This is a genomic window from Chryseobacterium sp. WG14 (genome assembly GCF_024586945.1).
Classification (GTDB): Bacteria; Bacteroidota; Bacteroidia; order Flavobacteriales; family Weeksellaceae; genus Chryseobacterium.
In genome coordinates this window covers 115,344-173,014 of the sequence record NZ_JALCZD010000011.1, presented here as the reverse complement: position 1 = coordinate 173,014, position 57,671 = coordinate 115,344, and the positions used below count along the sequence as shown (strand labels likewise).

57 protein-coding genes (1 of these 57 only partly in view) are annotated in these 57,671 nt (G+C 36.1%); 42 read left to right on the top strand and 15 right to left on the bottom strand.

Translation table 11 applies throughout. The annotated features are described in order from the left end of the window. Positions 1–249 precede the first annotated feature (249 nt). The 3 genes from MP478_RS17595 to MP478_RS17585 all read left to right on the top strand — a co-directional run bounded on the left by MP478_RS17595 (position 250) and on the right by MP478_RS17585 (position 5,077). Complete coding sequence (locus tag MP478_RS17595) at positions 250–1,323, top strand: NAD(P)/FAD-dependent oxidoreductase (protein ID WP_257189593.1); 1,074 nt, start codon at positions 250–252, stop codon at positions 1,321–1,323. Positions 1,324–1,327: 4 nt separating this feature from the next. After that, positions 1,328–2,485, top strand: a complete 1,158-nt coding sequence (locus MP478_RS17590) for a pyridoxal phosphate-dependent aminotransferase (protein WP_257201189.1) — start codon at positions 1,328–1,330, stop codon at positions 2,483–2,485. Between the two features lie 162 nt (positions 2,486–2,647). Continuing rightward, on the top strand, positions 2,648–5,077 hold the full coding sequence (locus tag MP478_RS17585; RefSeq protein WP_257201188.1) for a TonB-dependent siderophore receptor: 2,430 nt from the start codon (positions 2,648–2,650) through the stop codon (positions 5,075–5,077). A gap of 89 nt (positions 5,078–5,166) precedes the next feature. Here MP478_RS17585 and MP478_RS17580 read toward each other — a convergent pair whose 3' ends face one another. Further along, complete coding sequence (locus MP478_RS17580; RefSeq protein ID WP_257201187.1) at positions 5,167–6,384, bottom strand: PQQ-dependent sugar dehydrogenase; 1,218 nt, start codon at positions 6,382–6,384, stop codon at positions 5,167–5,169. 104 nt (positions 6,385–6,488) lie between these two features. On the opposite strand from MP478_RS17580, the gene MP478_RS17575 reads away from it, so the two are divergent. The 3 genes from MP478_RS17575 to uvrB all read left to right on the top strand — a co-directional run bounded on the left by MP478_RS17575 (position 6,489) and on the right by uvrB (position 10,470). Beyond that, on the top strand, positions 6,489–6,860 hold the full coding sequence (locus MP478_RS17575; RefSeq protein ID WP_257201186.1) for a BlaI/MecI/CopY family transcriptional regulator: 372 nt from the start codon (positions 6,489–6,491) through the stop codon (positions 6,858–6,860). A 3-nt stretch (positions 6,861–6,863) separates the two neighbouring features. After that, a complete protein-coding gene (locus MP478_RS17570; RefSeq protein WP_257201185.1) occupies positions 6,864–8,264 on the top strand; it encodes a M56 family metallopeptidase in 1,401 nt (466 codons plus the stop codon). A gap of 214 nt (positions 8,265–8,478) precedes the next feature. Beyond that, positions 8,479–10,470 carry an excinuclease ABC subunit UvrB gene (gene uvrB / locus MP478_RS17565; protein WP_230032836.1) on the top strand — a complete coding sequence of 664 codons (1,992 nt, stop codon included), beginning with the start codon at positions 8,479–8,481 and terminating at the stop codon, positions 10,468–10,470. A gap of 85 nt (positions 10,471–10,555) precedes the next feature. Here uvrB and MP478_RS17560 read toward each other — a convergent pair whose 3' ends face one another. From MP478_RS17560 to MP478_RS17545, 4 genes are all read right to left on the bottom strand, one after another. After that, positions 10,556–10,792, bottom strand: coding sequence for a DUF3820 family protein (locus MP478_RS17560; RefSeq protein WP_257189586.1), 237 nt, complete (start codon positions 10,790–10,792; stop codon positions 10,556–10,558). A 10-nt stretch (positions 10,793–10,802) separates the two neighbouring features. Further along, positions 10,803–11,882, bottom strand: a complete 1,080-nt coding sequence (locus MP478_RS17555; protein WP_230032837.1) for an AI-2E family transporter — start codon at positions 11,880–11,882, stop codon at positions 10,803–10,805. A gap of 15 nt (positions 11,883–11,897) precedes the next feature. Beyond that, entirely contained in the window at positions 11,898–12,626 is a 729-nt protein-coding gene (locus MP478_RS17550; RefSeq protein WP_230032838.1) for a beta-carotene 15,15'-monooxygenase, read from the bottom strand. Positions 12,627–12,697: 71 nt separating this feature from the next. After that, complete coding sequence (locus tag MP478_RS17545) at positions 12,698–13,423, bottom strand: hypothetical protein (RefSeq protein WP_257201184.1); 726 nt, start codon at positions 13,421–13,423, stop codon at positions 12,698–12,700. 44 nt (positions 13,424–13,467) lie between these two features. Here MP478_RS17545 and MP478_RS17540 point away from each other — a divergent pair, with 44 nt between their 5' ends. Both MP478_RS17540 and MP478_RS17535 read left to right on the top strand, forming a co-directional pair. Then, positions 13,468–14,445 (top strand): aminodeoxychorismate synthase component I, encoded by a 978-nt coding sequence (locus MP478_RS17540; RefSeq protein WP_257201183.1) that lies wholly within the window; start codon positions 13,468–13,470, stop codon positions 14,443–14,445. Next, on the top strand, positions 14,429–15,055 hold the full coding sequence (locus MP478_RS17535) for an aminotransferase class IV (protein ID WP_230032846.1): 627 nt from the start codon (positions 14,429–14,431) through the stop codon (positions 15,053–15,055). The genes MP478_RS17540 and MP478_RS17535 overlap by 17 nt, the downstream gene beginning before the upstream one ends. A 2-nt stretch (positions 15,056–15,057) precedes the next feature. Here the strand turns inward: MP478_RS17535 and menD are convergent, their stop codons facing one another. Further along, positions 15,058–16,728, bottom strand: a complete 1,671-nt coding sequence (menD, locus tag MP478_RS17530; RefSeq protein WP_257189583.1) for a 2-succinyl-5-enolpyruvyl-6-hydroxy-3-cyclohexene-1-carboxylic-acid synthase — start codon at positions 16,726–16,728, stop codon at positions 15,058–15,060. A gap of 84 nt (positions 16,729–16,812) precedes the next feature. Here menD and MP478_RS17525 point away from each other — a divergent pair, with 84 nt between their 5' ends. From MP478_RS17525 to MP478_RS17515, 3 genes are all read left to right on the top strand, one after another. Continuing rightward, positions 16,813–17,763, top strand: a complete 951-nt coding sequence (locus tag MP478_RS17525; protein WP_257201182.1) for an isopenicillin N synthase family oxygenase — start codon at positions 16,813–16,815, stop codon at positions 17,761–17,763. A gap of 254 nt (positions 17,764–18,017) precedes the next feature. Continuing rightward, positions 18,018–18,176: a hypothetical protein gene (locus tag MP478_RS17520; protein ID WP_230032857.1), complete on the top strand. Its 159-nt coding sequence runs from the start codon at positions 18,018–18,020 to the stop codon at positions 18,174–18,176. 187 nt (positions 18,177–18,363) lie between these two features. Then, complete coding sequence (locus MP478_RS17515; protein WP_230032859.1) at positions 18,364–18,534, top strand: bacteriocin; 171 nt, start codon at positions 18,364–18,366, stop codon at positions 18,532–18,534. Between the two features lie 72 nt (positions 18,535–18,606). On the opposite strand, the gene MP478_RS17510 is transcribed toward MP478_RS17515, so the two are convergent. Both MP478_RS17510 and MP478_RS17505 read right to left on the bottom strand, forming a co-directional pair. Further along, on the bottom strand, positions 18,607–19,653 hold the full coding sequence (locus tag MP478_RS17510; RefSeq protein WP_257201179.1) for a PA0069 family radical SAM protein: 1,047 nt from the start codon (positions 19,651–19,653) through the stop codon (positions 18,607–18,609). 123 nt (positions 19,654–19,776) lie between these two features. Then, positions 19,777–19,971, bottom strand: coding sequence for a hypothetical protein (locus tag MP478_RS17505; RefSeq protein ID WP_230032863.1), 195 nt, complete (start codon positions 19,969–19,971; stop codon positions 19,777–19,779). Between the two features lie 174 nt (positions 19,972–20,145). Between MP478_RS17505 and MP478_RS17500 the strand changes: the two genes are divergently transcribed. Then, entirely contained in the window at positions 20,146–20,496 is a 351-nt protein-coding gene (locus MP478_RS17500) for a hypothetical protein (protein WP_257189581.1), read from the top strand. Positions 20,497–20,615: 119 nt separating this feature from the next. Here MP478_RS17500 and MP478_RS17495 read toward each other — a convergent pair whose 3' ends face one another. From MP478_RS17495 to MP478_RS17485, 3 genes are all read right to left on the bottom strand, one after another. After that, on the bottom strand, positions 20,616–23,273 hold the full coding sequence (locus tag MP478_RS17495; protein WP_257201178.1) for a hypothetical protein: 2,658 nt from the start codon (positions 23,271–23,273) through the stop codon (positions 20,616–20,618). A 193-nt stretch (positions 23,274–23,466) separates the two neighbouring features. Continuing rightward, positions 23,467–24,258, bottom strand: coding sequence for a DUF2797 domain-containing protein (locus tag MP478_RS17490; protein ID WP_257201177.1), 792 nt, complete (start codon positions 24,256–24,258; stop codon positions 23,467–23,469). Between the two features lie 37 nt (positions 24,259–24,295). Beyond that, entirely contained in the window at positions 24,296–25,354 is a 1,059-nt protein-coding gene (locus MP478_RS17485) for a DUF389 domain-containing protein (RefSeq protein ID WP_257201176.1), read from the bottom strand. A gap of 76 nt (positions 25,355–25,430) precedes the next feature. Here MP478_RS17485 and MP478_RS17480 point away from each other — a divergent pair, with 76 nt between their 5' ends. The 9 genes from MP478_RS17480 to msrA all read left to right on the top strand — a co-directional run bounded on the left by MP478_RS17480 (position 25,431) and on the right by msrA (position 38,814). Further along, entirely contained in the window at positions 25,431–26,459 is a 1,029-nt protein-coding gene (locus tag MP478_RS17480; protein WP_257201175.1) for a GDP-mannose 4,6-dehydratase, read from the top strand. A gap of 135 nt (positions 26,460–26,594) precedes the next feature. Further along, complete coding sequence (locus tag MP478_RS17475) at positions 26,595–26,816, top strand: DUF2795 domain-containing protein (RefSeq protein WP_002662059.1); 222 nt, start codon at positions 26,595–26,597, stop codon at positions 26,814–26,816. 121 nt (positions 26,817–26,937) lie between these two features. Further along, positions 26,938–30,012 carry a preprotein translocase subunit SecA gene (gene secA / locus MP478_RS17470; protein ID WP_257189571.1) on the top strand — a complete coding sequence of 1,025 codons (3,075 nt, stop codon included), beginning with the start codon at positions 26,938–26,940 and terminating at the stop codon, positions 30,010–30,012. 149 nt (positions 30,013–30,161) lie between these two features. Continuing rightward, entirely contained in the window at positions 30,162–32,318 is a 2,157-nt protein-coding gene (locus tag MP478_RS17465) for a TonB-dependent siderophore receptor (protein WP_257201174.1), read from the top strand. A 38-nt stretch (positions 32,319–32,356) separates the two neighbouring features. After that, on the top strand, positions 32,357–33,556 hold the full coding sequence (locus MP478_RS17460; RefSeq protein ID WP_257201173.1) for a PepSY domain-containing protein: 1,200 nt from the start codon (positions 32,357–32,359) through the stop codon (positions 33,554–33,556). Continuing rightward, positions 33,556–35,670, top strand: a complete 2,115-nt coding sequence (locus MP478_RS17455) for a TonB-dependent receptor (RefSeq protein ID WP_257201172.1) — start codon at positions 33,556–33,558, stop codon at positions 35,668–35,670. The genes MP478_RS17460 and MP478_RS17455 overlap by 1 nt, the downstream gene beginning before the upstream one ends. A gap of 51 nt (positions 35,671–35,721) precedes the next feature. Further along, complete coding sequence (locus tag MP478_RS17450) at positions 35,722–36,933, top strand: PepSY domain-containing protein (RefSeq protein WP_257189567.1); 1,212 nt, start codon at positions 35,722–35,724, stop codon at positions 36,931–36,933. A 79-nt stretch (positions 36,934–37,012) separates the two neighbouring features. Next, the gene (locus MP478_RS17445) at positions 37,013–37,981 is read left to right on the top strand and encodes an ROK family protein (protein WP_230032879.1); all 969 of its coding nucleotides are present in this window, start codon (positions 37,013–37,015) and stop codon (positions 37,979–37,981) included. A gap of 278 nt (positions 37,982–38,259) precedes the next feature. After that, positions 38,260–38,814, top strand: coding sequence for a peptide-methionine (S)-S-oxide reductase MsrA (gene msrA, locus MP478_RS17440; RefSeq protein WP_257201171.1), 555 nt, complete (start codon positions 38,260–38,262; stop codon positions 38,812–38,814). 56 nt (positions 38,815–38,870) lie between these two features. Here msrA and MP478_RS17435 read toward each other — a convergent pair whose 3' ends face one another. Further along, positions 38,871–39,710 carry a hypothetical protein gene (locus MP478_RS17435; protein ID WP_230032887.1) on the bottom strand — a complete coding sequence of 280 codons (840 nt, stop codon included), beginning with the start codon at positions 39,708–39,710 and terminating at the stop codon, positions 38,871–38,873. Between the two features lie 380 nt (positions 39,711–40,090). Between MP478_RS17435 and MP478_RS17430 the strand changes: the two genes are divergently transcribed. From MP478_RS17430 to MP478_RS17365, 14 genes are all read left to right on the top strand, one after another. Beyond that, complete coding sequence (locus tag MP478_RS17430) at positions 40,091–40,297, top strand: hypothetical protein (protein WP_257201170.1); 207 nt, start codon at positions 40,091–40,093, stop codon at positions 40,295–40,297. Positions 40,298–40,365: 68 nt separating this feature from the next. After that, on the top strand, positions 40,366–42,027 hold the full coding sequence (locus MP478_RS17425; protein WP_257201169.1) for a tetratricopeptide repeat-containing sensor histidine kinase: 1,662 nt from the start codon (positions 40,366–40,368) through the stop codon (positions 42,025–42,027). Continuing rightward, positions 42,020–42,682, top strand: coding sequence for a response regulator (locus MP478_RS17420; RefSeq protein WP_257189564.1), 663 nt, complete (start codon positions 42,020–42,022; stop codon positions 42,680–42,682). Before MP478_RS17425 ends, MP478_RS17420 begins: the two co-directional genes overlap by 8 nt. Positions 42,683–42,823: 141 nt before the next feature. Next, positions 42,824–43,087, top strand: a complete 264-nt coding sequence (locus MP478_RS17415) for a hypothetical protein (protein ID WP_230032894.1) — start codon at positions 42,824–42,826, stop codon at positions 43,085–43,087. After that, positions 43,059–43,346, top strand: coding sequence for a membrane protein insertion efficiency factor YidD (gene yidD, locus MP478_RS17410; protein WP_257201168.1), 288 nt, complete (start codon positions 43,059–43,061; stop codon positions 43,344–43,346). The genes MP478_RS17415 and yidD overlap by 29 nt, the downstream gene beginning before the upstream one ends. 5 nt (positions 43,347–43,351) lie before the next feature. Further along, positions 43,352–43,690, top strand: a complete 339-nt coding sequence (locus MP478_RS17405; protein WP_257201167.1) for a YegP family protein — start codon at positions 43,352–43,354, stop codon at positions 43,688–43,690. A gap of 4 nt (positions 43,691–43,694) precedes the next feature. Further along, entirely contained in the window at positions 43,695–44,765 is a 1,071-nt protein-coding gene (locus MP478_RS17400; RefSeq protein WP_257201166.1) for a type I restriction endonuclease, read from the top strand. 12 nt (positions 44,766–44,777) lie between these two features. Beyond that, positions 44,778–45,296 (top strand): SH3 domain-containing protein, encoded by a 519-nt coding sequence (locus MP478_RS17395; protein WP_257201165.1) that lies wholly within the window; start codon positions 44,778–44,780, stop codon positions 45,294–45,296. A gap of 17 nt (positions 45,297–45,313) precedes the next feature. Next, positions 45,314–45,940, top strand: a complete 627-nt coding sequence (locus tag MP478_RS17390) for a PH domain-containing protein (protein WP_257201164.1) — start codon at positions 45,314–45,316, stop codon at positions 45,938–45,940. A 3-nt stretch (positions 45,941–45,943) separates the two neighbouring features. Further along, entirely contained in the window at positions 45,944–46,159 is a 216-nt protein-coding gene (locus MP478_RS17385; protein ID WP_257201163.1) for a TM2 domain-containing protein, read from the top strand. Positions 46,160–46,161: 2 nt separating this feature from the next. Continuing rightward, positions 46,162–46,563 (top strand): DUF6804 family protein, encoded by a 402-nt coding sequence (locus MP478_RS17380; protein WP_257201162.1) that lies wholly within the window; start codon positions 46,162–46,164, stop codon positions 46,561–46,563. Between the two features lie 5 nt (positions 46,564–46,568). Beyond that, entirely contained in the window at positions 46,569–46,976 is a 408-nt protein-coding gene (locus tag MP478_RS17375) for a hypothetical protein (protein ID WP_230032909.1), read from the top strand. 6 nt (positions 46,977–46,982) lie between these two features. Beyond that, on the top strand, positions 46,983–48,323 hold the full coding sequence (locus MP478_RS17370) for a beta-carotene 15,15'-monooxygenase (protein ID WP_257201161.1): 1,341 nt from the start codon (positions 46,983–46,985) through the stop codon (positions 48,321–48,323). 9 nt (positions 48,324–48,332) lie between these two features. Further along, on the top strand, positions 48,333–49,220 hold the full coding sequence (locus MP478_RS17365; protein WP_257201160.1) for a hypothetical protein: 888 nt from the start codon (positions 48,333–48,335) through the stop codon (positions 49,218–49,220). Between the two features lie 59 nt (positions 49,221–49,279). Here the strand turns inward: MP478_RS17365 and MP478_RS17360 are convergent, their stop codons facing one another. From MP478_RS17360 to MP478_RS17350, 3 genes are read right to left on the bottom strand one after another with little or no spacing between them, the layout of a single operon-like run. Beyond that, a complete protein-coding gene (locus MP478_RS17360; RefSeq protein ID WP_257201159.1) occupies positions 49,280–49,729 on the bottom strand; it encodes a GNAT family N-acetyltransferase in 450 nt (149 codons plus the stop codon). After that, on the bottom strand, positions 49,722–50,345 hold the full coding sequence (yihA, locus tag MP478_RS17355; RefSeq protein WP_230032918.1) for a ribosome biogenesis GTP-binding protein YihA/YsxC: 624 nt from the start codon (positions 50,343–50,345) through the stop codon (positions 49,722–49,724). Before yihA ends, MP478_RS17360 begins: the two co-directional genes overlap by 8 nt. 58 nt (positions 50,346–50,403) lie before the next feature. Then, the gene (locus tag MP478_RS17350) at positions 50,404–51,165 is read right to left on the bottom strand and encodes an alpha/beta fold hydrolase (RefSeq protein WP_230032924.1); all 762 of its coding nucleotides are present in this window, start codon (positions 51,163–51,165) and stop codon (positions 50,404–50,406) included. Between the two features lie 272 nt (positions 51,166–51,437). On the opposite strand from MP478_RS17350, the gene mraZ reads away from it, so the two are divergent. The 7 genes from mraZ to mraY form a co-directional block, all read left to right on the top strand. Next, positions 51,438–51,896, top strand: a complete 459-nt coding sequence (gene mraZ, locus MP478_RS17345) for a division/cell wall cluster transcriptional repressor MraZ (RefSeq protein WP_047489740.1) — start codon at positions 51,438–51,440, stop codon at positions 51,894–51,896. A gap of 42 nt (positions 51,897–51,938) precedes the next feature. Then, positions 51,939–52,832, top strand: a complete 894-nt coding sequence (rsmH, locus tag MP478_RS17340; protein ID WP_230032930.1) for a 16S rRNA (cytosine(1402)-N(4))-methyltransferase RsmH — start codon at positions 51,939–51,941, stop codon at positions 52,830–52,832. A 98-nt stretch (positions 52,833–52,930) separates the two neighbouring features. Next, on the top strand, positions 52,931–53,296 hold the full coding sequence (locus tag MP478_RS17335) for an FtsL-like putative cell division protein (RefSeq protein ID WP_230032932.1): 366 nt from the start codon (positions 52,931–52,933) through the stop codon (positions 53,294–53,296). Then, the gene (locus MP478_RS17330) at positions 53,280–55,271 is read left to right on the top strand and encodes a penicillin-binding transpeptidase domain-containing protein (RefSeq protein ID WP_230032943.1); all 1,992 of its coding nucleotides are present in this window, start codon (positions 53,280–53,282) and stop codon (positions 55,269–55,271) included. The genes MP478_RS17335 and MP478_RS17330 overlap by 17 nt, the downstream gene beginning before the upstream one ends. Positions 55,272–55,334: 63 nt before the next feature. Beyond that, a complete protein-coding gene (locus tag MP478_RS17325) occupies positions 55,335–56,795 on the top strand; it encodes a UDP-N-acetylmuramoyl-L-alanyl-D-glutamate--2,6-diaminopimelate ligase (RefSeq protein WP_257201158.1) in 1,461 nt (486 codons plus the stop codon). A 41-nt stretch (positions 56,796–56,836) separates the two neighbouring features. Continuing rightward, positions 56,837–57,214, top strand: a complete 378-nt coding sequence (locus MP478_RS17320) for a four helix bundle protein (protein WP_257189552.1) — start codon at positions 56,837–56,839, stop codon at positions 57,212–57,214. A 43-nt stretch (positions 57,215–57,257) separates the two neighbouring features. After that, on the top strand, positions 57,258–57,671 hold the start of the coding sequence (gene mraY, locus MP478_RS17315; RefSeq protein WP_047489752.1) for a phospho-N-acetylmuramoyl-pentapeptide-transferase. It continues 828 nt past the right edge of the window; only the first 414 of its 1,242 coding nucleotides appear in the window; the start codon lies at positions 57,258–57,260; the stop codon falls past the right edge of the window.

Here is a 57,671-nt window from a genome sequence, read left to right as displayed (position 1 = left end):
AATAAAACCGGAATTTATTCCGGTTTTTTCTGTTGTATGGATAAATTTTCATTTTTCATATAAACGGATGAAAATGTTCAACTTAAAACATAAAAAATACTATGCTTTTCATTTGAATTTTCTGAAATTCAAAATTAAATTACTTTATTTTTTTCAAATCATGAATGTTTTTGATTTACATTTGCACCAATCTAAAAAATAGATTGCAAAAAGTAATTAAACACCAACTGAAAAATCCGTTATTCCGAAATGAAGAAAATTGCTGTCGTGGGCGCTGGTATTTCCGGCTTAAGCATGGCGAATTACTTAGAAAAGCACAATATTGATTACCATATTTACGAAAGAAGGAAAAAAGAAGATTTAGCAGGTCACGGATTCCTTATCCCACAAGAGGGAATTGAACATCTTTCCCAGATTATTGACCCCCAGCTCCTTTTCAACCATGGAAATTTTCTAAAAAAATACATACAATATTCTCACAAAGGAAAGATCCTTGCCGAAAAAGATCTTAATGATGTTTTTGTTATTTCAAGACAGGCATTACTCAATATTTTAACTCAAAATATTTCTCCTGACAAAATAACATATGAAAAAACGTTAACTTATAACGAAAAAGGAAAACTAAAACTTCCTGACGAAACCTTTATTGATTCGGATATTGCTGTTATTAGTGATGGTTCCAGAAGCAGAATCAGAAAAAATATTTTTAAGGATGAGAAATTGAGACCTGTAAGGGAAAATGAGATTGTCAATATCATTCAAAACGAAAAAATAGCAGCCTGTATTGAAAATAACTTTATGAAATTCCATCTTGAAGAAGGTGGACTGACATTCGGAATTCTAAAGCTTTCCGCAGACTCCGTTCTTTGGTATTCACAATTTGACAGTGAAAAGTACAAGATCAGTGAAGAGTGTTCCACAGGCAGTCTTAAAAAATATATGACTGAACTTTTTGAAGACTGGAGTCCTTTAGTTTTGTCTATTATCAAAGAATCCAGCTATAAAAATGTTCATTTGTGGCAGGTATACGAACTGGAGGAACTTACCCCTTTTTATAAGGACAATATAGTCTTTATCGGAGATGCAGCTCACCCGCTGATCCCTTTTACAAGTCAGGGAGTTACCTCAGCACTAAAGGATGCATTCACCCTGACTAAGCACTTAGCCGAAGAAAAGGATATGAGTGAAGCTTTCCGAAAATATGAAGCAGAACGAAAGCCGGAAATTGAAGTTCATATTACCAACGGCAGGGCTTTACTTAATCAGTTTTTGCTTCCGCTGGACCAACATTCAAAAAATATTTTACCAATCTCCTATAAATAAAAATATGTTCACCAATAAAGATATCAATTTTGAAGCTCTGAAAAGAAAAGCCTACAACGGAAGATGGGCTACCCTGGAAGATGGAATTATCCCTTTGACAGCAGCGGATCCTGACTTTAGAACAGCTCCTGAAATTGAACAGGGCATCATTGAATATATCAAAGATGGCTATCTGAGCTATGGTCCTTTTTCCGGCCTTCCCGAGTTTAAAAAGAATGTAGCTGAACATTTCAATACAGAGAAATTTGGAAATTTCATCCCTGAAAATGTCCTTGCTGTGAACAGTGCAGCACAGGGAATGTTTTTGATAGCCTCCTATGTTCTGAAGCCGGGAGAAGAAGCTATCATTTTGGATCCGGTAGATTTTCTATTTAAAAAATCCGTGGAAACAGCTGGAGGAAAGGTTGTATTATGCCCTGTAGATACCGTAACCGGAGCTATTGATTTTGAAAAAATGGTTTCACTGATTAATCCAAAGACGAAACTTATCAGCATATGTAATCCGCACAATCCATTAGGAAAGGTATATTCTAAAGAAACGCTTAAAAAGATTTCTGAGATTGCTTCTTCTCATAACTTATGGGTAATGAGTGATGAAATATGGAGCGATATCGTCTATGATAATAAGGATTTTCACACCTATTCATCTGTTTCAGAGGAAGCGAAGAAAAAAAGTTTTACGGTATATGGATTTTCGAAGTCGTTTGGTATTGCAGGGCTTAGAATTGGTGCTGTTTTATGCAATGAACAGGAAATTTTTGAAGATTTTGTAGAAAAATCGAATTTCAACTCAACGATAGAGGGGGTTTCCACATTATCACAGATTGCAGCAAGTGTAGCCCTGGAAAGAGCAAAACCATGGTACAGAGAATTTTTAACGCATCTACAGCATAACAGAGATCTTGCTTTTAACCTGTTAAGCCAGTCTGAAGTCCTGCATCCTAATCTTCCGGAAGCTACCTTTGTATTATTTCCCAGGATTAAAAACGGAATGTCCAGCGATGATTTTACCCAATATGTTCTCAATCATGGTAAAGTGGCCATCGTACCGGGATCAGAAAGATGGTTCGGAAAAGGAGCAGAAGGACACATTAGAATTTGTTTCTCTACTTCACAGGAAATCCTGGAAGAAGGCTTGAATAGAATAATAAAAAGCTTTTAATATTAAAAATATTCATTAAAAATACATAAAAAGTTATTTTTTTACTAAAAGCAATACAGAATGCAATAAATTTAAAATATCCATAACAAATAATCAATTTTAACACTGATTTAAAAATAAAAATTAATAATTTTGAGACAATCACCAACCAAAGTCTCAAATATGAAAATAAAATACATCAGCGTCATTTTTCTTAGTGCTTCTTCATTATCCTATGCTCAGCAAATACAAGATACTATTGCCAAAGAGTCAAAAATAGAGGAAGTTGCCATTACGGGAAGCCGGAATAAAAAAAGAACGGTCATCAATACACCTGTTCCTATAGACGTCATTGATATTAAGCAGGTAAGCCAGGCAACAGGACAGGTAGAAGTCAACCAGCTGCTGCAGTTTGCGGCACCGTCTTTTAATTCCAATAAACAATCCGGATCAGATGGCGCTGATGCGGTAGATCCGGCCACATTGAGAGGCTTAGGCCCTGATCAAACATTGTTATTACTCAATGGAAAAAGATACCATCAATCTTCGTTAATCAACCTTTTCGGAACCAAAGGAAGGGGAAATACAGGATCTGATATGAATACCATTCCCATTGGTGCTATCAAAAGAATTGAAGTCCTTCGTGACGGCGCTTCGGCACAATATGGTTCAGATGCTATTGCCGGGGTGATCAATGTCATCCTTAATGACCGTGATAAGGGTTTTGAGGGGAACGCTTTTTATGGGATGAATCTTTTTAAAAGTCCCGGAGACAAAGATATTGTATCAGATCGCAAAATTGACGGAAATACCTTTGACTTCAGTGGAAACCTGGGAACAAAAATAGGTTCAAAGGGCGGATTTGGAAACTTTACTGTTGAATTCGTCAATAAAGACTATGCTATAAGAAATGCCAATCCTGACAGATACACCGCTCCCAGACAGCGCTTTGGAGATGCAAAAGCTCAGAATGTGTATTTTTTCGGAAATATAGAACTCCCATTATCTGACGGACTTACATTCTACTCACGTCAGGGATTCTCACACAGGAATACTAAAGCTTACGCATGGACAAGAACCCCTGAAGCTGATGGAAACATTCCTGAAATTTATCCGAATGGCTTTGATCCGATTGAAGATACCAGCATCACTGATTTCACCTTTGATAACGGCCTGAAGTTCAAAGTAGCAGACTGGGATGTTGATTTTTATAATGCTTTTGGAAGCAATCGATTTACCTATGATATCAAAAACACTGTAAATGCTACGTTAGGAGCTCAATCTCCCACTAGCTTTGATGCCGGGGGACATTCCTTACTTCAAAATACTACAGGTTTTAATGCGGCCAAACAATTTAAGGTATTGGAAGGTCTCAATATTGCTTTCGGATCTGAATTCAGGTATGAAAAATTTGAAATTATTAAAGGCGAAGAAGCATCTTATGCCATGTATGATATCAATGGAAACATTGTAACCCGAACAACTTCGGATGCTCTGTTGGTCACCAATCCTTTATCCGGGGCAGTAAGACCTGGAGGATCTCAGGGCTTTCCCGGTTATTCTACGGACATTGGTAAAAGCAGAAATAATTTTGCTGCCTATGTTGACACCGAACTTGATCTTACTAAGAAATGGATGATCAGTTTAGCCGGAAGATTTGAAAATTATAATGATTTTGGAAGTACTTTAAACGGTAAATTCGCTACCCGTTATGCTATTACACCGCAGCTGGCATTCCGGGGATCGGTATCAACAGGTTTTAGAGCTCCTTCTCTGGCACAGAAATATTACAGCCAGCAATTTACCAATTTTCAGGGAGGAAAGCTTGTTACCATTCAATTGGCATCTAACGACAGTGACCTTGCCAACAAAGTAGGAATTGACCAGCTGAAACAGGAAACATCTGTCAATGGAAGTGCCGGATTTACTTTTAATACCGGAAAATTTACAGCTACAGTGGATGGTTATTATATCAAAGTAAAAAATAGAATTGTTCTGACCGGAAATTTTTCCAGAGATGACCTGCCAGCTGATGTTCAGGCAGAATACCCATACATTAATCAGGCTCAGTTTTTTGCAAATGCTATAGATACCAGAACAATGGGTATAGATGTTATTTTAAATTATAATGAAGCCATCGGTTCCGGCAAGCTAACCGCAACTCTGGCAGGTAATTACAACAACATGGAAATTACCAAAGTGAATACTTCAGAGCAGTTAAAAGGCAAAGAAGATATCTACTTAAGCCCCCGAGAAAAAGGGTTTATTCTGGCCTCTGCACCTAAAACAAAGATTAATCTAAACCTCAACTATAAAATCAGCAAGTTTAACGCCAATTTGCAGCTTGTAAGATTTGATAAAATCACTTTAATAGGTTATGATAATGCTGAACAGGTCTACAATTCAAAAGTAACTACAGACCTTTCCTTTGGCTATGAATTTACCAGCAACCTGAACCTTACATTGGGAAGTAAAAATATATTCAACAGATATCCTACTCTTCAATCCTCTCAGGTAACATCAGGAAATACAGAATCCGGAGGTATTTTTGATCCCGTACAAATGGGGTTTGGAGGAAGACAGGTTTTTGCCCGACTAAACTTTAAGTTTTAATGAAACTTAAATGGAATAAGCCCTCATAATTTTCCTCTTTTTGATTCTTACAACCAACAACTCCTGAAATGAGTTCAGGAGTTGTTGGTTTATTTTTTTGAAATTTTATAGAGCTTTCCACTGTCTGTCACTGCGTACAGATTACCATCCATTCCGTTTAAAACATCCCTGAACCGTTCTTTTTGATCTGCCAGAAGGCGTTCTTCACCTACCACTTTATTATCTTTCATTACAATTCTGTTGATGTGTTCTCCACTCAGACATCCTATAAATAAGTTTCCTTTCCATTCGTCAACATTTCCTGTATAAAAGGTGATTCCACTGGGAGAGATCACAGGATCCCAATAATAAACCGGCTGCTCTGTACCTTCTCTCTGTGTAATTCCCTCACCTACTTTTTGCCCGGAATATTCAATTCCATAGGTTACATCTCCCCATCCGTAGTTCTTGCCGGGCTGTATAAGATTAATTTCATCTCCACCGCGCGGACCCATTTCCACATCCCAAAGTGTTCCGTTCGGATCAATAGCCATTCCCTGCGGATTTCGGATACCATAGGCATAAATTTCAGGTTTATATCCCTGTTTGCCGATAAAAGGGTTGCCGGGGGCAGGCTTTCCGTCTTTTGTGATTTTTAGTATTTTGCCTAAATAATTATCTGTTTTTTGAGCGAAGACCCTTGTTACCTTATCTGATCTTTCTCCTGTACTTACAAATAAAAATCCATCTTTATCAAATGCCAGCCTGCTTCCATAATGCTTGTCACCATCATAGGATGGCTCTGCTCTGAAAATCACCTTAACATCTGAAATAGTTTTAAAATCCCCGGACAGCCTTCCTTTTGCTACAGAGGTAAGATTCCCCTTTCCGAAAGGTTCCGAAAAACTGAAGTAAATGGTAGTATTGGTTTTAAAATCCGGGTCAAGTGCAACATCCAGCATTCCTCCCTGTCCTTTTGAATCTACTTTCGGAAATCCTTCTATTTTAAAAACCTGCTTTCCATCCTGGGATACAAGGTTCATATGTCCTCTTTTATCCGTAATAAGAAATCTTCCGTCCGGCAGATTGATAATGCCCCATGGTTTTCCGAGATCTTTGTTTATAATCTCTGCTTGATAAGGAGTTACTGTCTTTACAGCTTTAATCCTTGTCTGCCCTTTAAATGCAGGCTTATAGTCAGAATTGGGGGATTCTGTTTCTACACTGCCATCTGCTCCCACCTGCTGAGCATTCACATTAGCTTTCTTACACGAAGACAAAATGAAGAAAACACTCAATAAGGGGATGTAAAATTGATTGATATTCATAACATTATGGATTAGGTATTAAAATGAATGGAAAAATAATGCCATAAAATTTGCATAGTAAAACTTTTATTCTACATTTGTAGAGCTAATTGCAATATTGTAGAATGAAAGAAATAAAACTAACTGATTCAGAAAAAGCTCTTATGGAAATTCTTTGGGAAAAAAAGAAAATTTTCATGAAAGAAATTTTAGATTCTTATCCAGAACCAAAACCGGCCGCAACTACGGTTGCCACACTGCTGAAAAGAATGCAGAATAAAGATTTGGTAGGGTATACATTGTATGGAAATTCCCGCGAATACTATCCAAAGATAGAGAAAGGGGAATATTTCAAGGAAGAAATGACTTCCATGATTGACCGTTTTTTCAACAGCTCGGTGACACAGTTTGCCTCTTTTTTTACCTCTAATGCCAAACTGAGTCAAAAACAGCTGAAAGAACTTCGTGAAATAATAGATCAACAGATAAAAGATTAAAAAATGGTTGCTATTGTTCTAAAAATAATGATCTGCTCTTCACTATTGATCGCGATATACCATTTGTTTTTGGAAAAAGAGAAAATGTATGGATTTAACAGGTTCTATTTACTGTTCTCCCTTGTGTTTTCTTATACAGTACCTTTTGTTTCAATTACAAGCTCCTTTCAAAAACCAGAAAAAACTGCTCAGCTGACTATTGAAGAAACAGCACAGCAGATGATCATGACACCATCCGGACAAAGCTCTTTTGACTGGATGAATATGATGTGGATTCTTTATGCAGCTATCAGTATTTTTCTACTGGTCAAAAGCATTCTGGCTATCCGGACGATAAAGAAAATAGAAGGTGAAAGAATCACCTATCTGAATTACCATATTGTATCAACAGAAAAAAGAATTTCTCCATTTAGCTTCTGGAATACGATTTATTTGGGAAAAAATTATATTACCAACAATGTCATTGATTCAAGGATCTTTTTGCACGAAAAGAGTCATATTGACCAGAAACACAGTATTGATATTGCATTCATAGAAGTATTAAAAATCTTCACATGGTTTAATCCTGTTCTTTTTCTATACAAAAAAGCCATGGTTACCAATCATGAATTTCTCGCGGACGAGGCCGTTTTAAAGAATAATTTTAATGTTAAAAGTTATCAGTCTTTAATTTTAGACGAAATTATCAACAGCCAAAATCCAACACTGACCCACTCATTTAATTTTAACAACACCAAAAAACGTTTTATTATGATGACCACCAAAAAATCAAAATTTATTGTCTTAAAAAAGGCTGCAAGTGTACCTGTTTTTATCGCTGCCTTTATGGTATTTGCTTCGAAAACCTATGCCAATAATCCCATCCAGGCAAATACAGAAACACAACCGCTACAGCCATCAAAAAAAGTGCTGCCACAACAGATAACTAAAGTAATATATTCTTCTGAGAAAAGTATTAAAAATGAGGAACAGAATCCGGTAACAGTACGCCTGAAGGAAAATTTCAAAACCACAACAGACACACTATCTCCTAAAAAGAAAACAATAACAGAAGCCACTGAGGGTAAAAACACAATAACCGAGAAAACTTTAAATTCCAATGATCATACTATTGAGCCACAATATCCTGGTGGAAGTCAGGCCCTTCGCTCAAAAATTGCCAACACCATGGATGTAAGCAAAATGAAAGCTTTCAAAGGAGTCATTAAGTCAGTTGCTTATATTTACATTGATGAGAATGGAAAAACAACCAAAGTAACCACGTCAGGTGACAATGAAATATTTAACAGTGAGCTTCTTAAAACCCTCACGGCCTTAGGTAATGAAGTAACATGGACGCCCGGCACTCAAAATGGAAAGGCTATAGCAGCAGTAGTGAAACTCCCCGCCGCACTCTCTTTTTAAAAACCATAACATACAAGCGCTAAATATATAGCGCTTTTTTTTCGGAAATCATAAGGCAGATAAATGATCAGAAAACTCAAAAGCAGCAGCTCCACAAATAAGAAAAGAAACGAAAGATCATCAAAGTTAAAATTTCACAATCAGGATATTCGTCTTCAAAACTTTATCCTGTCTAATAATTTCTTTCGTATTTTTGTTCTATACATTCTTTTCTATGGATTTTAAGCTTCAATCAGAATATAAACCTACCGGAGACCAGCCACAGGCTATTGAAAAACTTACTGAGGGAATCAATATCGGCGAGAAATACCAAACTCTTCTCGGGGTAACAGGTTCAGGAAAGACCTTTACAGTAGCCAATCTGGTACAAAACGTACAAAGACCCACTTTAGTACTAGCTCATAACAAAACGTTGGCAGCTCAGCTTTTCATGGAATTTAAAGAATTCTTTCCCGAAAATGCTGTTGAATATTTTGTCAGCTACTACGACTACTATCAGCCGGAAGCTTATATTGCGACCACCGGAACATATATTGAAAAAGACCTGAGTATTAATGAGGAAGTTGAAAAATTACGTCTTTCTGCCACAGCCAGTCTGCTTTCGGGAAGAAGGGATGTTTTGATTGTAGCATCGGTTTCCTGTATTTACGGTATTGGGAACCCCACGGAATTCCACAAGTCATTAATTTCCATTGCAATTGGTGAAAAAGTAACCCGAACGGCCCTTTTACATTCTTTGGTGAGCGCGCTATATGCCAGAACCTTAAATGAATTTCAAAGGGGAACATTCCGGGTAAAGGGTGATGTTATAGATGTTTTTCCTGCTTATGCCGACAATGCACTCAGGATACAGTTTTTTGGAGATGAAATTGAAAAAATCCAAAGTTTTGATCCTGTAACCGGAAATGTAGATTCCAACTTTGAGCAGATTCAGATCTATCCAGCCAATCTTTTTGTTACTTCTAAAGAAACACTGAATGGGGCCATCAAGGATATTCAGGATGATATGGTAAAGCAGGTAGATTTTTTCAGTTCCATTGGAAAACCTTTAGAAGCTAAGAGACTTCAGGAAAGAACAGAGCTGGATCTTGAAATGATTAAAGAACTCGGCTATTGCTCGGGAATCGAAAATTACTCAAGATATCTGGATGGCAGGCTTCCGGGCACGAGACCTTTCTGCCTGATTGATTATTTTCCGAAAGACTTTTTAATGGTTATTGATGAAAGCCACGTTACCGTACCACAAGTTCATGCTATGTACGGGGGTGACCGTAGCAGAAAAGAAGCATTAGTAGAATATGGCTTCAGGTTACCTGCAGCAATGGATAACAGGCCGTTGAAATTTGAGGAATTTGAAGCGATACAGAATCAGGTAATTTATGTTTCTGCAACTCCTGCAGACTATGAATTAGAAAAAACAGGAGGAGCCTATATTGAACAGATCATCCGTCCTACCGGACTTCTTGATCCTATTATAGAAGTAAGGCCCAGTCTCAACCAAATTGACGACTTAATGGAGGAAATCCGGAAAAGAGCTGACGCTGATGAAAGGGTACTGGTGACTACTCTCACCAAGAAAATGGCTGAGGAACTTACCAAATACTTTGTAAAATTCGGAATCAGAACACGATATATCCACTCTGATGTTGAAACCCTGGAGCGTATTCAGATCATGCAGGATCTGCGTTTAGGTCTTTTTGATGTTTTGATTGGTGTTAATTTATTAAGAGAAGGTTTAGATTTACCCGAAGTTTCATTGGTAGCTATTCTTGATGCCGATAAAGAAGGAATGCTGAGAAGCCGAAGATCAATGATACAAACCGTTGGGCGTGCTGCAAGAAATATTAATGGAAAGGCCATTATGTACGCTGATAAAATCACCAAATCTATGCAGGCCACTTTAGATGAAACCGAATACCGCCGTGCAAAACAAATGCAGTATAATGATGAACATGGTCTTAAACCAACAGCCTTAAACAAAAAAATATCTGAAAACCTTGTAGGAAGGAGCAAAGACTTCCCGGACGAAAAATATACCCAGAAAGAAATCCTGCAGAAAGTAGCTGAAGTAAAAGCCAGCTATGCCGGGGAAGATATAGAGAAAATGATCACGCAAAAACAAAAAGAAATGGAAGCAGCAGCTAAGAACCTTGACTTTATAAAAGCAGCCAAATTAAGGGATGAAATTGCAGCTTTGAAAAGTTAATAATCTGAGTTAATAGAGAATAAATATAAAAACTTACGGCGGCATCTTCGATGCCGCCTTAAGTTTATCTTACAATTTACGAGTATTATTTTCCATTTCTCACCGCGGCTCTGATCGGAATCAAAAGATCCGTCAATCCATTCAGCTTGATCTCATAAACGGTTGAAAGCTGCATCCCTAGTTTTCCTTTAGGCATCCCTGTCCGGTTAAACCATTCAAGATAGCTTATAGGAAGATCGGCTAAAGTGGTCCCCTCGTATTTACCGAAAGGCATTTTAACCACACAGATTTCTTTTAGTATTTCTGAATTTACTCCTTCCAATTTTAACTTATTAAATTAATTTATTCTCTCCTATTTCCTGATCAGGTATTTCCAGATCCGGAGGGGCATCTTCATCCGAAAATTCATTTCTGTACACCTGAACCAAAAGTAAGGTAAGCGAAATCAGAATCGGCCCAAAAATAAGCCCCATAAAGCCGAAGAGATTCATTCCCATAATAATTCCAAATACTGTATTTAAAGGATGAATATTTTCCAGTTTTTTCAGCAATGTAAACCGCAGTAAATTATCCGTTAAACCAACGACAACGATACAGTAAACTGCCAATCCAACCCCTTGTCCGGTATCTCCTACGGCAATCATATAAATACAAACAGGAATATACACTATGGCTGCTCCTACTACAGGAATCATCGACCCGGCGGCAGTGAGCGCAAAAAGCAAAACAGGGCTTGGCGCACCAAAAATAAAATAACCAATTAAGGCTACAACTCCTTGTCCGATGGCTACAACAGGAATTCCTATTGCATTGGCAATAATAAGCTTTCTCATCTTGTCGCCAATCAAAGAAACGTTCGCTCTCTTTAAAGGTGCTGATGAGGTAAGTATTTTCTCAAATAACCTCGGCTTCTCAAGCATAAAATAAAGAATAAAGTACATGGACATAATCACCGTAAGGGTATTAAAAGTTCCACTTACAGCAACCGTAGAGATTTTCCCTACTGATCCTTTTACTTTGTCCATATTTTCTTTGCTAAGGATATCAAACCCAAATTTAGTATCGATATAAGTATGTATTTTTTCCAGAAATACATTGAACTTAGCCATATATGCCTGTGCATTTCCTATTTTATCTATCAGAAGGTCGGCTATAAAATAAATTGGCAAAATTAAAATCACCAAACTGGCCAACATTAAAACAAATGATGCCAACCAGGGCTTCCATTTTTTAACTTCCTGTAAATAAAAATTATACTTGCGGCATACTACATAAATTGTGATAGCACCCAATACCGAAGGTATAAAAAGTGCCAGGTTAAAACAAATCAGCCCTGCCAATACCAATATAATAACAAGCAGAAAAACCTGCTTTATAGCAACACCGCTTATTTGTTTGTCTTTATTCATCATTTATTACTGCTGTTTTTATTGCTTATACATGATTTGTCTCGGCTTTCCCAGGAATGCACAGTAGGTAGAGTACATGACAATCATCATAAATGGAGCAGTCAAAATAATTCCAATTCCACAAAGAATAATTCCTGCAATAGAAATAATACCTCCTAAAAGTGTTACCAATAAGAAAACAGCATAGTTTTCTTTTGCAATATTAAAAGACTTTCCTAAAGCCTCAGTGGCTGAAGCATTTTCAAATAATAGAATTGGATATCCTAATAAAAGAAACGGATACACAAAAATAAGTGGGAAAAAGCATAATGCTGCTGCAATAGAAGAAATAATCCCTGAAAGGATACTGTAGATCAATATATTTACAAAATTCTGACGATATCCTATAAACAGATCCGAAAACTCAATCTGACTTTTCGTATTGAATTTATTAACAATGTAGATTAATCCTACATATAAAGGAGCTAATAAAATACCAAAAAGACCGGAGAATGTCATATACATCGGAAATCCGGGAGCATTCCAGTAATTAAAGTCACCTCCTGAATCTCTTATTTCCTCCATCATGGAAGCAGAATTAAATCCTGTAAGTGTTTGTATAATGTATCCTCCGATAAGATAAATTATCATGGCAACAATTCCATAACCGAAAACACCCTTATACATGTCAAATGCATGTGAAATTATTGATCCTGTATCTTTGTTAGGTACAGAACCCTGTTGATCAAATTCGTTAAATTCAGACATAGTTTAATATTTTAATGGTTTTACCAAATTTAACTTATTTTGGTAAAAAACACACTAAACCCTATTGAAATTTATTTTTGTTCGGAAAAAGCTGTTTTATAAAGAGAATAAATCATTGCATTCCAAAAAGGAAAAGTAAAAAGACCTCCTACAAAAAAAAACGCAAAACCGACGTATTTGAAAAAGACAGCCACTATAGCACAAACAAATATTTCAAGAAAATATATTCTCAGTGCTTTAAAGTTTAAAGAAATCGCTTCAAAAATTCTTTTATCAGTAAAGAACATTATCGGGGCCACAAACAGAGTAACCAGCACCCAGACGATACCCAAAATAATGGTCTGAAATGTATAGGCAAATACAAAGAACCAGAAGATATAATATCCTATATATTTGAAAAAATTGATCCCGTTATATCCAACAAGCAAATCCTTTAACTCCGGTTTTTCATTAAGATCCAGCTTTCTGTATATCTGATAAAATCCAAGGTTCAGAGGGTAGAGAAAAATGGTAGTTCCTATAATAGCCCAGGAAAATTTTTGAAATCCATCATTGGACATCATTTTCGCTAACTGTGCGGAATACACCTCCATTCCGTCTTTTGCATATTGTGCAGCCTCTGCATATTGGCTTAGAATAGCATACCTTGAATCAAAGAAAAAAAGTACCGAAAGGAAAATTCCAAAATAAAAGATCGAAAACATCAGCTGGAATAAAAGCGTTTTATTCCAATAAAAAAAAGCCTGCTTCAATATAAAATCTAGTCCCGGTTTCTGAGGATATTTATTCTGCATCATAAAAATTTTATGCAAAAGTAAACATCAATAAGTATTTTTGCTGAATGTTTTCAGTGAATCATCAAAAATTTCTAGAAATGGATGAGCTTTCTCTTCAGAAGGTTCCTTACTTTTTCGTTATCGACTTCCTATCCGAGAATGTCGAAATATACAAAGAAGACGAAATAGAAAAATCAGGCTTACTTATTGATTTTCAGAGTTTTTCAACCATAAAAAACAAACAGGAATTACTTGAAAAAATTGAATGGAAATCATTTCCGGAAACGCTGGAAAGCTTTAAATTAGGTTTTGAAAAAGTTCAGAAAAATATTCATCTGGGAAATTCTTATTTGGTAAATTATACCAGAAAAACTAAAATTCAGACCAATTTAAGCCTAAAAGAAATTTTTTATCATTCAAATGCAAAGTATAAAGTTTTTTATAAAGATTTTTTTGTATTTTTTTCTCCAGAAACTTTTGTCAGGATCATCGATGGTAAAATTTTGACTTATCCCATGAAAGGCACTATTGATGCCTCAGTGGAAAATGCAGCAGAAATTCTGAAGAATGACAAAAAGGAAAAAGCAGAGCACTATACCGTTGTAGATCTTCTCCGGAATGATCTGAGCATGGTAGCAGATGATGTGAAAGTAGATCAGTTTCAGCAAATTGATTTTATTAAAACTCAGCAAAAAGATCTGTACGCCATGAGTTCTGAAATTTCAGGTATATTAAAACCTGAATTTAACGGAAAGCTGGGAAGTGTAATGCAAAAATTACTTCCTGCAGGATCAATTCTGGGAGCTCCAAAGCCCAAAACCCTGGAAATCATACTGGAAGCAGAAGGATATGACAGAGGGTATTATACAGGAGTCTGCGGTTGGTTTGACGGCAAAAATGTCGACAGCTGTGTGATGATACGCTTTATTGAAAAAGAAGGCGAGCAACTTTATTTCAAGAGCGGAGGAGGCATCACACACATGAGTAAATTAGAAGACGAATATCAGGAAATGAAAAATAAAATTTATGTCCCAATTCATTGAAAGCATTAAAATAGAAGATCAGGAAATTTTCCTGCCCGATTTACATCAGAAACGTGTCAATCAGACTTTTTCTCACTTTGGGAAAGAAGATCCTATTGATTTGGTTAAAATTTACAAAAATCTGCATCATGATGAAGACGGCCTGTTTAAACTAAGAGTTTCCTATGATCTGGATAAAAAGGTCCGGACTCAAATGATTCCCTATGCAATTCCTGAAATACATGATTTTCAGCTGGTAGAAAATAACAGCTTTGATTATTCTTTTAAGTTTGAGGACCGGAAAGAGCTGGATAAAATGAAGATGAAGTCTAAAGCTGAGGAAATCATTATCGTTAAAAACAACCATATCACCGATACTTCTTTTTCCAATCTTTTATTTTTAAAAGGTAAGGAATGGTTTACCCCAAATACCTATCTTTTAAATGGTGTACAGAGACAACATCTTTTAAAACACAAAAAAATCAAAGAAGCGGAAATTACCCTACAAAACATAAAGCAATTCACACATTTTCAAATCATTAATGCTTTAAATGATTTCGATGATATGTTTATTTATCCTATCGACAGAATTATGAATCTGCCAGGAAATGAAGAATACCTGGATCTTTAATTTTATTTAAGAAAACTAAAATAGTCCTTTAATACATCTGCACTGTTTTTCCCGTGGGTATTTACTTCCAGGATTTTTGGCTGTGCATCCGGTTTGAAGAAATTCTCCAATACACGGTCTAATGTCAGCTCATCTTCTACTCTGATATACGAAAAGCCAAAGTGTTTTGCTAAATGCTCTGCATTTTTACGGTGCTTTGTCGCAATAAACTCATCCAAAGTATTGGGGTTGGCATTTCCCGGACCTGGAATGATTTTAAAGATATTCCCTTCCCCGTTATTAAAGATCATAATTCTTACAAACGGTGGAATATATTGATTCCACAGGCCATTGATATCATAGAAGAATCCTAAATCTCCGGTAATCAACAATGTAGGATTCTCATTTTTGATTGCAAAACCCATTGCTGTAGAGGTAGATCCGTCAATTCCGCTGGTTCCCCTGTTGCAAAACATTTTCCTTTTGCCAAAATCAAACAGCTGAGCATATCTTATAGCTGAAGAGTTACTGAAATGAATATTATAGTTCTCAGGAATCGACTGTGAAGCTTTATTGAAAAAGTAAAAGTCAGAAAATCCGACAGTATTTAAAAACTGCTGATGTTTTGCATCTTTTTTATCTCTCAGCACATCCCATAGGTTGAAGTAAGGTCTGGGCTCCAGATTAATGAAATTTAAAAGTTTAGAGAAGAAAACCTCAGGCTTAACCTCAATTTTTTCTGTCAGAGAGAAATAGGTATCCGGCTGCCACACTTCATCCAGGTGCCAATGCTGTTTTGGACGTGCGCTTCTCAAAAATTGTTTTACTTTTTTAGAAACTACATTTTGCCCCACAGTAATCAACAGGTCCGGAGCATACGTCTTATAATCTTCTTCTGTAAAATTAAAGATCAGCCGGTCAATATGTCTGAAGAATTTTTCATGATGCAAATTCGAATTGGCTTCACTTAAAACAACTACCGAATGGTTCTTTACCAGCTGAGTCAGTTGGTTTTCCAATTCAGGACTGTAATCTCGTGTCCCAACCAACAACATAATTCTTTGCGAGGTATGCCATCCGGCAATCAGATGGGAGGGAATTTCATACTCTTTATGTCTGATTGTTTTTTCAACAGAAGGAAAAGCCGGAAGTTCTGAAACCAGTTCATACAAAGGCTCTTCTAAAGGTATATTGATATGCACCGGGCCCTGCTTTTCAAAGCAAAGCTCGATAGCTTTTTTAATAATATCGAAATTAATATCTTCTGCATTTTCCTTACTGTCTTCCAAAAGCTGGAAATCACCGTAGGAATGCTGATGAAAAACATCTTTCTGCCTGATCGTCTGCCCATCGAAAATATCAATAAAATCCGTTGGCCGGTCAGCAGTTAATACCAAAAGTGGAATATTCTGATAAAAAGCTTCTGTAACTGCCGGGTAATAATTGACTACTGCAGAGCCGCTGGTACAGGTAATCGCTACCGGTTTCTTCTCACTTTTAGCCATCCCCATTGCTACAAATGCTGCACTCCTTTCATCTACAATACTGAAACAGTTGAAGCCATCCACTTCTGAAAAGTGAATCGCTAAGGGAGCATTTCGTGATCCCGGCGAGATGACAATATCTGAAATTCCATACTGCTGAAGAAGATGCGCAAGTATCTGAATACTTCTCTTAGAAGAATATTTTTTCATACCGCAAATTTAACTTATAAAAAATGATTTTAAAATCATTTAATTTAAAAAAAATGTAATTTTGCTGTTCGTAAATTTCTAAAAATGGATAAAATACCTAGTGTAGACCTGCGTGATTTCCTTTCGGACAACCCGGAACGCAAACAGAAATTTGTAAATGAAATCGGAAAAGCTTATGAAGAAATTGGTTTTGTTGCCTTAAAAGGCCACTTTCTTGATGACAACCTGGTAGATGAATTGTATGGAGAGGTAAAAAACTTTTTTGAACAGCCAGTGGAAACGAAATACAAGTATGAGATTCCTGGAATTGGTGGCCAAAGAGGCTATGTTGGATTCGGTAAAGAAACGGCTAAAGGTTTCAAAAGAGGAGACTTAAAAGAGTTTTGGCATTTCGGACAATACCTGTCTGATGATTCAAAATACAAAAAAGAGTATCCTGACAATGTGATCGTTGAAGAACTTCCAAAATTCAATGAAGTAGGTAAAGAAGCATTCCAGATGCTTGAAAAAACAGGCCAGTATGTGCTAAGAGCTTTAGCTATTCACCTGGGTCTGGATGAATTTTATTTTGATGATAAAATTGCAGAAGGAAATTCTATCTTAAGACCTATCCATTATCCGCCGATCACTGAAGAGCCGGATGATGCAGTAAGAGCAGCAGCACACGGAGACATCAACCTTATTACTCTTTTAATGGGAGCACAGGGTAAAGGTCTTCAGGTTCAGAACCACAACGGGGAATGGATTGATGCTATTGCAGAGCCGGATGAATTGATGATCAATGTTGGAGATATGCTTTCAAGACATACCAACAACAAATTGAAGTCTACTATTCACAGAGTGGTAAACCCTCCAAGAGAATTATGGAGTACTTCAAGGTATTCAATTCCTTTCTTTATGCACCCTATAAGTGCCATGTCTTTAAATGCACTTGAAAACTGTGTAGATGAAAACAATCCAAAATTGTATGAAGATACAACAGCAGGGGAATTTTTACATGAAAGACTGATCGAGCTGGGCTTGATTAAAAAATAATACTATAATAGTCAATAATTGATCTGTTTTGAATGTTATCTTTTTGTATAACAGCAGGTTAATTATTGACTGTTTTTTTTCTATACTATAGATTTCCAATTATTTTCCCTTCCTGGTTGCCTGCTTTTCACGAAAACAGAATGCCATGCTTAAGCCCTTCAACTATTTTTTATTTTTTTTACGTACCACATCGATATTAGTTAAAAATATTTTGTATAAATTTACATTACTATCAAATTTTTAATTAAAACAGTATGAAAAATTTAAAAAAACTAAGAAAAGACCAACTGAAAAGTATTTCCGGAGCAGGAATCAAACTTCCGGAGCCTGAATTTTGTATGTATTACTGTAATGGTACTGTCATCTGTGCAGGCTGCAGTGATGATTTCAAATGTCCGGACGACTCAATGTAAAATTGAAGTTCAAACATAATTAGAAACTGAAACCACTCTTTCCCGAGTGGTTTTTAATTTCCACACCTTTCTTATAATACTATGAATTAAATCCTTAACAAAATTTTTGCAATAAAAAAAATAATTCCATCATGGCTGATTTATAAGTATTTTGATTATCTTTAGGCTAACATCAAACTAAAATATTATGAAAAATCTAAAAAAACTGAGTAAAGAGAAACTGAAAAGTATTTCCGGAGGAATAAGCTATCCTTTTCCCGGAGACTGCTTTTATGTATGTAGCGACGGAATAACGTATAAGGAATTGTGCAGGGCAGAGTTTATCTGTCCGGATGGTGAACAACCTGTTATCTATTAGCAACAACCTGTACCTTACAAAAGCCGTTCTTAATTTGGGCGGTTTTTTATTTCCATTAAAATCAATTTAAAATTAATCAAACAGCCGTAATTGCTGATCTCTGCTTCCGGTAAAGTTTGCCGTAGAGAGTTTTGGAAACTCCTTTCCGTCAAAAAACTTTTTCCTACCAATTTTAAAGGTATTATGAATCATTTCAGCAATATTTCCTTCTCCCCGCTGCCTTTCAAAATATCTTTTATCTCCCAGCTTCCCCCCACGCATAGAACGGATCAAATTTAAAACCTTTTGAGCTCTATCCGGAAAATGTGCTTCAATCCAGTTGACAAAAACCGGTTCTACCGTATCATTTAAACGTACCAACGTATATCCGAATCCCAATGCCCCGGCATCAGAAATAGATTTCAATATAGATAAAGGTTCGTCACTGTTTAATCCGGGAATAATTGGTGCTACCATTATATGTACCGGGATTTTATGTTCAGAAAGAACTTCTATTGCTTTCAATTTATTAGGGGCAGAGCTTGTTCGGGGCTCCATTTTTCGCCTAAGCTCTTCATTGATAGTCGGAATACTTAATGACACAGATACCAGATTCTGTTCTGCCATGGGCTCTAAAATATCCAGATCCCTCAATACCAATGCATTTTTTGTAAGGATATTAACAGGATGTCTGTAGTCAAGACAAATTTGCAGCAGTTTCCGGGTAATTTCAAATTGCCTTTCAGCAGGCTGGTAACAATCTGTATTTCCGGAAAGCAGAATCGGAGCAGCTTTGTATCCTCTTTTTTGGAAAAATTTCTCCAGCAGGTCCGGAGCATTCTTTTTTACCATGATTTTTCTTTCAAAGTCAATCCCGGCACTGTATCCCCAATACTCGTGGGTAGGTCTTGCAAAACAGTAAGAACAGCCATGCTCACAACCCTGATAAGGATTCATGGAATATTCCATAGGTAGATCCTCGCTTTTAACCTGATTCACAATAGTTTTGGGAAAAACTTCAGTAAAAGAAGTCTTCACTGTCTCGAAATCTTCATCTTCAGGCTCATAGGTATACCTGTCGAAACGGTTGATAACGTTTCGCTGCGCGCCCTGACCTTTTTTGAAATTTTCGTTTTGCATTCTGATGTAAAATTAAAATGGAATTGACATAAAATAATGAGTTTTAACACTAAAGTTTTCCACAAAGAAAATCCAACACTTTCAAAAGCGTTGGATTTAAACATAATTAAATATATTATTTTACTACTTCAGCGCGAATAATTCTACTCCATGATTTTCATCATCCTGGTTTTTTTCATCAAAGTGTCTGTGATAATCTGAATAACTATCACTATATTTTTTATCTTTCTTCGTTAATATTTTTTTAATGCTTATAAAGCTTAATACTGCCAAAAGACCAACTCCCCCTGCCAGTAAAACTCCAACTTCTTTTTTCATATTTTCTTTGATTTATTGCTTTTACCATTGCAAAAAGTATACCTATTTGAATTTTCTGAATTATAAATTTTGTTAACATTAAACTTTATTTTTAAGGAAATTATAATTCGTTATTTTTCTTATATTTAGAAATGTAATGGTTTAATTATTGTATTAATTAAGGAAAATATTATTATGGAAAATCCGGAAAACATCGACAGAATGACCACTTTAAGCCAAGTCATGAAAACACTCTCTGAAAGAGGAATACATAGGGAATTCAGAATGAATGAAAATTGCGAAATGAAGTTTGAAAATTCTGATAAAATCTATCAGCCATCTGAATTAACCATCTTAAAAACATACCGTTTCGAAGGAGACAGCAATCCTGATGACAACGCTGTTCTTTACGTCCTGAAAGACAGTAACGGAAACCGTGGAATGATCATCGATTCCTATGGTGCAGACAGCAATTATCCCGGGGAAGAATTTGATAAATTTTTGAGAGATATTCCTGTTCTGGAAAGTGACGAATTTAATTTTTAAAACATATTGAGCTAAATATTATTTTTTAAACCATTACAGCCATTCTGATGAAAATAATTTTCTTCCATTAATGGGAAAATTCTGTTTTTGTCATGATGATATCGTAATGGTTTAAAAAATTATTCCGTTCCAGAACTATCCTTCTTTTTAAAGACATTATGTAAAAAGCCTTTCTTTTTCTCACGTTGCGGTTTAGGATCCGGCTGTTTGTCTTTTGAATCTTTGATTTTATTTTTTATTTCTTTAACAGACTGCTTCACGTCTTTCACAGAAGAAACGGCATCCTTCACTGTTTTTTCCGTTTTTTCAACATTCTTACCAATCAATGTTTTTTTCAAACCCAGCTCAATTCCTTTCCAAAAAAGATTAAAAAACGACTTCGTAGGATCCCTTTCTACATTTTCTACCGTCACCGCTTCTGGGAAGCTTCCGGAATTGGATTTTAAGAAAACATTTGCCACAGCCGTGAGGAAGCCTTTCTTTTCATGATTATCTTTGGTAAGAACAGCAATCTTCAGGTCTTTATGTTTTAAATTAAATGTTCCGTGTAATCCAGCCGGATTTCCCTTAAAACTGAAGAGCATTTCCTGAATTGTTCCAGCAGTAGCCGTTACATGAAGATAAGGCCTGATAAACGGATTGATTCCACTTGCAGGAAGATTCGCCGTCCTGCCCGAAATCACAAATCCATCATTCTGATCAGCAACATCAAAGTTCCAGTTCACAGCAAGCGGTGCCAGATTCATAAATGAACAATTGATTTTAATATCAACTTTGGTAGGTTTTCCTTTTGCTTTGGCAGAGTTCAGGTTTTTGACGTTCATATTGAAATTACTGAATATCAGTTTCCCTGGTCCCATACTTTCGGGAGTATCTTCTTCATACACCAAAACAGAGTTCTTCAGGTCCAGATTGGCAATATTCATCGGAATTTTAATGGACCGCAACATCCTGGAATATAAAGCTTTCACTTTAGGGTCATCTTTCGGAATCTTGCTTCTGAAAATATTGGCGTCAGCAGAATGAATGGTTACATGGGATGCATTGATAAATTTCTGGTGAGAGAAAAGATCCCAGCTGCCTTCTGCAATAATCTGCCCTGCTTTCAAATCATAAAGGTCTCTTTCTACAGGAATCATTTTGATAAACTGGGCTCTCGAAATGAGAGGCTTCATTGCAAAATTATTAACCTGGATTTTATTTTTATTTAATTTCAAAAGTCCGAGACTGATATGGTAGAACTGAGTTTTATAAGCCAAATTACGGGTCGTCAGAAAATAATCTTTTACATTCAAAGAAAGTCCCTGATTATTGGGCTTAGGAGTAATTTCTATACCATTTACCGTAGCGTTCAGGTCATGAAATGCCAGCGGCTGTTTTCCTTTATCATAAATAATCTCGGAGTTTTTTAAAGAAACTTTTCTTACAATTACAGAATGGATAATCCCTGGCCCGGGATTTCCAGGTTTTGTGTGACTTCCTGCCTTAATTGTTCCGTTTACATTTTCTATAAGGACATCTTTAAGATCCAGCATCAGTTTTCTATCAATAAAATCAAATTTATTAATATTAAATGCAATATGCTTGGTTGTTATATCCATTGTTGTCCGCTCATTTACAGGAGCTGCCGGTGTTAAAACAACATTTCTGATTTCTCCGCTTGTTGGCTTTAAGGCTACGCTTCCTATCTTAATATTCTGATGATTAGAATAGACAATATTTTTTCCGGAAAATGTGAAATCTTTATATCCGAGAGGAATAACCTTTTCAGAAGTTTCTTTAGTGAATACCAGCTGATTAATGCTTAAATTAAGATTTCCGGCAGACAGAAGATTTTTTCCGTCCGGTTTATTAATCTTAACCACAGCATTATTAAGTTTTATATTTTCTAAGTCAACTTCAAAGTTTGATTTCTTCTCGGTCTTATGAGTCTTTATTCCTGTATTATAAACTGTTAAAACAGGATTTTGGAAATCAGCATTGGCAAGAGAAACCTTATTTTTATTTAAAACGACATCTTTAAAATCCATCCTGGGAATGGTAAATTCAAACAACCGCGTTTTCCTGGGATAGAACTTTTTAAACTGATCAAAAGACAGAAGCGGGATCAGCTTAAAGTCTTCTACCGACATCTGGCCGTCTGCTGTGTTAATAGAGTGAATGGTAATTGCATATACTTCATCTGGCCGGAAAAAAAATTTTTGCCCTTTAATACTGTAGCGGTCAAAAACCACGGGCAGCTTGCTCTCTACGGATTCTTCTGTCAACTGTAAGTTTTCTACAAAAAGATCCAGATGCTGTACCGATAAAAATTTTTGCCTGGTAGGTCTGAAAATAGCTATTGTTCCATCATTAATTCTGATGTTTTCAAATAAAAACGGATTTCTCTTTTTCCCTGTTTTTTGTTCAACAGGTTTTGCAAGAACCACATTCAAATTAGGTTTTGCCAACAGCAGATCTGAGGAACTTATCTTTTTATTGAAAATAGCATCATAAATACCAAAACGGCTTATTTTTAAAGTATCAATAGTTCCCTGTAGTCCTATAACATCAGTGTTTTGTGGATTCTTACTGTTTACGGAAAGAGCTGTCGCTAAAATATTTCCTGTACTGAGATCTACATCCAGCGTCTTGTAGGATATCTTATAATCCGTATTCTTTTTAATATAATCGGGAAGCTGGGTCTTAAGCCATATGTTCAGTCCAAAATTCGCGACAAGAAGAACTCCCGCCAAAATCCCCAGACTTATTAATAACTTTTTAATCCATCTTTTCATATTGTGATTTTAGTTTTAGCCCAGCTTAAAGATAAGACTTATTGATGTATCTGCTCTCTTTTTTGAATTCCTGTGCTTATAATAATTAATCCTTGATTCAAAAACACAAACCATTTACCTATAGATTCTTAAGACCAGACAAAATTTATATTGAAACCCTTAGCGGTTTTGCTGGAAAGAGTTTCAATACTATTTATATTCCGAGTTCAATTACATATCCCTCGTGTCCTCTTATATTTATAAAATTACCTCCTTCAAATCCCAGATACTGCCCTTTTATTCCTGTAAGCTTCCCTGCAAACTCCGGCTTTTTATCCAATGTAAACGAAGTTACTTTTTCAGGTTTTTCAAAAGGGTAATCGAATCTCCAGAGATTTTCGCCTTCGCTATAGAATTTTTGAAAGTCTTCGGGGAAATATTCTTTAATTTTCTCTCTGAAATCAGCAAGATCTATCTCATCTTCAAAATCATCCTGAAGCATTTTTCGCCAATTGGTCTTGTCTGCCAGATGATCTTTTAAGGCAACTTCTATCATTCCGGCTTCATAACGGTTCTCTGTTCTTGCAATGGGTAAAGCAAAAGTAGCTCCCTGATCAATCCATCTTGTCGGGATCTGAGTATTTCTTGTCACCCCTACTTTTACATCTCCAGTGTAAGCAAGATACACCGTATGGGGCTGCAGCTGAATTTCTTTTTCTACCTCCAGATCACGTTCTGCTACTCCCAAATGCGCTGTAGAAAGCTCCGGCCGGATAATGGTATAACTGGCATAAGGACTTTCAAAAAAACAATTCTTGCAGAATCCCATTCTATAAATCGCCTTATCCTTGCCACAATTTACACACTGGAATCCGATATGTTTGATGCTTACCTCTTTTCCAAACAACTCATTCATATGGATGAGATCCCCCGAAAGATTGAGGTAGTATTGGATTGGTTTTGCATCATAGCTTGTCATTTTTAAAATTTGCCCTTGAAACTGCATACTTGTTAAGTTTATAAGTAAATATAAAGATTTTAATTTATTTAATTTTATTTTGAGTTTTTAACTGGATCATCTCTTCCTTCAAGGCCGTTATCTGGCTTTGAAGTTTTTGAATTTCGGTATTCTCCGCGCTTTGTATATGGGGTGAATATTGCCATATTAAATGAATGTCTTTAATCAGATCGTTGTGCTCTTCAAGTCTTTTTTCACTGATTGTAACACTGTCATTCAGAAGCGTGATTTTTAAAAAATCCTGTTCATCTTTTTTAAAAGATTCATAATTAATAATAGCCAGCTCAGGATGATTTTCTTTGATACTTTTAATATAATGCTCTGAACGTTCTTTCAATTTTTCTTTTTCCCATTTCTTTTTTGTAAGCACAATACTCGGTAACAAAATAATGATTGAAATTAAGCTGATCAATCCGGAAATTTTACGATTCTGAACCTTATCTTTTTTCCTATAATATTGGGGATAACCTAGCATCAGACTTAGCACCCATGTTCCAACTGCTATAAAAAAGCAGTTGATCAGATAAAAGTAAAAGCCACCCCAAAAATATTCCCAGTTTGCATTGGCTATTCCAAATCCCGCTGTACAAAGAGGCGGAATACATGCTGTAGAGACTGCAACACCAGCAATAACCTTTATTGCTTCTTTTCTTATAATCCCCAGAAACCAGGCCAATCCTCCCAGAAATGCCAAAAAACAATCAAAAATAGTAGCTGTTTTAAAGCTTTCCAGTTGTGATGTTTCTGCATGAAAAGGTGAAATAAAAAAATATAAAGCAGAAGAGCACAGTGCAACAACAATCATTAAAGCCCAATTAATAACCCCTAATTTTATAAGTTTCTTATTTCCTATCGAAAAACCAAAAGACATTCCCACAATTGGTCCCATTAAGGGTGAAATAAGCATAGCACCAATCACTGCGGCCGGGCTGTTGATATTCAGTCCAATACATGCAATTCCCATAGAAATGACAAGAAGCCACAGATTATGTCCACGAAAATAAATTCCCTCCTCTATTTCCTGGAAGGTAAATTCTTCCTCTTCTTCTTTGGGAAGAACAAATAGTTTTTGGAAATTAATCATTATTTTTATTTTCAGACAAAAGTATAAAAACAGCATTCAAGTATTATTAATAAATTTGACAAATAAAAAACAAAGGATGATTTATCTTGTAACAGGAGGAAGCGGCTTTATTGGTTCTCATTTAATTGAACGATTATTAAGAAATGGACATTCTGTCATAAACATTGACAATTTTGATGATTTCTACAGTTATCATGTTAAAATCAAAAATACTTTAGAGTCTATTGGTGTAATTTCTGATTTTGAGTTTTCTGACAAAGAGACCGATATTCAACGTTTGATCAACCTCTCTTATTCTGATGCCTATTCACTTTACCATCAGGACATTAGAGATAAAAAAGGACTTGAAAACATCTTTAAACATCATAAAATTGACATGGTAATCCACCTGGCGGCACTTGCAGGTGTTCGTCCTTCCATTGAAAAACCTCTGGAATATGAGGAAGTCAACGTCCGGGGAAGTATGAATCTTTGGGAGCTGTGTAAAGACTTCAATATTAAAAAAATCATTTGTGCATCCTCTTCAAGTGTGTATGGAAATAATGTTAAAATTCCTTTTGCAGAAACAGACAATGTAGACTGCCCTATTTCGCCTTACGCTGCTACGAAGAAATGCGGCGAGGTTTTAGGCCATGTTTACCATGACCTTTATCAGATTGATATGATTCAGCTTAGGTTTTTTACCGTTTACGGACCAAGACAAAGACCGGACCTTGCTATACACAAGTTTACAAAACTTATTGTGGAAAATCAGGAAATTCCTTTTTATGGTGACGGAAATACGGCAAGAGATTATACGTATATTGACGATATTATTGATGGGATTACAAAGTCTGTCTTTTATCTGGAAAACCACTCTGATATCTATGAGATCATTAACCTGGGAGAAAACCAGGTGATCACTTTATCTGAAATGGTTGCTACCATAGAAGGAGCACTGGGAATGACTGCCATAAAAAAAAATCTGCCAATGCAGCCGGGGGATGTCACAAAAACAAATGCAGATATTACCAAAGCCAGGGCTTTAATAGGCTATCAGCCAAGCACAGACTTCCAAAATGGCATAAAAAAATTTGTGGAATGGTTTTTGAGAAAACGACATTAGTAAATTGCTGACATCACTGTAACACAGTTTATGACAGGCAATCATCAAAAAAAATTATAAAAAGAATTGAAAATCAAGTATAAAAAAGCTTATTATATAACCTATTTTTATACTTTTGCAAAAAATTAGAAAATTATGTACTGGACATTAGAATTAGCCTCCTATCTAAGTGACGCACCTTGGCCAATGACAAAAGCAGAGCTTATTGACTACGCAATCAGAACTGGTGCACCTATGGAAGTAGTAGAAAACCTTCAGGCCATTGAGGACGAAGGAGAAATTTATGAATCTATCGAGGAAGTCTGGAGTGACTATCCTACTGATGAAGATTTCCTTTGGAACGAGGACGAATATTAATAAAGCGATAAGCTTTAGGCCGCGTGCTTAGAGCTTTTTTGCCCTTTTTATATAGTAACACGATAAGCGTGTCATTTAAAACGCTTAAGACATCTTGTATTAAGCATAAAGCAAAAAATTTATGAGTTTTTTAAACAAAGTTCTTAAAGGGTTTTTGGGAGACAAAAAAGCGCAGGACCTAAAAGAAGTAAAAAAAGTTGTAACAAAAATCAAAGCTGTAGAACCTAACATCCAACAATTAACGGATGATGGGTTGAGACAAAAAACTGCTGAGTTTAAAGAGAATATAAAATCTGCAACCAGTAAGATTACAGCTCAAATAGAACAGATAAAAGAGCAGATAAAGAATTCAACAAATGTTGACGAGAAAGAAGCTCTTTTCTCAAAAATTGAGTCTTTAAAGAAAGAATCATACGAAATTGAAGAGAAAGTTCTTGCTCAGATCCTTCCGGAGGCTTTTGCATTGGTAAAAGAAACGGCAAGAAGATGGGCTGAGAATGGAGAAATTCGTGTAACAGCCAATGACTGGGATAGAGAACTGGCTGCTGCAGGAAAAGATTTTGTAGAAATTCAGGGAGACACAGCTGTTTGGAAAAACTCATGGGATGCTGCCGGAACTCCTGTAGTTTGGGATATGGTCCACTATGATGTTCAGTTTATCGGAGGTATTATTCTTCACGGAGGTAAGATTGCCGAAATGGCAACCGGTGAAGGTAAAACCCTGGTAGGAACATTACCTATTTATTTAAATTCGCTTCCTGAAAGAGGGGTTCACGTAGTAACCGTGAATGACTATCTTGCTAAAAGAGACTCCGCATGGATGGGGCCTCTTTACCAGTTCCACGGAATGTCTATCGACTGTATAGACAACCACCAGCCGAACTCAGACGGAAGAAGAAAAGCATACAACTCAGATATTACCTATGGAACCAATAATGAATTCGGTTTCGATTACCTGAGAGATAATATGGTGGCTTCACCTTCAGAATTGGTACAAAGAGAACTTAACTTTGCTATCGTGGATGAGGTAGACTCTGTATTGGTAGATGATGCCAGAACACCATTGATTATTTCCGGACCTGTTCCACAAGGAGACAGACAGGAATTTGATGTTTTAAAGCCTTCTATTGACAGAATTGTTGAAGTGCAAAAGAAAACGGTTTCTGCTATTTTTAATGAAGCAAAAAAATTAATTGCTGCAGGAAATACCAAAGAAGGAGGATTCAAATTGCTTCAGGCTTACAGAGGTCTTCCTAAAAACAGACAGTTAATCAAATTCTTATCGGAAAGCGGAAACAGAGCATTGCTTCAGAAAGTGGAAGCTCAGTATATGCAGGATAATAACCGTGACATGCCGATCGTAGATAAAGATCTTTACTTCGTTATTGAAGAGAAGAACAATCAGGTAGACCTTACAGACAAAGGTGTTGAATACATGTCTCAGGGGAACTCTGATGCCAACTTCTTCGTACTTCCTGATATCGGGACTGAAATTGCTGAAGTAGAAGCTAAAAACTTGTCTAAAGAAGAAGAGTTTGAAGCTAAAGAAAAACTTTTCTCTGATTTTGCCGAAAAATCAGAACGTGTACACACGATGAGCCAGCTACTGAAAGCCTATACATTATTTGAAAAAGATGATGAATATGTGGTGATTGACGGTGAGGTAAAAATCGTTGACGAGCAGACAGGCCGTATCATGGAGGGACGCCGTTATTCAGACGGTCTTCACCAGGCCATTGAAGCAAAAGAAAATGTAAAAATTGAGGCAGCAACTCAAACTTTTGCAACCATTACGCTTCAAAACTATTTCCGTATGTACAACAAGCTTACGGGAATGACAGGTACTGCTGAAACAGAGGCGGGTGAGCTTTGGGAAATCTACAAATTAGATGTTGTGGTCATTCCTACCAACCGTCCTATTTTAAGAAATGACAAACAGGATTTAGTTTTCAAAACTAACAGAGAAAAATACAATGCTGTTATTGAAGAAATTGAAAAATTAACCGCAGCAAGAAGACCTGTACTGGTAGGTACAACTTCTGTTGAAATTTCTCAGTTGCTTTCAAAAGCACTTCAGCTAAGAAAAATTCCGCACCAGGTACTGAACGCGAAACTTCATAAGAAAGAAGCTGAGATTGTTGCAGGAGCAGGACAGCCGGGAGTTGTAACCATTGCAACCAACATGGCAGGTCGTGGTACGGATATCAAGCTTACTAAAGAAGTAAAAGAAGCTGGAGGTTTAGCAATTATCGGTACTGAAAGACACGACTCAAGACGTGTTGACAGACAGCTAAGAGGTAGAGCGGGACGTCAGGGAGATCCGGGAAGTTCTCAGTTCTATGTATCTCTTGAAGATAATCTGATGCGTTTATTCGGATCAGAAAGAATTGCTAAAATGATGGACAGAATGGGTCATAAAGATGGTGAGGTGATTCAGCACTCTATGATCAGTAAATCTATCGAAAGAGCTCAGAAAAAAGTAGAAGAAAATAACTTCGGAACCAGAAAGAGGCTTCTTGAATATGATGACGTGATGAACAAACAGCGTGACGTAATCTATAAGAGAAGAAAGAATGCTTTATTCGGAGATCACCTGAAATATGACATCACCAATATGATTTTCGATGTTGCCAATTCTATCGTTACGAAAGGAAAAGCAAATGGAAGTTATAAGGATTTTGAATATGAGATCATCAAAACTTTCACGATGGAATCTCCTGTTTCTGAAAGCGAATTTGGTAACAAAAACATTCAGGATTTAACGAATATCTTGTTCAAAGCTGCTCAGGAAGATTACCAGATGAAGCTGAACCTATTGAAAGAAAAATCATTCCCTATTATTGAGAATGTATATCAAAATCAGGGTTCAATGTTTAAAATGATTCAGGTTCCTTTCACAGACGGCCACAAAACAATGACTATTGTAGCTGATCTTAAAGAAGCTTATGATACTCAGTGTGAGAGTCTGGTTACTGATTTTGAGAAGAACATTACCCTGTCTCTTATTGATGAAAACTGGAAACTTCACCTTCGTGAGATGGATGATTTGAGAAGATCTTCCCAAGGAGCTGTTTACGAGCAGAAAGATCCGCTTGTAATTTATAAGCAAGAGTCCTTCCACTTATTCAGTGAGATGATTGACAAATTAAACAAAGAAATTATTTCTTTCTTATACAAAGGAGAAATTCCAGCGTAAGAAATAATTCATACTATTATAAAAAATCCGCTTCAGCTTTGTCTGGAGCGGTTTTTTTTATGTGAATATCATCATTATATGACAAATATCAATCATTTAATTTATTTAGAACAGTTAAAAATAATATATTTGCAGAAAATTTGACTTTCATGAAAAATGTACTGATCTGTGCTTCTATGCTAGGCTCTATGCTGGTCTTTTCCCAAAAAAAAGACACCATCAAATCCAACGATATCGAAGAAGTAGTTGTTAGCGGAAGATATTATCAGAAATACAAACTCAACGAAGTTTCCGGTTCATTGAGAATCCAGACTCCCATCCTTGAGCTTCCACAGAATGTACAATCTATAAGCTCACAGGTTCTTGCCGATCAGCTTACATTGAATATGTCTGAGGGCATTGTTCGTAATGTGAGTGGTGCAAGAAAAGTAGAACACTGGGATAATGTGTATTCCAATGTTTTTATGAGAGGTGCAAGTATTTCCACTTTCATGAACGGAATGAACGTTTCTTCTACATGGGGACCTATTAACCCTGATGCATCTATTATTGACAGAATAGAGTTTGTAAAAGGACCTGCCGGATTTATGGGTTCTATGGGAGATCCTGCCGGATTTTATAATGTGGTAACCAAAAAACCAACCGGGAAATTTGCCAACAGTGTACGTTTCACTACCGGAAGCTATAACCTTTTCAGAGGTGAAGCGGATCTGGATGGAGTTCTTGTGAAAGACGGTGTTTTAGATTACCGTATTAATTTAATGGGAAGTTCTAACAATTCCTGGGTTGAAAATGATAAAACAAGCAAAATTATTGTTGCTCCGTCCATTACTTTCAGACCAACAAAGACCACTACATTTACTGCACAGTACAATTATCAGTATTTAAAATTCAACCAGCCGGGAGCCTACCTGATGTCTAATGACGGATATGCTTCGCTGAATGTACATACTAACTTTAATGATCCAAACTTCAAGAAAACTGAAGTAAAAGATCAGAGTTTATTTTTAAGCTTAGACCAGAAGCTTTCTAAAGACTGGGTTTGGAGCACACAATACGCTTATATGGACCTGAACTATGACGGAGGATCATGGTGGGGAACCTTTGATCCGAAAAATAAGGATGTTTTAAACAGAACGTTAAGCAACTGGCAGGCGAAAGGAAAAAATCACATTTTCCAGACCTATGTAAGAGGAAAGCTTACTACAGGAAATATTGTTCACAAAATTATTGCAGGATTCGATTACGGAGACAGAAAATACAATGCTGACTTTTCATCTTTTGCAGGAGGGCCTTTCCCAATCAATATTTATAATGTGAATTACGGAGTGGATCCTTCAAAACTTCCTTCCTCAGATTTTTATACCTTAAACACTTCTGCTCCATTTTATAATGACCAGGGAGTAAAATATACTTCATATTACGCTCAGGATCAGATTGAAATGTTTAACAATAAGCTAAGAATAACATTAGCGGGAAGATACACAAGCGGTAAAACCTATTCGGCATATCCTAACCTGAGTCCTGGAACTCCTATTGTACCTGATACAGCAGGAGAGTTTACACCAAGAGTGGGAGTAAGCTACTCTATTGATGAAGATTTCTCGGCCTATGGTATCTATGACAAAACTTTTACACCACAGTCCGGAACTGGGATTAACCAAACTAAGATTACAGATCCTTTCAGAGGACAAAATATTGAATTCGGATTGAAGAAAGACTGGTTCGGTGGAAAATGGAACTCTACTTTTGCCGTTTACGAAATCCGAAGACAAAATATTCTTGTTGCAGGACCTAAAGAACAAAATGGAGGAAATCCTTTCCAGGTTGCTACAGGTGAACAAAGAGCAAGAGGTTTTGAAACTGATATCAAAGGAGAAATCATCAAAGGGATGAACATTGTTATCAACTATGCTTATACAGATGCAAAAACCATCAAAGACACAGATCCTACAAGAATTGGAATTCAGTCTCCGGGAAATGCGAAAAATGTGCAAAATACTTGGGTAAGCTACAGGTTTGAAAATGGCCTTATGAAAGGATTCGGAATTTCAGCTGGTTATCAGTATCAGGGAGGAAGACAATCCTGGTTTGGGGTAGGTGCAACAAAAGATCAAAGCCTTCCGGATTATTTTGATACCAACTTCGGAGTTTCCTATGTTGCCAAAAAATTCGATGTCAATCTAATATTGAATAATGTCCTTAACAAAAAGCTTTACAGTGGATACAGAGGAGATGCCGGCGAATATGCCTGGATCTACAATGCTCCGCGTAACTGGAGACTATCAATAGGATATAAATTTTAAAAATTAAGGTTAACCCTCTGGAGGGTTAACTTTTTGCTATGAAGAAAAAGCATCATAAAAAGAAGGTTTCTTCAACAAAGAAATGGTCTGCCAAACTGCATTTGTGGTTTGGCTTATCCGTTGGTATTATTGTTTTCATTGTTTCTCTCTCGGGAACATTATATGTTTTTAAGGATGAAATTCAGAATAGTCTCCGTAAGGAAGCCATTTATATAAAGAATGTTGATGCCGGAAAAAAACCTTTATCAATCAATCTTCTTCGTGAGAAACTGAGCTTAGAACTCCATGAAAAACATCCAATAAGTGCTGTTGAAATTCCCCTGGACAAAAATAAATCCTACCGTTTTTTCTATTATGAGAAAAGTAAAAAAGGCTGGAATTATTTCCAGCAGGTTCTCATCAGCAAGCAAGTCTATGTCAATCAGTACACCGGGCAAATTCTTGCGGTATATAATGAAAAATATGATGTTTTCACCATTCTGAAATACATTCACTGGAGTCTTTTGCTCAATTCTGAATGGGGCCCGTATATGGTAGGGATTCCCACAGTACTTTTCATTATCATGCTGATTACAGGAATCATTTTATGGTGGCCTAAAAACAAAAACGCAAGAAAAGGACGCTTTTGGTTCAACTGGAAAAATATAAAAACATGGAAACGAAAGAACTATGACCTTCACAATGTATTGGGGTTCTATGCTTCATTCATTGCATTATTACTAAGCATTACCGGAATTTACTTTGCCTATCCTTATGTAAAAAACGTTTTTAACTTTGCGTTATCCGGATCGGTGAACCTGCCTAAAGAAAAAGAAATCAAGTCTCCGGATTCGTTAATGGCGAAAAATGAGAATATTTTTGATCTTGCAGCAGCACAAACAGAAAAATTATATTCAGGATCAGCCAGCTTCAGAATTTCTTTAAACGGAAAAAACAAAAAAGGAAAGGAACTTAAAAACTTACCCGTTACCATTTACGGACAAGAGGGACGGTTTAGTGAAAGAAGCCTGCTCACCTTTGATAAATACTCAGGAAAACTACTAGCCGATAGACCTCATCAAAAACTGACCATTGCCGAAAAATATTCCAATGCCAATTATGATATTCATACCGGATCTTATTTCGGAATCGTTGGAAAAATCATCTGGTTTATTGCCGGGCTCATGTGTACATCACTCCCTGTTACCGGATTTCTGGTATGGTGGGGAAAAAGAAAGAAACAAGGAAAGAAAATATAATGAAAAAAGCGCTTTTATCCGCTGCCTGCTTAGGAACAACAACCGTTTTTGCCCAGGTTAAAGATAGTTTACAAACCAAAAACGTTGATGAGGTCGTGATGACTGCTTCAAGGAAGAAGGAGAACATTAAAGAGGTCCCCAGCTCCATTACTGTTGTTGCAGAAAAGCAGATCCAGTCTCAGCTGACCGTCAATTCAGATATTACAAGTATCCTTCAGTATACCGTTCCAAGTTTAGGAACCAATTCGGGGCAAACTTCCAACACAGGACAGACATTAAGAGGGCGCCAGGTATTGGTATTAATCGATGGAATCCCACAGTCTACCCCACTCCGGAACGGGGCAAGAGATTTAAGAGTGATTGATCCGTCAGCTATTGAAAGAATTGAAGTGATAAAAGGGGCATCCTCCATCTATGGAAATGGTGCAGACGGCGGTATCATCAATTATATTACGAAAAGAAGTAAAACGGATAAAAAGATTTCCGGAATCTCGCAGATCGGTATTACGGGACAGCCTTATGGAGGGACTTTAGGCGTAAGAGCCAGCCAGCTTTTAACAGGAAAAGTCAGCAAATTTGATTACACTCTATCACTGGCCTATGAAAAAACGGGCTATATGAAAGATGGGGACGGTGTTATGCTAAGCCCAACTTACAGTACTGCCAAAATGGATAACTACAACGGGATGCTGAAGCTAGGCTATGACATCAATGACAACCAGAGAATTGAAGCATCATATATCGGCTATTCATCAAGATCAAATCTTAATTTAGGATTAAAGACAGGTGTTTACGGAATTGAGCCTACCATTGGACAAGGAGAAGGAAAAAGCCTGGAAACAACGCCTCAGGGAACGCCAAAAAACCACAATATCAGGGTAAGTTATGACAATAAGAACTTATTTGCCGGAACAGCCTTAAATATTAATCTTTATTACCAGGATTTTAAAACGGTTTACGGATACAGCGATACGTTTTTTAATGGAGGGCAATCCAATGTTATTTCTAAAAAAGCAGGCGCCCGGTTTAATTTTGATACACAGCTTTGGAATTCTCAAAATTCTCAGGGAGAGATTATGTATGGGGCTGATATTTTAAATGATCAGACCGTACAAAAGCTGGAAGACGGACGTTTCTGGACTCCCAACATGAATATGACCAATATTGCGCCTTTCCTTTTGGTAAAAATTGATCTGCTTAAAAAGCTAACCATTAAAGGAGGTCTTCGCTATGAAAACATCAAAGTTAATGTAGATGACTTCAATACCCTCTCTGTTATTAAAAACGATGGAACATTTACCAAGAGTATTCCTGTAAACGGGGGGAAGCTAAGCTATAATGCCTTAGTGGGAAATATAGGTCTCCGCTATAATATTGAACCTTATATTAATCTTTTCGGAAGCTTTTCACAGGCCTACTCTATCAATGAGCTGGGAAGAATTCTAAGAACCTCAACTTCTGAGACGATTCAAAATCTTGAAACAAAACCCATCATTGTTAATAATTACGAGCTTGGGGCAACAGGACAGCTTTCCAGCTGGCTTAATTATGAGCTTACATCCTACGTAAGTACCTCGAAATTGGGAGCAACCTTTGTACAGAGTGCGGACAGAGCTCTAACTATTAAAAGGGCTCCGGAAGTAATTTATGGGGTGGAAGGTTTTTTACATTTTACGCCTGTCAAATGGCTTCAGTTCGGAGGAAGCTATAGCTGGATAGAAGGTATTACTTCTCCGGACGACAATGGAGATTATTCTGCAAAAATCAACAACAGCAGAATTTCAGCACCCAAAGTACTGGCGTATGCTCAGGTAAGGCCTATTCCGACATTATCTATCGGGGTAGATATGCTACATTCATTTAGGCAGAACAGATTTGAGCTCAATGCAAAAACAGGGCTATATGCTTATGGGGAAGGATATGTTCCGGACTACACTGTTTTTAACTTAAAATCAAGCTACGAGGTAAACAACAACTGGAAGGTATCTTTAGGAGTTGAAAATATTCTCAACAGAGTTTACCAGCCATCAATTGCCTGGTGGACAGCCAGAGACAGTGATTTCACCAATTCTTTGGGAGCAAGAGGAACTCTCATGATTGAATATAAATTTTAATTAAACTAAATAAAACTAAAACATATCTTTGCTTTAGTTTTCCATTGCGATATGAATAAAAAGCATCATCATAAAAAAAAACCGGGATTCTTTAAAAAATGGTCTGCAAAACTGCATCTGTGGTTTGGGCTCGGAATAGGGTTTTTGATTTTTATTATCTCCATTACCGGCGCATTGTATGTCTTTAAAGATGAAGTGGAAAATTTTACCCGTAAAGATGTCATTTACCATCAGGAACAAAATATTGAGCAAAAGCAGGTTCTTCCCATCAGAGTGATGGAAAAATCTGTTGCAGAACAGGTAAAAGAAAAATATCCTGTCCATTGGGTCAATATTCCTATCGATAAAAAGCTGTCTTATGTGTTCTACTGGTATGAACACAACACGGATGCCTGGAATTATTTTGATGAATTTCCCGTCTATAAAGCAGCCTATGTCAATCCTTATACAGGAAAGGTACTGAGGGTATATGACGAAAAAAACGGCTTTTTCAATATTGTAAAAATGATCCACTGGAGCTATCTTTTAAAACAGGACTGGGGAACTTATGTGGTAGGAATACCGGTTATTATCTTTATCATAATGCTGATCAGTGGGATTATCCTGTGGTGGCCAAAGAATAAAGCAGCAAGAAAACAACGTTTTGCATTGAAGTGGAAGAACATCAAGAGCTGGAAAAGAAAGAACTACGATCTTCATAATGTCTTAGGATTTTATGCTTCCATCTTTGCTTTAATTTTTTCTATAACCGGCTTATTTTATGCTTTCTTTGTGGTTCAGGCTATGATCTACGTACTATTCTCCGGAGGGGAGACAAAATATCCTGATTTTTCACACATCAAAACAAAAGCGCCTATTGAGCTGAGAACAGAGGGAACTTTGGATAAAGTCATCAGCACTGTACAACAGAAATATCCGGATTCTTATGGATTTGCTATAGATCTTGGCCACGAACATATGGATGACCATGAGCATCCCAACTTTGAGGTATACGTAAAACACCTTAGTTATTCTTACCACAAAAGCAGCAGTCTGATCTTTGATGAAAACTCCGGAGAATTGCTCCATACCCATGATCAACAAGATAAAAACTTCGGTGAAAAAGTAGTGGGATCCAACTATGATATTCACGTGGGATCCATTTTAGGTCTTCCTACCAAGATTATTGCATTTATTGTCAGTCTTATCTGCGCATCACTTCCGGTAACAGGATTTATGATATGGTGGGGCCGGAAAAAGAAAAAACCGTTAAAAACAGTCTAAATTTTTAAATAAAATTGAGTTCTTAATCCATTAATACAATCTTTTTTATAATTTTAGCCCCTAGAATTTAATAATAGAGATGTCATTAATAGATTTATCAAAACAAGTTGCCCTGGGAGTTGATATCGGCGGAACCAATACCAAATTTGGAGTAGTCAATCATCGTGGAGAAGTTCTGGACAAAGGAAACCTTAAAACCGATGCCTATGACAGAGTGGAAGATTTTATCGATGCTTTATATGAACACGTTTATCCTTTAATGGAAAAACACGGGACGGAAAAAAATTTCGACGGAATCGGAGTAGGCGCACCTAATGCGAACTATTACAAAGGCACCATAGAACTGGCTCCCAATCTACCCTGGAAAGGAGTTATTCCTTTTGCTGAGCTGATGACAGCCAAGTTCAATTTACCCTGTACGGTTACCAATGATGCTAATGCAGCAGCGTTAGGTGAAATGCTTTTCGGAGCAGCAAGGGGAATGAAAGATTTTATCATGATCACGCTGGGAACAGGTGTAGGAAGTGGAATCATTGCCAATGGAAGCTTAATCTACGGACATGATGGCTTTGCCGGAGAATTGGGACACACTATTGTAAAACCAGGTGGAAGAAAACATTGGAGTACAGGTTCTGAAGGAAGCCTGGAAGCCTATGCCTCTGCCACAGGAATTACAATCACTGCTAAAAAAATGAGGGCAGAATTTGCAGAGTCTATGCTGAACCAGTATCCTGAAGAGGAAATTAATTCTAAAACAGTATATGAATGTGCATTAAAAGAAGACCCCATTGCTATTGAAGTCTTCAGATATACAGGACAAAAACTGGGTGAAGCACTGGCTAATTTTGTGATGTTTTCTTCACCACAGGCCATCCTTTTATTCGGAGGGGTAATTAAGGCGGGAGACTTTATCTTAAAGCCTGCAAAACTTCACATGGAAAGAAACCTTCTTCCTATCTTTAGAAATAAAGTAAAATTAGTATTCAGTGAACTGGACGAAGCAGATGCAGCCATCTTAGGAGCAAGTGCGTTGGTTTGGGAAAAATAACTGAACAAACATTTTATCATACAAGCAGTCCAAATGGGCTGCTTTTTCTTTTTTAGGAACCATAGATGACACTGATTCTCACACATGATTGAGGTTTATTTTTTGTACTCGTTGGGGTCAATTAGATTTAAAATCATTTGCTATATCTATAGTTGTAATTTGAGTTTAAGACGTTAAATTACGCTCAAATGAAAAACTTTTTCATAATTTTGATTTGCTTTTTTAACGCCCTTCATGGGTAAAGAAAAGAATATTTAAATGACATAATTACGCTAACAATGGACAACAATAATTTAGAACAGATCATCTTTGGTGGCGGATGTTTCTGGTGTGTAGAAAGCTGCTTCAATATGCTAAAGGGTGTTGAGTCTGCTATTTCAGGATATTCCGGCGGACACAAGGAAAATCCCACTTATGAAGAAGTATGTACCGGAACAACTGATCATGCTGAAGTAGTACAGATTACTTACGACCCTGCCATTATCTCTTATGAGCAACTGATGGATGTTTTCTTTTTCCTTCACGACCCTACCCAGCTGAACCGTCAGGGGAATGATATCGGAACCCAGTACCGCTCAGTGATTTTCTATAAAGATGATGCTGAAAAGGCTAAAGCTGAAGAAGCGATCAAAATATCTCAGGGATCAGGAAGATGGCCAGGAACCTATGTTACTGAACTGGCCCCATTCGAGAAATTCTGGCCGGCAGAACAGTATCACCAGGGATATTATAACGTCAACCCTAATCAACCTTACTGCAGTGCTGTGGTAGGTCCTAAAATACAGAAATTTAAAAAGCATTTCGGAGAACTGGAAATGCTGAATATCGAGTAACCAAAACAGGGCGGAGAGAAATCTTCGCTTTTTTTTGTATAAAATATCTGTAAAAACTATTCCAATACCTCTATAGAATCTTTATGCTCACCTGCATATTTATAGATGATGAAAGGAGTAGATTTTCTCAACTCCCTTCCGTTATCGGGGTCTATACCATCCTCCGTAAAAAACTCAACCCCATTATTGTATTTGGAATACCATGTTTTCCCAAGTGCGTTGAATTCCGTCAGGGTATCCTTTCTGGTGATTTTTTTAAAATACTGGAATTTATGCTCATTCATTGCTACAATAGTAAGCCCCGGCCTGATATAGCTGCTGTCCGTTCCCATATATCTTTCTCCATCCCAATACATATATTTTTTCTCAATACCCGGTTTTACAGGAGCTAAAAATGAGAGCCCTGCCTTTTTGTTATTAGAAAAAACAACACTTCCCGTAACAAGACATAATAATAGGGCAATTTCCATAATTCCCAACCCATTCTGCTTGATATACTCAGGTATTTTAAAATGCTGTTCGTTGGTAATATTGATGACAAGCTTGGAAATTTGTTCCGATATAGATTCTTCATCTTCATCCACCTTAATCTTTATCGTGGTTTTATTAGCCTGTTCATCTTCTTTCGTGAAAGTCCGGGAGAAGTCTGCAAAATCTTTATACCCCAGGTACTGACTGAGCTTGTCAAGCTTAAAGGACTCAATATTTATTTTATCCTTAATTTCTGCCACATAGGCATCATAATACCTTACAAGAGTTTTATCTGCAATCGTAAAATAGAGTGTTTCCTCCAGGTGTACGCTTAAAAAAAGAGCTATTCCATTTTTCTTTTCCTTTCCGGAATCCTCTTCCCCCTGCCTGAATACCTCATGAATTAGTAGTTTTATTTTGGACATATATAGTTTTTATCAGTCTTTACAAAATAGATGATTTCCCATCATACCACATTACGGATTTCCGTAAGTCTATCCTGTCCATTTTCTGTCTATCGATGTCTATGTCTTGTCTAACACCTGCTTCACTTCTTGTCGCATCTTTGCTTCAGAAAATCAGTGATAAACAAAACATTACAAAAACAAATTTACAAAACTGATTTCAAAATCACCAGATAAAACGGAGGAAAACTCCGGGTTGGGAAGCAGATGTTTCTCCTCCGTTTTTGAAGGTTCACTTCCCAAAAAATTAAGAAGCGCTTCGAAATTTTAATGTGTACAGCCTGAGATCAAGATTTCTCAGGAGGAAGAAAAACAATTTCAACTTCAAAAATTTTAAGGAAATGATCCAGATTATACTAATGCTATTCGGTTTAGCATTCTCAAATAATAATGCACATACAGCAACATGTGATAATGACGCAACAGTAATAATGTCAATAACAGAAGACCCAATTACAGACGGAGGCGGAAACGGAAATGGTCACGGAAACGGAGGAAACACAGGAGGAAATACAGGACAAGTTCCACCCCCTTATAGCCAACCTTAATCATTATGAAAGAACAGATTGTACAATCTGTTCTTTTTCTTTACTTTGGATACTACAAAGTAATCTCCATGAAAAAACTCTTTACTATCTCCTTATCAATCCTATTACTCTCCTGTAATAGCAAAAAATCAGAAAAAGAAAGTATTACAGATGCTGAAGTTTATTATAAAATAGCTAAAAGTGACACAACTGGTAACCCATTCTATTACTTTAACATGGCTAAAAACTTGTATTTTGAGGCAAAAGACTCAACCGGAGTTGCTAGAGCATTGGTAAACATGGCAATATTACAAGAACAAAAAGGAGATTACTATGGAAGTATTGAAACCTCTCTTGAAGCCGATCGTTATTTAGAAAATAAAACAGACAATATAAGTTTGCGAACATCAGCTTCAAATTTTAATAACATGGCGATCTGTTCCTCTTATCTTTATGACTTTGATAACTGCATCAAATATTATAAAAAGGCTATTCAATATACCAATATTAAAGAAGATAAGTATATGTTTCAAAATAATCTCGGAGCAGCTTTGATCACTTTAAAAAAATATAAAGAAGCGATTAAAAACATACAGCTAGCGCTGCCAACGACAGACAGTCTAAAATACGCAATGGTCATCAATAACTTAGCAAGAGCAAAATATTATGATGATAAAAACTACAACCCTCTTTTTGAATTTAATAGAGCGCTGGAAATAAGGAAAAGAAATAATAGCAGCATAGATGAGAATTCAAGCTATGCTACATTAGCTAATTATTATTTTTATTCTGACAAAAAGAAAGCGTTGTACTATGCTCGGCAAATGCTGAATACTGCTAAAAAAAATAAGAGTTTCGAGGATCAGCTCCAGGCATTACAAAAAATAATAAATCTAACTCCTAATAATAATCTGGTCTATTTTGAAGAGTTCCAAAAATTAAATGATAGTGTACAAATTGCAAGAAATAAGGCAAAAAATCAATTTGCAACAATAAGGTACGATGTAGAAAAAAAGAATACAGAGAATCAAACATTAAAATTCCAGAAAGCAGAGAAAGAAGTTCAGCTCCTCTATCAAAATATTGGTATAGGTGCTCTGTCTTTATCCTTAATTGGTGGCTTATTTTGGTACAGAAGAAGGAAAAAAAGGCTTCAGCAGGAAAAGGAGCTTGAAGTAAAAAACACGCAACTGAAGATGTCTAAAAAGGTTCACGATGTGGTAGCCAACGGGCTTTACCACATGATGATTGATGTTCAGAATAACCCTAACATGGACAAAACAAGAATTCTTAACGATATTGAAAAAATGTATGAAGAATCCAGAGATATTTCTCATGAGAATATGGCAGAGAAAGATTTTGCATTACGCTTTATCAATATGATGACCTCCTATTCTTCTGATGTGCAGAAGGTTTTACCCGTAGGATACAAAGAGAGCACCTGGGAGAATATTTCATATAATACACAGCTTGAGGTTTACTATATTTTGAGGGAGATTCTTGTGAATATGAAAAAACACAGCCACGCAAAACTAGCTTCTGTAAAATTTGAGAAAGACAATCATTGCTTAAAAATAAGATATACAGATAACGGCATAGGAATCAATGATTTAAACCATCAAAAAGGAACGGGAATCCATAATACGGAAAACCGTATTGAAAGCATAGGAGGAGATATTATTTTTGAAAAAAATCCTACAGGTGGATTAATTGTTCGAATAACCATTCCAATACAACCAAAATATGTTTAAAAAAATCCTTATAGCCGAAGATCACGAAGTCAGGAATCTAGGAGTTGTAAATACACTTACAGAATTACAGATTCAGAATTTTGATTTTGTAAATTATTGTGATGATGCCTTACAAAAAATAAAAACAGCAGCTACAAACAATATTCCTTACGACTTGTTAATTACAGACTTATCTTTTGATAAAGATCATATAGAGCAAACGATCAATTCCGGTCAGAGGTTGATCGAAGAGGTAAAAAAAATTCAACCTAGTTTGAAGATTATTGCATTTTCGATAGAAAAGAAACCTAAAATCATTGATGATCTTTTTAAAATACAGAATATCAATGGTTTTGTAAGCAAGGGAAGAAATGACGGTAAAGATCTAAGAAATACAATTAAGAAGGTTTTTTCCGGTGAAACCGTTATTCCACAAGAGATTTTAAATTCTATCCGAAACACATCCTTTGGGTTTACAGAATATGATGTAACCCTTATTGAGCTTCTTTCTAAGGGGTGGAAACAAAGTGAAATTGAAATATATTTTAAAGAAAATAAAATAACCCCTGACAGCAGAAGTGCCATAGAAAAAAGGTTAAATGATCTCCGCTTTGAACTTGGAGCCAAAAACAATATTGAATTGATCGTTATATGCAAAGACATTGGCATTATATAACTTGTTATTTATTAAAAACTAAAAACCAACCTTTCAGCATTTCTGGAAGGTTTTTTTATGAAGTAATTTCAGTTTATGGTTTTCCGTAATGGATCAAGATGTAATGCTCATATTTTTGAAGTGTTAAAACAATAAACAATTATGGAATACAAAGTAATACCATTTGTTGCAACTGCCAATCAACAAAATATGAGTGCAAAAAATATTGCAGAGCAACTTGACAATTTAATAAAAATTCATACCAATAACGGCTGGGAATATGTAAGACTGGAAAGTGTATCTACCTATATACAACCTGTTGATGGCTGCTTTGGTCTTGGTCAGAAACCAGGCTATATGACTTCATATCAAATGGCTGTTTTTACAAAGGAAGAAAATGAAAAGCCTGCTAATTCTTCTTATTAAAATGTATTGGATGGTAATTCCTCCAGCAAAAAGAAGGAAATGCATTTTCAGAACCAGCTGTTCCAAATACGTCTACGAAAGAACAATTAATGATGGATTTATTTCAGGTTTAAAAGCGTTCAAATATCGTTTTAAAAACTGCAGATCTGGTGCTTACATCATAGAAAATCTTTCTGGAGAAATTCAAATCATTTTACCTAATCAACAAGTTCTTAATGAAACGGAAGTTTCAGAAAGATTCATTAAAAATAAAAAATAGTAATCATGGGAAAATTTGTAATCACACAAAGAGTCAACAACGAGTATCAATTCAATCTGAAAGCCGGAAACGGAGAAATTATTTTAACCAGCGAAGGATATGTCCAGAAGGCGTCATGCCAAAAAGGAATAGAATCTGTAAAAGTCAATTCACAGGAAGATTCAAGATATGACAGACGCGAAGCTGTAAATAACAAAGATTATTTTGTTCTTAAAGCCAGAAATGGAGAAATTATTGGTAAAAGCCAGTTGTATAGTACAAAATCTGGTATGGAAAACGGAATTACTTCTGTAAAAAATAATGCAGCTAACGCAGAAATCATTGATGAAACTTTAAAAAATTAAAACCATGGATCTTAAAATAAAACTGGAACAGTTACATCAAAAAGTAACAGGCCTAAAGGAGCAAATTGGTACTGAAGAAGCTACAAAAAATGCCTTTGTGATGCCTTTCATACAGATCCTGGGTTATGATATTTTCAATCCTACTGAAGTTGTCCCCGAACATGTTTGTGATATCGGAACAAAGAAAGGAGAAAAGGTAGATTATGTAATCAAAAATAATGATGAACCCATTTTCATTATTGAATGTAAACATTGGAAAGAAAGTGCTGATGCCCATAATTCTCAGCTCCATAGGTATTATCACGTTTCGAAAACTAGATTTGGAGTTTTAACCAATGGAATAGTTTACAACTTTTATACAGATTTGGAGAAGCCCAATATCATGGATGAAAAACCGTTTTTCACTATTAATATTGAAGACCTAAAAGACAGTTCCATTAAAATTCTGGAAAGCTTCACAAAGAAAGATTATAATCTGGAAAGCATTCTCGATTCTGCAGAAGCATTAAAATACATCAAAGCCATCAGAAAAGAATTCGAAAAAGAGATCGAAAATCCGTCTGATGAAATGGTAAAGCTTTTAGTGAACCGTTTTTTTGAAAAGCCTTTAACAGCAAATAGAATGGTTTCTTTCAAAGAATATGCTAAAAAAGCTTTAACGACTTCTATTAATGAATCCATCAGTTTCCGGTTAAAATCCGCATTGAGCATTAATGAGCAAATAGAAAAAAGAGAAGATGATATAAAAACATCACAGCCTATCGATGAGAATAATGATTCTAAAATTGTCACCACAGAAGAAGAGCTGGAAGGATTTCAAATTGTAAAAGCCATTCTGAGAGAGAAAATTCCGTCTTCGAGAATTGCTTACAGAGACACTTTATCCTACTTCGGGATTCTGTTGGATGATAACAACAGAAAGCCACTTTGCAGATTACATTTTAATACAACGAATAAATATTTAGAAACTTTTCACAACGGAAAGGAGGCGGGAGAAAAGGTTCTATTAAATACTCTTGATGAAATCTACAATTATAGGAGCCAACTTCATCAGACATTAGAAAATTATTCCTAAAAAATGATACCCATGAAAAAATTAATCCCATTCATCGTACTTTCTTTCAGCTTATTTCTTTTAAATGCTTGCTTTAAAGCCAATGACAACATAGGACACTTTGGAAGATGTACGGGTTCGGCCTATTGCACCGCCTGTTCAAATTGTTCAGGGTGCGGGCACTGCAACAGTGGTGGAACTTGTGGTGTCTGTCGTGGCGAATCTTCTGGAAGAAACTCATCTTCAGGCAGCTCCACTAAAAGTAAATATAAAAAACACAAATCTTCAGATTCTTATAAATCCTCAAAAATTGAATCTGGTAAGCCGCCAAAAGTATTTATTGATAAGGTTAATATTAGCTCCAGCAACAGATATATGGCGGGAATTGAAGCGATAAATATTTACGAAAGACCATCATTTAAATCTAAAGTAATAACAACCGTTCCCAAAAACACCCAATTGATTCAGCTTGCAAAAGAAGGCTCTTGGTACAGGGTGCAGGTAAAATCAAGTAAAAAAAAAGGGTACATCTTCAATAAAAACATACAATAATCAAAAAACAAAATAATATGAACTTAAAGAAATTCTTAAATGAAGAGCAGGATCCTCAAGCTGTTGAAAAGCTTTTAGGAAGAATCAACAGCCTTCTCACCTTACAGGAAGCTGTAGAATATATAGCTGTTCAAAAGAAACCTGTTATCAATTTATCTCCTGATTGTATTGCCTTAACTAACAGAAGAATTATTTTCTGCAGGCCAAAAACCTTCGGCTTATCAATGGATTTTCAGGATTACAGCTGGGTAGATGTAGCGGATTGCCACATCAAAGAAGGAATTGTTGGTTCTACATTTATCATGAGAACAACAACAAACTATACCAATACGATGGATTATCTTCCAAAAAATCAAGCCAGAAAACTGTATCAGTTTGCACAGGAAGTGGAAGAAAGAATGCGCGGTTTACGAAGAGAAAAAAATCTTGAAACTTTGAGAGCTTCTGCAGGAGGCGTAACCGTAAACAATGCCACTCCTATTATCACACCATCTCCACAATTTCAGCAGGAAAAAAAGACATTGCTGATAGAGAATGAAGATCCTTTTGCCTTATTGCAGAAATTAAAAGATTTAAAGGAGAACGGAATAATTTCTCCTGAAGAGTTTGAAATAAAAAAGAACGAAATTTTAGCAAGAGTTTAAATTATGAAATCAAAATCGACCACCGCTTTACTTGCATTTTTCCTGGGAGGATTAGGCATTCACAGATTTTACTTAGGCCAAACTGTTATGGGATTACTTTATCTGGTATTTTGCTGGACTTTCATTCCCGCATTAATTGCATTTTTCGATTTCTTCATTTTTATTTTTATGTCTGAAAACCGGTTTAATTCTAAATATAATATCAAAACAGGATTTTAAATATGAAACCATTTCTCACCTTCTGTGCGCTTTGTTGTTTCATCGGTATTTTCAGACTTCCTATAGAATATTATACTTTCCTCAGAATTCTTGTTTCCATCGGAGCTTTACTGGTTTTATACAATACTTTAAGCCTTAAGCAGCATTATTTCAGTATAATTTTTCTTGTCATTCTCATCCTTTTCAATCCTGTGTTTCCGATTTATCTGTATCGGAAAAACATTTGGATACCGCTTGATGTTATAACGGGAATTTTATTTTTATTGATCAATTTCGTAAAAAAAGCAGAACACACAGAGGAAGAAGTAGCTACCGAAGAAATCTCAGAACAATCGGCGCCAATACATCAAAGAACTGTTTCAAGAGACAGAATCATTAATCCTAAAAAAATAAAAGAAGAATAACCATCATGGAAAACAATCAAATAACGGAAAACCTCAAAGCTCACTTCTTAAGATTATATCAAATGGCCATCTGTGATGATGATTTCAGTGCTTTAGAATTAAAAATGCTATACAAATGCGCGGAAGAAAGAGGAATTTCATCAAAAAATCTGGACGAAATCCTTTTAAACCCGATCAATTTAAAATCATTAATTCCGAAAACTATTGAAGAAAAAGTAGATTATCTGTATGATCTCACAGTAATGATATGGGCGGACGGAAGTGTTTCTCCGAACGAATATTCTGCAATGCAAAAGTATGTTCTGATGTTTGGTTTTTTGGAAGAAAACGTAACGGCAATTGTAGATTATCTCATTGAAGCCGTAAAAATCGGAAAGAATAAAAGTGAAATTTTATATGAATTAAAAAACTAACTCATCATGGATACCATCAGTATAAAAAATTTATTTAAATTAAAGTCTGTTCCCATAGAGCCTAAGGAGGAACCGTTTTCTAAAAACGAAGCCGCTCTGAACGAAGAATCTTCCGAAGAAAGCAGGAAAAGAACCTATCATGAATCCGGGTACAGAGACAGTTCGCGGACCAGCGGAAACCACTCTACTCTATCCATCTGTCTTGACGCCGTTTACTCAAAATTTCAGAATGAGGAAAAAGAAATGGTTGAAAAACAACAAAAACTGAAAGAATCTTATGTCAACGAACAAAAAAACAGAGAAACAGAAATCAAGGCGTTAAGCGTATCACAAGAAACAAAAGAGGAACAGCTGAAAACAAAAAACATAGACATTGAAAATCATCAGCACACCATTGAAGCCTTAAAGTCAGAAATCCTTGATCTTCCGAGAAATCCCGAAAAATACAATGTAAAAGCAACAAGAGGTGCCTCCACAAAGTTTTGGATCGGAGCAATTCTTCTGTTTCCTATTAGTTTGTATTTGTTCACGTTTTATATTTCAACTTCCTATTCCGCTTTTTTTAAAAATTTTGATGCCAAAAGTACCGTAATCCAAAGTGTTTTGGATGCACAGGCTTTCAGCAAAGCATGGAATGAAGGAGTTATTGAAGGAGCATTTGTTACATTAATTCCGTTTGTATTTTTGGGATTAGGTTTTTTGGTTCATATGTTCGGTGAAAATAAAACAACGGCCAATTACATCAAATTGGGATTATTATTCATTGTTACTTTTGTTTTCGACTCCATTTTAGCCTATGAAATTGAATCAAAATTATATGAATTAAATAAAACTTTTAATTCTCCACCTTTCGATCTTACTATAGCTTTTACCAAAATTCAGTTTTGGGGGATCATTTTCGCAGGATTCATTGTATATATTATCTGGGGAGTCGTTTTCGATTTTGTAATGAAAGAACACCGTGAAAAAGACAAGATCAAAAACGAACAGGAAATCAGACAGAAAAAAGTTGAATTCTTTCAGGAAAAGATCAGTGCTTTGAAGAAGGAAATTGAAGAAATTCTTGCCAACATCGGAAGTATAAAAGAATCTGTTATCAAAACACGGGGTAGAATTGAAGAATTACAGAATATCATTGACGGAGTCATTATTCCAACTAAAGACTACAAACTGTATGCTTCAGAGTATGTTCAAGGCTGGATAACTTTTATTGGTGAAAAAATCGCAGTATCAAGAACGGAGAAACAAATAATGATTGATGACTGCATTGCAGCTTACAATACCAATCTGGAAACTGTGGGTGCTAATTCCGACAATCAAAATTTAGTTTATTTATCATCTTTATAATCGTAAAATATGAAAAAAATATTCTATTTATTAATGATTATTTCTTTGGTTTCCTGCTGTAAAGAGAAAAAAATTGGGACAAATGAAGAAAAGAAGAATTCAATTATTGTTGATTCAAACAATATCAATGTCAGTATATTAATTGATTTGTCAGATAGAATTGATCCTGAAACAAATCCGAACCCTACAATGGAATATTACCAACGCGACACGGAATATATTAAAGCTATTGAAAGGGGATTTTTAAATCATATTAAATCAAAAAAAATAATTACTTATGATGATCAGATGCAGGTTTTCTTTAACCCGGAACCTTCTGACCCGAAAATGAATGACTTCACAAAAGACTTAAAAGTTTCTTTCAACAGGGATATTCCAAGAAGTTATTTTGATTCCGTAGAGAAAAAGTATGCAGAACTACCCTTAAACATTTATCAGTCGGCTATAAAAGACAAATCATTTGTAGGTTCTGATATTTGGGAGTTTTTCAAAAACAAGATCAGCGATTACTGCATCAAAGATGATCACAGAAACATTCTGTTTATACTGACTGACGGATATATGTATCATGATGATTCTAAATTTTCGGAAAAGTCAAAAACCTCTTATTTAACACCTAACTTAATAAGGTCACAGAAGCTTACTGCTTCTGATTACAAAACTGTCATTGAGAAAAATGAGTATGGCTTTGTAAAAGCAAATGATAATCTTAAAAACTTAGAAGTAATTGTTCTCGGCATCAATCCGAAGAAAGGCAATCCATTTGAAGAAGGTGTGATTAAAGAATACTGGGAAAATTGGTTTAAAGAAATGAAAATCAAAAAATACCAGATCAAATCTGCCGACCTTCCGTCCAATCTTGAACCCATTATCTTAAAGGCTATTTCAGGAAATTAAAAACAGGCCTATATAGTTAATTATCTAAAAAAGCGAAGAATAAATTTCTCCGCTTTTATTTATTTTCTAATCATTTCCGTGTGCGGAATATCATCTTCAAGATATTTTTTGCCCGTATCCACAAACCCGAATTCAGAATAAAATCTCAGCAGGTAATCCTGAGCTGAAATTTTAATTTCAGAGGTATGAAAACGGTTTTCTATGGTTTCTACAGCATATTTTATCAGCAGTTTCCCCAGGCTCTTTCCTCTGGCCTGTTCTGTGGTTAAAACCCGTCCAAATGAAGTCTCATCATACTTGATCCCTTTATCAAAAACACGGCAGTATGCAAGAACCCGGCCTTCTTCTTCGGCCCAGATATGTACTGCTTTCTGATCATAATTATCCAGATCAGGATAAGGGCAGTTCTGCTCAATAACAAAAACATCGATGCGTGCTTTTAATACTGAATACAACTCAGGAACCGTAAACTCTTCAAAAGTTTTAATTTTCCAGATTATATTACTCATCGAAACTTACATGATTATTTATTAAAAATTCATTCGTTTTTTGGATGAAATTCAGAATCTCATCGCAGCCTGATTTCTTTTCCGCAGAAGTCACATAAAGTTCCGGTAAATCTGCCCATGTTTTATACAGCTCATTTTTATAGTTCTCTACATTCTGAATGGCTACATTAGGTTTCAGCTTATCAACCTTTGTAAAAACAATAGAAAACGGAACTCCGCTCTCTCCGCACCATTGGATGAATTCCAAATCAATCTTTTGAGGGCTGTGTCTGGAGTCCACCAATACAAAAAGATTAACAAGGTTTCTTCTGTTTAAAATATAATTGGTAATCAGCTTTTCAAAATCTTTTCGCAGAGATTTTGAAACTTTAGCATAACCATACCCCGGTAAATCCGTAAGATACCAGTTTTCATTCACAAGAAAATGATTGATAAGCTGGGTTTTTCCCGGAGTCTGTGAAGTTTTAGCCAGATCTTTATGATTCATCATGGCATTGATCAATGAGGATTTTCCTACATTAGATCTTCCGATAAAAGCATATTCCGGAATATTCGGTTCAGGGCATTCCTGCCATTTTCCACTACTCTTTACAAAATCTGCTGTCTTAATAATCATTTTGAATATATTTTAGAAAAATAAACCATTAAGAAGTTCTTAATGGTTATTTATGTATTTAAACTTTATCTTTTACCCAGCTATAGAGAATTTCGTTGAATTCATCTGGCTTTTCCATCATGGCAGCGTGCCCACACTGATCTATCCAAAATAAATCTGAATTTGGGATAAACTTGTGCATGTCTTCGGCTACTTCCGGAGGAGTTACGTTATCCTGTTTTCCCCAGATCAGACAGGTAGGTGTCACTATCTTGGGAAGATCATTCAACATATTGTGTTTAATAGCACTTCTGGCCAGCATGACGGTTTTTATTCCCTTCATTCTGTCATTAACTACCCCGAATACCTCGTCTACAAGATCTTCAGTGGCAATTTTAGGATCATAAAAAACTTCTTCCGTTTTCTTTCTGATATAAGAACGGTCATTTTTTCTGGGAAAACTATCCCCGAATGTCCTTTCATACAATCCTGAACTTCCTGTCAGAACAAGATTTTTCACCAGATCCGGTCTTGCCAATGTTAAAATAAGCCCTACATGACCTCCCATTGAGTTTCCTACAATAGTTACCGGTCCCGAAATATGGCTTTCTATAAACTTGATAATATATTTTGCTATGGTGGTAAGATTCGTATTGAGTACCGGCAGATCGTAGATAGGCAATTGAGGCACGTACACCTTAAAACCCCTGTCCGAAAAAAAATCTACCATTTTATCGAAATTACTCAAACCACCCATTAATCCGTGCAACAGCACCAATGGATGTCCTTCTCCCGCCTCTACATAGGAATATTTCTTTTCTTTTTTTGTACTAAATATCATAAAACGCTTTAATGAAGCTTTGCAAAAATACAAATTAAACCTCAAAAATATTTTGATTATCCTAATTTAAGATAAAAATAATATAATATTCTCCTTTTTAACTTTTTTTTTCGAAACCTCTTTATTATGGCCTGAATAACACATTTAGCAACCCATTCCAGGTCAGGCATTTATACAATCGAAATTCAATCTTTAATAAAACTTATTAACATTGAGTCAAAAAGTGGGAAAAAGTGGGAAATTTTGGAAATTATTATATAAATTTGTCCCAAATGAAAAGTTTCATTGGAACATATGAGTGTAAAATTGACGACAAAGGCCGCCTAAAAGTTCCTTCATCTTTAATCAAACAGATGGAAAACTTCGACGATAAGGCGTTTGTAGTCAAAAGATCTGTGTTCCAACCTTGTCTGGAAGTCTACCCTATGAATGCATGGGATAAACTGATGGGCAAAATTAATAAACTGAACAGATTCATAAAAAAGAATGCTGATTTCATACGAATGTTTACAGCAGGCGTAAAAACAGTAGAGTTGGATAATGCTGGAAGATTACAAATTTCAAAAGACCTGACCCATTTCGCAAATCTTCAGAAAGATATTGTGATTACCAGCGCCGGGGAGCTTTTTGAAATTTGGGATAAAGAGGCTTATGAAAAGGTAATAGCCACCAACGAAACTGATTTTGCAAGCCTTGCTGAGGATGTAATGGGCTCTTTCGATGAAGAATAGCTGTGATGGTTATTAGTATATTTTAATAAAACACAATTAAGCATGTATCATAACCCCGTTTTGTTGAAGCAGAGTGTAGATGATTTGGTGACGAATCCTGACGGAATCTATGTAGACTGCACCTTTGGAGGAGGTGGCCACTCAAGGGAAATCCTAAGCAGACTTTCTGAAAAAGGAAAACTGTTTAGTTTTGACCAGGACCTGGATGCACTTAAAAATACAATTGATGACCCAAGATTTACATTAGTTAATCAGAATTTCAGATTTCTGGAAAACTCATTATTAATGTATGGAGCTCCTCAGGTTGATGGTGTTTTGGCAGACTTAGGTGTTTCATCTCACCAATTCGATGAAGCAGACAGAGGTTTTTCTACCAGAAGTAATGCTCCTTTGGACATGAGAATGAATGTTATGCAGAATCTGGATGCCAAAAGAGTGATCAATGAATATGAAGAAGCAGAGCTTGCCGATCTTTTTTACCATTACGGAGAATTAAGAGAAGCCAGAAAACTGGCAAGAGAAATCGTTCATCACAGAAAAACAAAAACCATAGAAACCACAGAGGATCTGAAAAAGCTTTTCAGCTATATCCCTCCTCATAAGGTCAATAAATTCTATGCACAGCTTTTTCAGGCGATAAGAATTGAAGTAAACCAGGAACTGGAGGTTTTAAAAGAAATGCTGGTTCAGGCTTACAATGTTTTAAAACCGGAAGGAAGACTAGTTGTTATTTCTTACCATTCTCTGGAAGACCGTCTGGTAAAAAGATTCCTGAAAAATGGAATGTTTGAAGGAGAACCGGCAAGAGATATCTACGGAAATTATAAAAAGGCATTTGAACTGATCAAGAGTAAAGCGATTATCCCCGATGAAAAGGAGATTGAAGAAAACTCAAGAGCAAGAAGTGCAAAAATGAGAACTGGAATAAAAGTATAAAAATAGTGAATGGTTAATGGTCAGTTTTAATAAAATAAACATTCAGCCATTAACAAACAAAGTGGATTCACTGCGAAGCAAATTGACATAATAATAATTTGGCAAAAAGAACAACAAATCGCCCACAGAAGAAGCTCACCTTTATAGATATTATAAAAGGAAACTTCCTCAACCGTGATGAAATAAAAATACATTACCGGTATTTCTTATTGTTGTTTGTGCTGATGATGGCCATGATTTACAGCAATCATCTCGTCAACAAGAAAATTAAAATTGTCAATGCTTTAAAGGAAGAAACAGAAGAATATAAATCGAGAAATGCTTACGCCCAGAGTAAGCTGATCAAAGTAAAAATGGAATCGGAACTGGGGAAAGAAGTCGCAAGGGACTCATTAATGACCCTCGAAAATCATCCTCATAAATTGCTAATAAAACTGGACAGTACAGATGCAAAAGCAAAATGAATACGACAATAAACGTAAAAAAACGTTAAGATGGGGCTACCTCTTCGCAGTGGTGGCTTTGTGCGTGTTTGTAATGTTCTTGGCAAGGATCGTAATCCTCCAAAATACTAATGTTCAGGAAATTAAAGACGATTACATCAATAAAAACTACCGTGAAGCCACTTTAAAAGCGGCACGCGGAAATCTATTTGCCTCCGACGGCTCTATCCTCGCTACAACTGTAATGCGTTATGATATTTATCTTGACTTCAAAACGATGAAAGATACTATCTACAGCAACAATATCGGGGCACTCACAGATTCTTTAAGCAAAATGTTCGGAAAGTCCAGAGGAGAATTCAGACAGAAATTTGACGAACAGAAGAAAAAGAAAAACCAATATTATACCTTGGTAAAGGGGCTTGATTTTGACCAATACGACAGGATCAGAAACTTCCCGATCTTCAAAAGAGGTAAAAATAAAGGGGGCTTTATCGTTGACAGAAACTACAAAAGGGAACTTGCTACCTCAGAAATCGGTTCAGGAACGATTGGTATGGATAACGGAGAACTTAAATCCGGGCTTGAAGGGGCCTTCTCAAAATATTTAACAGGAACAGACGGAAAGAGGCTGGAGCAAAGAATTAATTCTTCCCAGTGGAAACCGATTGACTTCTGGAAAGTTCAGGAACCCGTAGACGGCGAAGATGTTTACACTACTTTAGATCTTAGAATTCAAGATATTGCACACTCTGCACTGGAGAAACAGTTAATTCACTTTGAGGCTAAACATGGCACCGTAATCGTCATGGAAGTGGAAACAGGAAAAGTACGTGCACTCGTTAATTTAAGAAGAACAGAATCAGGAGAGTATGAGGATTCTTACAACTATGCACTGAAAGACAATATCGAACCGGGGTCTACCTTTAAGACCATTTCTCTTCTTGCAGCAATGGATGACGGCTTTATTGATGAAAACACAACTGTAAACGTAGGAAACGGAGTCTGGACGTATGCAAAACAAAGAATTTCAGACGGGCATGGTGGAGGAACTTATGACATTAGTGATGTTTTAGCTAAATCCAGTAACGTGGGAACCTCAAAACTGATTACAAAATACTATGCTGAAAAGCCGCAGATTTTCCTTGATCATTTAAAACGTTGGAAATTATTCGACAAAATGGACATTGAACTTCCGGGAATCACAAAACCGAAAATTGTAACGCCACAAAACAAAAGATGGAATGCCGCAACACTGGCTTCTATCTCTTACGGATACTCTTCAAACATCAATCTGCTGCAGTTAACAACTTTCTATAACGGGGTTGCCAATGGTGGTAAAATGCTTAAACCTTTATTCATCGACAAAATTATGAAAGATGGAAAGGTAATGTATAATGCAAAACCCGAAGTAATGGTCAATAAAATGGCTTCAGAAAAAGCGATTAAAATGATGACCAATGCCCTAACCAAAGCTGTAGAAAAAGGAACAGGTAGAAGTATCTTCACCCCGAACCTTAAAATGGCCGGAAAAACAGGGACTGCAAGGTTTGAATACTGGCTTCCGGGACCTATGAAATACAGGGCTTCATTCGCAGGATTCTATCCCGCAGACGCACCAAAATATACATGCTATGTAATGGTAAGTGAACCCAATACCTCCATAGGATTTTACGGAGGACCTGTAGCCGCACCGGTGTTTAAAGAAATTGCAGGAAAAACATTCCTGAAAACACCTCAAAATATTGAAAAAGAAATGCTGGTGGACAAAAAGGTGAACCTTAATAAAATGGTGGAACCTAATGTAAAAGTAGCCGTAAATAATAAACAAATGCCCAATGTAGTCGGATTAATTGGTAAAAATATAATCCCGCAACTGGAGAATTTAGGATACCGTGTCGACTATAAGGGAGTGGGAAGGATAAAAGAACAATTCCCATTAGAAGGCACAACAATCAGTAAGAACCAGAGAATTTATTTGTCTCTGCAACATTAAATAGAAACAGAGTCCCAAAGGGACGATTTAACAAAAGATAGGATGAAATCCTGTTGATAAAAAATGACAGTAACAGAATTAGTAAATAGAATCCCAGTAATAGAAATCCACGGTGATAACAACCGTGAGGTTAAGGAGTTGGTGTTCGACAGCAGAAAGATTACAGAAAACGCTCTTTACATAGCTATAAGAGGAACAGTGGTGGATGGTCACTCATTCATCACATCCGCTATTGAAAAAGGGGCCACCACAATCGTCTGCGAGGAGTTTCCTGAAGTATTGGCTGAAAATGTAACTTATATAAAAGTAAAAGACGCTTCTAAAGCTTTAGGTCACTTTGCTTCTAATTTCTATGGAAATCCTTCTCAGAAACTGAAACTGGTAGGCGTTACAGGAACCAATGGTAAAACTTCTGTTTCCACCCTTCTTTTTGATGTTTTCAAAAACCTGGGTTATGATGCTGCTTTATTGTCAACTGTTGAGATCAGAATTGGAGAAGAAATCATTCCGGCAACCCATACGACCCCGGATGTGATTACTATTAATAAAATTCTAGCCGACGCCGTTGAAAAAGGATGTGAATTTGCCTTTATGGAAGTAAGTTCTCACGGAATTGCTCAAAACAGAATTGAGGGTCTACATTTCAAAGTGGCAGGCTTTACTAATCTTACCCATGATCATTTAGATTACCATAAAACGTTCGAAGAATATTTAAAAACAAAAAAAAGATTCTTTGATCAATTAGAAGATACCTCTATTGCCATCACAAATGTAGATGACAAGAATGGCTCTGTTATGCTTCAGAATACAAAGGCACAGAAGAAATCTTATGCTTTGAAAACAATGGCAGACTATCACGGGAAAATCTTAGAAGTAGATTTCAACGGAATGCTGCTGAATTTTAACGGAAAAGAATTCTGGACAACCCTGACTGGGAAATTCAATGTCTACAATCTGCTGCTTGTTTTCGGAATTGCACAAGAGCTTGGTTTTGAACAGGATGAGATCCTTCAGGCGATCAGTACATTAAAAAGAGTTTCCGGAAGATTTGAAACCTTCAAATCAGATGGTGGGATCTTCTTTATCGTAGATTATGCTCACACTCCGGATGCATTGGAAAATATCCTGGACAGCATTAACGATATCAGAACAAAAAATGAAAGATTAATCACTGTTTTTGGCTGTGGTGGTGACAGAGATCACTCCAAAAGACCTGAAATGGGAAATATCGCGACTAAAAAATCAACATTGGCTATCATCACCTCAGACAATCCGAGGACTGAAGAGCCAGGACAGATTATAAAAGAAATTGAAGCAGGTGTTGAATCTCAAAACTTCAGCAAATACACTTCAATTCCCGACAGAAGGGAAGCTATAAAAATGGCTATAAAGTTTGCAGAACCTAAAGATATTATTTTAGTTGCCGGAAAAGGCCACGAAAATTATCAGGAGATCAATGGTGTAAAACATCATTTTGATGACAAAGAAGTAATTAATGAGCTTTGGAAATTAATGAGTAAATAAATTGAAAGATTGAATTTATTTAAAGATTTAAAAATTTGATAATGACAAAGAATTTTGAAAATTTCCCTGTATATATCAAAAGTTTAGATCTTATTGAAAAAGTCTATATATTCCTTCAAAATCAAAGTTTTGAAAAAGAATTTGAATTTAACAACCAGATAAAAAGAGCGAGTTTTTCTATTAGTAATAATATTGCGGAAGGCTCTGAATATAATAACAACAGACAATTTATTAGATATTTAAAAATTGCAAAAGGCAGCTGTGCTGAAGTTAAAAGCATGCTGATTGTAAGTAAAAGATTAAAATTAGGTGACGAAAGAAAAGCTGAAGAAATTATTGCCCTTTCAAGAGAAGTTTCTTCAAACATATCAAAATTCATTAAATATTTAAGTGAAAATATTGAGAAGCCCAATCTTTAAATCTTTAAATAAATTAAATTTTTAAATAATAAAAAACAGAAACATGCTATACTATCTATACGAATATTTAACCAACCATGGAATCCATGTTCCGGGATTAGGAATGTTGAAATACATCTCCTTCCGTGCCGGAATGGCTGTACTTTTGTCTCTGATTATTGCTCTTGTTTATGGAAAAAGAGTCATCAACTACCTGAGAACAAAACAGATGGGAGAACTGGTACGTGACCTTGGGTTAGATGGCCAGAAACAAAAAGAAGGTACTCCTACCATGGGAGGTCTTATCATCATTCTGGCAACCATTATTCCCGTATTACTGTTTACAAGAATTACCAATGTTTATATTGTCCTGTTATTGGTTTCAATGTTCTGGATGGGAGCCATTGGTTTCCTCGATGATTATTTAAAGAAAATCAAAAAAAATAAAGACGGGCTGAGCGGTAAGTTCAAAATTGTA

Coding starts and splice junctions, on each gene's coding strand:
- MP478_RS17430 (WP_257201170.1), top strand. CDS start 40,091: ATGATCCAGATTATACTAATGCTATTCGGTTTAGCATTCTCAAATAAT.
- MP478_RS17405 (WP_257201167.1), top strand. CDS start 43,352: ATGGGAAAATTTGTAATCACACAAAGAGTCAACAACGAGTATCAATTC.
- MP478_RS17325 (WP_257201158.1), top strand. CDS start 55,335: ATGACAGTAACAGAATTAGTAAATAGAATCCCAGTAATAGAAATCCAC.
- MP478_RS17375 (WP_230032909.1), top strand. CDS start 46,569: ATGGAAAACAATCAAATAACGGAAAACCTCAAAGCTCACTTCTTAAGA.
- menD (WP_257189583.1), bottom strand. CDS start 16,728: ATGAAAAAATATTCTTCTAAGAGAAGTATTCAGATACTTGCGCATCTT.
- MP478_RS17500 (WP_257189581.1), top strand. CDS start 20,146: ATGGAAAATCCGGAAAACATCGACAGAATGACCACTTTAAGCCAAGTC.
- secA (WP_257189571.1), top strand. CDS start 26,938: ATGAGTTTTTTAAACAAAGTTCTTAAAGGGTTTTTGGGAGACAAAAAA.
- MP478_RS17555 (WP_230032837.1), bottom strand. CDS start 11,882: ATGATGAATAAAGACAAACAAATAAGCGGTGTTGCTATAAAGCAGGTT.
- MP478_RS17455 (WP_257201172.1), top strand. CDS start 33,556: ATGAAAAAAGCGCTTTTATCCGCTGCCTGCTTAGGAACAACAACCGTT.
- MP478_RS17460 (WP_257201173.1), top strand. CDS start 32,357: ATGAAGAAAAAGCATCATAAAAAGAAGGTTTCTTCAACAAAGAAATGG.
- MP478_RS17475 (WP_002662059.1), top strand. CDS start 26,595: ATGTACTGGACATTAGAATTAGCCTCCTATCTAAGTGACGCACCTTGG.
- MP478_RS17520 (WP_230032857.1), top strand. CDS start 18,018: ATGAAAAATTTAAAAAAACTAAGAAAAGACCAACTGAAAAGTATTTCC.
- MP478_RS17435 (WP_230032887.1), bottom strand. CDS start 39,710: ATGTCCAAAATAAAACTACTAATTCATGAGGTATTCAGGCAGGGGGAA.
- MP478_RS17330 (WP_230032943.1), top strand. CDS start 53,280: ATGCAAAAGCAAAATGAATACGACAATAAACGTAAAAAAACGTTAAGA.
- MP478_RS17420 (WP_257189564.1), top strand. CDS start 42,020: ATGTTTAAAAAAATCCTTATAGCCGAAGATCACGAAGTCAGGAATCTA.
- MP478_RS17400 (WP_257201166.1), top strand. CDS start 43,695: ATGGATCTTAAAATAAAACTGGAACAGTTACATCAAAAAGTAACAGGC.
- MP478_RS17550 (WP_230032838.1), bottom strand. CDS start 12,626: ATGTCTGAATTTAACGAATTTGATCAACAGGGTTCTGTACCTAACAAA.
- MP478_RS17350 (WP_230032924.1), bottom strand. CDS start 51,165: ATGATATTTAGTACAAAAAAAGAAAAGAAATATTCCTATGTAGAGGCG.
- MP478_RS17510 (WP_257201179.1), bottom strand. CDS start 19,653: ATGCAAAACGAAAATTTCAAAAAAGGTCAGGGCGCGCAGCGAAACGTT.
- yihA (WP_230032918.1), bottom strand. CDS start 50,345: ATGATTATTAAGACAGCAGATTTTGTAAAGAGTAGTGGAAAATGGCAG.
- MP478_RS17540 (WP_257201183.1), top strand. CDS start 13,468: ATGTTTTCAGTGAATCATCAAAAATTTCTAGAAATGGATGAGCTTTCT.
- MP478_RS17395 (WP_257201165.1), top strand. CDS start 44,778: ATGAAAAAATTAATCCCATTCATCGTACTTTCTTTCAGCTTATTTCTT.
- MP478_RS17590 (WP_257201189.1), top strand. CDS start 1,328: ATGTTCACCAATAAAGATATCAATTTTGAAGCTCTGAAAAGAAAAGCC.
- MP478_RS17465 (WP_257201174.1), top strand. CDS start 30,162: ATGAAAAATGTACTGATCTGTGCTTCTATGCTAGGCTCTATGCTGGTC.
- MP478_RS17545 (WP_257201184.1), bottom strand. CDS start 13,423: ATGATGCAGAATAAATATCCTCAGAAACCGGGACTAGATTTTATATTG.
- MP478_RS17425 (WP_257201169.1), top strand. CDS start 40,366: ATGAAAAAACTCTTTACTATCTCCTTATCAATCCTATTACTCTCCTGT.
- MP478_RS17525 (WP_257201182.1), top strand. CDS start 16,813: ATGGATAAAATACCTAGTGTAGACCTGCGTGATTTCCTTTCGGACAAC.
- mraZ (WP_047489740.1), top strand. CDS start 51,438: ATGAAAAGTTTCATTGGAACATATGAGTGTAAAATTGACGACAAAGGC.
- MP478_RS17320 (WP_257189552.1), top strand. CDS start 56,837: ATGACAAAGAATTTTGAAAATTTCCCTGTATATATCAAAAGTTTAGAT.
- MP478_RS17505 (WP_230032863.1), bottom strand. CDS start 19,971: ATGAAAAAAGAAGTTGGAGTTTTACTGGCAGGGGGAGTTGGTCTTTTG.
- MP478_RS17490 (WP_257201177.1), bottom strand. CDS start 24,258: ATGCAGTTTCAAGGGCAAATTTTAAAAATGACAAGCTATGATGCAAAA.
- MP478_RS17385 (WP_257201163.1), top strand. CDS start 45,944: ATGAAATCAAAATCGACCACCGCTTTACTTGCATTTTTCCTGGGAGGA.
- MP478_RS17570 (WP_257201185.1), top strand. CDS start 6,864: ATGGTTGCTATTGTTCTAAAAATAATGATCTGCTCTTCACTATTGATC.
- MP478_RS17390 (WP_257201164.1), top strand. CDS start 45,314: ATGAACTTAAAGAAATTCTTAAATGAAGAGCAGGATCCTCAAGCTGTT.
- MP478_RS17535 (WP_230032846.1), top strand. CDS start 14,429: ATGTCCCAATTCATTGAAAGCATTAAAATAGAAGATCAGGAAATTTTC.
- MP478_RS17415 (WP_230032894.1), top strand. CDS start 42,824: ATGGAATACAAAGTAATACCATTTGTTGCAACTGCCAATCAACAAAAT.
- MP478_RS17480 (WP_257201175.1), top strand. CDS start 25,431: ATGATTTATCTTGTAACAGGAGGAAGCGGCTTTATTGGTTCTCATTTA.
- MP478_RS17595 (WP_257189593.1), top strand. CDS start 250: ATGAAGAAAATTGCTGTCGTGGGCGCTGGTATTTCCGGCTTAAGCATG.
- MP478_RS17580 (WP_257201187.1), bottom strand. CDS start 6,384: ATGAATATCAATCAATTTTACATCCCCTTATTGAGTGTTTTCTTCATT.
- rsmH (WP_230032930.1), top strand. CDS start 51,939: ATGTATCATAACCCCGTTTTGTTGAAGCAGAGTGTAGATGATTTGGTG.
- yidD (WP_257201168.1), top strand. CDS start 43,059: ATGAAAAGCCTGCTAATTCTTCTTATTAAAATGTATTGGATGGTAATT.
- msrA (WP_257201171.1), top strand. CDS start 38,260: ATGGACAACAATAATTTAGAACAGATCATCTTTGGTGGCGGATGTTTC.
- MP478_RS17445 (WP_230032879.1), top strand. CDS start 37,013: ATGTCATTAATAGATTTATCAAAACAAGTTGCCCTGGGAGTTGATATC.
- MP478_RS17585 (WP_257201188.1), top strand. CDS start 2,648: ATGAAAATAAAATACATCAGCGTCATTTTTCTTAGTGCTTCTTCATTA.
- MP478_RS17575 (WP_257201186.1), top strand. CDS start 6,489: ATGAAAGAAATAAAACTAACTGATTCAGAAAAAGCTCTTATGGAAATT.
- MP478_RS17365 (WP_257201160.1), top strand. CDS start 48,333: ATGAAAAAAATATTCTATTTATTAATGATTATTTCTTTGGTTTCCTGC.
- MP478_RS17515 (WP_230032859.1), top strand. CDS start 18,364: ATGAAAAATCTAAAAAAACTGAGTAAAGAGAAACTGAAAAGTATTTCC.
- MP478_RS17450 (WP_257189567.1), top strand. CDS start 35,722: ATGAATAAAAAGCATCATCATAAAAAAAAACCGGGATTCTTTAAAAAA.
- MP478_RS17495 (WP_257201178.1), bottom strand. CDS start 23,273: ATGAAAAGATGGATTAAAAAGTTATTAATAAGTCTGGGGATTTTGGCG.
- MP478_RS17360 (WP_257201159.1), bottom strand. CDS start 49,729: ATGAGTAATATAATCTGGAAAATTAAAACTTTTGAAGAGTTTACGGTT.
- MP478_RS17485 (WP_257201176.1), bottom strand. CDS start 25,354: ATGATTAATTTCCAAAAACTATTTGTTCTTCCCAAAGAAGAAGAGGAA.
- MP478_RS17370 (WP_257201161.1), top strand. CDS start 46,983: ATGGATACCATCAGTATAAAAAATTTATTTAAATTAAAGTCTGTTCCC.
- uvrB (WP_230032836.1), top strand. CDS start 8,479: ATGGATTTTAAGCTTCAATCAGAATATAAACCTACCGGAGACCAGCCA.
- MP478_RS17380 (WP_257201162.1), top strand. CDS start 46,162: ATGAAACCATTTCTCACCTTCTGTGCGCTTTGTTGTTTCATCGGTATT.